This window comes from Haloarchaeobius sp. FL176, from assembly GCF_024609245.1.
Lineage (GTDB): Archaea > Halobacteriota > Halobacteria > Halobacteriales > Natrialbaceae > Haloarchaeobius.
The window spans coordinates 1-56,870 of the sequence record NZ_JANJYH010000008.1 but is presented as its reverse complement, the minus strand read 5'-3'; the positions used below and the strand labels follow the sequence as shown (position 1 = coordinate 56,870).

The window sequence follows — 56,870 nt, the reverse complement described above, 5'->3', positions numbered from 1 at the left end:
CAGACGAGGTCGACTGTCCACTCGACGGTGTGTGCTGCCATCGGGCGACTGTTGGCCCGGTCCGGGGTTAGTTACACGCAGGGTAGGTTCAATCCGCGTCCGGGGGGACGACTTACCCTCTCCATAGTATCCACAGCGCCCGCGGTCGGCGGAGCTGCAACCGGTCCCGGTGGGCCGCATCGCACGGTGATTGCTGGTAGCATCACCCGGCGACCCGCACCGTTGCAGTCCGTTGTACGCCCCGATAGAACCCGTTCGTCCCGGGCAGAACAACCCCTCGGCCTGTTCAGTAGAACCCACGCTACAGGCCCTCTAAACCCGCACAAGAGTGTGAAAGAGTCTGCAACGACTTCTCCCCTTTATCTATCCCCCGCCGCATTGGAGGAACAGAGCGATGATCACAGACCAGTCGAACGCACCCGCCGACCTCGACGCGACGCCGGAACCGGACGGGAGCCAACGAGTGTTGAGCCACGACAAGGTCTTCCACCTGCTCCAGAACGAACGTCGCCGCCGCGTCATCAGGTACCTCCACGACAAGGAGGGAAAGACGGACATGCGCGACATCGCCGAGAAGGTCGCCGCGTGGGAGCACGACAAGACCGTCAGGACGCTGTCGTCCGAAGAGCGCCAGCGCGTGTACATTCCCCTGTACCAGAACCACCTCCCGAAGCTCGACGACGAGGGTATCATCGATTACAACCAGAGCCGCGGGACGGTCGAGCGCAATCCGCTCGCGGACCAGCTCGAGACGCACCTCTTCGAGCGAGCAGACGAACGACCGCCGGAGACCAGCGCACCCGCGGCGGACACGCAGGAGGCACCGCAGTACAGCTACTCGCTCGTCGCCTCGGGGGTCGCCAGCATCCTCCTTATCACGGCCGCGCTGGGGCTGCCGATACTCTCGTCTCCGCCTGACCTCCTCTTCGGGACCCTGATACTGCTCGTCTTCCTGGGGGCAGAACTCCTCCGGCAGCGGCCGCTACGGTGACCCGCACCGACGAGCCGCCCACCCACCGGTCGTCCACGCACCGGCCGCCACAAACAACGGCATGAAGGAAATTCCTTCAAACGGACTGGTAAGCCAGCGACCATCTCCAAAGGTTGATAAGCTGGTATCAGAAACTAGCTGAAAAGCATTTTGGCTATCCCAACGCCTCTACCGTCTCCATGCACACACGCACCTCATCCACGAGTCTCGTACTCTGTTGTGCCGTCCTGGTCGTCGTCGGCGGTGTCGCCCCAGCCGCCGTCTCTGGTGTGTCGGAACCCCAGAGCGCGGCGGTGAACGGGAGCGGGACAGCAACCCCACAGGTCGCCCCTGGCATCACGAGCGTTTCTACCGACGGGCCAGGACACGTCACGAACGCGACCCAGGGCTTCGTCTACTGGAACGACGAACCGTTCCGCATCAACGTCACGGTCACGCCGCCGAACGGCACCGTGTTCTACGTCTGTGTCCAGACAAACAGCTCCGACCGCGGGCCCGGCTGTCGAACGTTCAGCCCGCGAAACGCGACGCACGTGGAGTACTCGTTCGACGTGGACGGCTGGCAGACGGACAGCTCCTGGCGGTCGGCGCTCAACGTCACACTCCGCACGGAGAACAGCACCCTCGACCAGCGGGAGGTTTCGGTCAGCGTGCTCACCCGTGAGGGCGACGTCGACACTGACGGTCTCACCAACCAGCGCGAGGCGAACATGTCCACCAGCATGTTCGAGAGCGATACGGACGGTGACGGTATCTCGGACGGCACCGAGCTGAACTCACACGACACCGACCCGGCGCTCGCCGACACCGACGACGACGGCGTTCCCGACGGCGCCGAGATCAACCGCGGTACGGACCCCACCGACCCGGACTCGGACGAAGACGGACTGACTGACGGTGCCGAGTTGAGTAACTCGACGGACCCACTCAAACCGGACACCGACGACGACGGCCTCGACGACGGCCGGGAGGTCGCGCTCGGGTCCGACCCGCTGTCGCCCAACACCGACGACGACGGCATCGATGACCGAAAGGAGGTCGCGCTCGGTCTCGATCCGACGAAACAGGACACGGACGGCGACATGCTGGACGACGACACGGAGCGGGCGCTCGGGACGAACCCGAAGAGCGCGTGGACGCCCCTCTTCCTCGGGGGTGGCGGCATCACGTTGCTGTTCGTCATCGGCGTGGTCCTCAGAAGGTCGGAATGGAGTTCCGGAACCGTCCTCGACGATGGCGACACGCAGTTCACGTTACCGGACTGGGTCTCGAACTACGTCAGGGACCACGAACCGGACGAACCCCGGGCCGTCTCGGCGGAGTCGGAATCGGCGGTAGCCACCGATAGAGAGGCTATCGAGGAGGAGTCCACGGACGACAGCTCCCCGGACGACCGGATCTGGACCGACCGCGACGAGGTGCTCGCGCTCGTCCAGGAGCACGACGGCCGGCTGAAACAGCGCGACGTCGTCGAGAACACCGACTGGTCCGAGTCGAAGGTGAGCCGCACGCTCTCCGCCATGGAGGAAGACAACCAGATCAGCCGGCTCGAGATCGGTCGCGAGAAGATCGTCACCCTCTACGACGAGGAACCGGACGTGTTCTCGTCTGACCGGGACTAGCGGCGGTCGCTGGCGACGCGGAACTGACGCTTGGTCGAATCGAAGTCGACCGTCGGTGCCGTTACTCTCTCCTCTGTGACCACCCGCGGGACAGTGTCGATAGCACGTCGCTTTGCACGCTGGACCGTCTCCTGGAGCGCGGGGCCGAATCGGTCCGTGGTGAACAGTTGGGACACCGCCCCGACCCGGTCGACGCCGGCCTCGCTGGCGAGGCGTTCCAGCAGCTCGACCTCCGCCCACGTCTGCCGCTCCGGCGGCTGGTTCGCGAACACGGTCTCGAGGTACGACCAGTACGACTCGGGGGCCACGTTCCAGACGGCGAGGCCGGCGCGACTCGCTCCCGGTGCGTCCTCGCCGAGGAAGGGGTCACCATCGAGGTACGCGAGTGACCGGAACTCGATCGCCACGTCCCCCGGTCGCGTGAACCGGTCCACGAGAACCGGGAGCTGGTCGACGACGAACGACGCCGTGTACGGGCACTTCCAGTTGCCGTACACAGTGGCGGTCGGGCTCGTGTCCGGGTCGCCCATCACCGCGTAGCGGTGTGCGTCCGGCGTCTCGGGCAACGGAACGCTGCCGCCGAACAGGTCGGTGTCCGAGATCTCGACCGACTCTGCCGGCTCCTCCGTGGGTTCGGTGGGCTCTTCGGTCGTCCGGCCGTCCGTCGTCTGTGAGGGTTCGGGCGCCTTCGTGCGCGTCGTGAGCCCTGTAGTCCGGCCTTCTGTCCCGGTCGAGTTCGTATCACTGGACAGCTGGTCGACGGCGCTCGCACAGCCCGGGAGTACGGTGGCCGCCCCGACTCCCGCGATTCGTAACAGTCCGCGTCGTGTGTTCTCTGCCATCGATCGAGAATGGTGCGGGAGTCGCATTATTACTGGACGGCTAAACCGCTGCGGCCGCTCATCTGCAGCGAGAGAGCAGCGGGTCAGCCTCGGGCGTCCGCTGTCGGTGGGGAACTCCGAACCCTAACAGCTGTCTATCGGCTGCTTATCTCGCGTATAGTAATGCCCCGTTCGTGCCTTGGTCTGGCCGTACCCGCGTCAAGCCCAAATGGGCAACAACGTGCGGCAATCGAGTACGTATGATAGACGACAACCTGACCGATACGGCGTCTCGAATCGACAATCGGCTCCCGACCAGCTCGCTCCACGGCGAACGCGAGGTGTGCCGCTGACATGTGTGGTATCATCGGGTGCGTCGGCACCGACGAGACCGTGTCGACGCTGATGGACGGCCTCAGCAACCTCGAGTATCGCGGGTACGACTCCGCGGGCGTCGCCGTCCAGAACGGAAGCGGCATCAAGACGTTCAAGCGCGCCGGGAACGTCTCGGAGGTGCGCGATGCACTCCCCGACGACCCGCCGAGCGGGACGGTTGGCATCGGCCACACCCGCTGGAGCACCCACGGCCCGCCGACCGACCAGAACGCCCATCCACACACCGATCCCGAGGGGCGCGTCGCCGTCGTCCACAACGGCGTCATCGAGAACTACGACAAGCTCCGCTCGCAGCTCGAGGCGACGGGCAACCAGTTCGTGAGCGACACCGACACAGAGGTCATCCCGCACCTCATCGCACACTACCTCGACGGGGGGCTGGAGCCCGAGACCGCCTTCCGACGGGCTCTCGAACGGCTGGAAGGGAGCTACGCGGTCGCGGCGATCATCGAAGAGGAGGAGACCATCCTGAGCGCCCGCCACGGGACACCGCTCGTGGTCGGCATCGACGACGGGGCGTTCTTCCTCGCCAGTGACGTGCCGGCGTTCCTCGAACGAACGAGCGACGTGGTCTACCTCGAGGACGGCGAGATCGCGCGCGTCGACCCCGACGGTTTCTCGATGATGGACATCAAGGGTGACCCCATCGAGAGCGAGATCGAGCACATCGAGTGGGACGCCAAGGAGACGGGCAAGGGCTCGTACGACCACTACATGCTCAAGGAGATCGACACACAGCCCACCGCGCTCAGGCAGACGATCGAGGGGCGGATCGACCCGGAGACCGGGAGCGTCTCCCTCGACGGGCTCGAAGCGGGCGCGTTCGAAGACTACGACCAGGTCGACTTCGTCGCGTGCGGTACATCGTATCATGCAGCGCTGTACGGGTCGAAGCTCCTGCAGGACGCAGGGGTCGAGGCCACGGCGTACCGGGCCAGCGAGTACGGGGCGTCGTCGAATCTGGTCGACGACAGCACTCTCGCGATACCCGTCACCCAGAGCGGCGAAACCGCCGACACCCTCTCAGCCATGGCCGAGGCTGCCGAGGCCGGTGCGACCACGGTCGCGGTGACGAACGTCATGGGTTCGACGGCTGCACGCCGTGCCGACGAGACGGTGTTCATCCGTGCCGGCCCGGAGATCGGTGTCGCCGCGACGAAGACGTTCTCGTCGCAGGTCGTCACGCTGCTGCTGCTCGCGCGCCGACTCGCCGAGGACATCGACGGTACGGAACCACGGGACGACTTCGACGAGGTCCTGGCGGCGCTGGAGCGACTTCCGGACGACCTCCAGTACGTCCTCGAGTCCTCGGACGCCCGGTCGGTCGCCCACGACTACGTCGACAGCGAGGCGTACCTCTTCATCGGTCGCCACCTCGGCTTCCCGGTCGCCAAGGAGGGCGCGCTGAAGTTCAAGGAGATCACTTACGAGCACGCAGAGAGCTTCACCAGCGGCCGGCTCAAGCACGGCCCGCTCGCGCTCGTGACGCCGTCGACGCCGATCTTCGCCATCGCGACGGGCGAGGAGCGGAGCAAGACGCTGACGAACGCGACCGAGGCAAAGAGCCGCGGTGCGCCGATCGTCCTCGTCACCGACGACGAGGAGACCGGGGCCGAGCTGGCCGACAAGCGGCTTACAGTCCCCGAGACGCACGAACTCTTGGAGGGATTGCTGGCGAACGTCCAGCTCCAGCTCGTCTCGTACTACGCGGCCAATCGCCTCGACCGCGAGATCGACAAGCCACGGAACCTCGCGAAGAGTGTCACGGTCGAGTGACCGACGGCAGCCGTGAACACTGAACTGTTTGGAGTGTTCGGCGACGCACCGGCGCTCGAGGCGCTCCGCGACACGGGCGCGTTCGACACCGTCCTTGAGGGACCGGGCCTCGCGGTCGGCGTCAGCGACCAGGCACTCGGCCATCCCGGCCGGACCAGCGTCCACGAGAGCGATCAGGGCTGCTGTGCAGTCTGGGGTGAGGCGTACCTGCCGGGGCGCGACGTCGATGACACCGCCCGCTGGCTGCTCGAACAGTACGGAGCGTACGGCACGGACGCCATCGCCGAACTGAACGGCTCCTTCGTCGTCGCCATCGACGATGGTGACCGGCCACTCGTCGTCTCCGACCCGATCCGGTCCTGGGAGTGTTTCTACACCGACACGGACGGAACCAGGGTGTTCGGGACTGACCCCACCGAGGTCGTCGCTGTCGCCGACGACGTCACGGTCTCCCGACAGTCGTTGCTGGAGTTCCTTCACATGGGTGTCGTCCTCGGCACTCGGACGCTCTACGAGTCGGTGAACCGCGTGCCGTTCGACGGCTACCTCGGTGCGGACGAGACGGGCCCCCTGCAGCGGTTCGTCTACGAGCCGCGTCGGTTCGACTACGTCGAATCGCTGGCCGAGCGTCTGGAGCGTGCCATCCACTGCCGCCGCGGCCAGCCGGGACGGACGGGAGTCCTGCTGAGCGCGGGCTACGACTCGCGGCTGTTCCTCGCCGAACTCGACGAGCTCGAACGCTGCTACACCGTCGGTCGGCCGGACAGCGACGAGGTGCGCATCTCCCGTCGCCTGGCCGACCAGTACGGTGTCGACCACGAGGTGATCGACCCCGAGGGCGGCTACATGAACACCGACGGCGACACCATCCAGTACGGTGGCAGCATCCGGGAGGCACTCCACGTGCACCACGAGAACGGCGACGAGGGGATGGACGTCGACTCCGTCTTCCACGGACTGCTGTTCGACACGTTCCTCGCCGCTCACTTCCGGCCGGAGCGGACGACCGATGTGCTCGGCTTCTCTGTCCCGCGTAGCGGGCTCGAGCCTGACCCTGACCTCGCCGAGACGCTGCTGTTCGAGAAGTTCGGCTTCTGGAAGCTCGACGAGCGGCTCGACTCCATCGACACCGCACTGCCGAGCGACAGCGTCGAGTTCTGCAAGGACGCGCTCGAATCCCAGCGCCGGCGGCTCGACGACCGCTGCGACTCGGTGTACAACGCCATCCCGCTGGTGGGTATCCAGAACCAGCCCACGCTCTCGTTCCGCAATCACCTCGCGGACAGGTACGTGGAGTCGTTCGTCGGGGCCGATAGCGAACTGCTCGCGTGGCACCTCCAGACGCCGCCGGAGCATCGGACCCGGCAGACCTACCGGGCGGCGCTGCAGCGTGTCGACGACGACCTGCTCCGGTACTCACCGCCGGACCGGCCCCGTAAGACGTTCCGCCGGAACCAGGTCGAGAAGTTGCTCCGGCGGGCCGTCCCGGGGCTGAAGACCTTCGAGACGCCGTGGCCGGACCGCAAGGAGCACTACCAGCAGGAGAACGTCGACGAACGGTTCTTCGCGGACGCACCGACGGTCCACGACCTGCCCCCCCGCGTGAAACTCCGGTTCATGGACGTCCGGTGCTGGCTCGAGGATCTCTCTGACTCACCCGTCTCGAACCCCGTCTCGCTGCTGGGCTGAGGCGGCTCGTCTTTCGGTTTCACCGCTCACCGATGACGCGGAGCGCCGCGAAAACAGACGTTCATTCGCCAGTCACTCGTCCTGCAGCCGTGTCCGGTACGCGCCGAACGCGAGTGCCGGTCCGAGTGCCAGGAGCCACGGGTCGAGTCCCCAGGAACTGCCCGCACGTCCGACCGCGACGTCGTCCGTAGTCGAGCCGTTGGTCCCACCCGTCGTGGTCGACGTGGTGGCCGTGCTGCTGGTCTGTGTCGGTGTCGAAGTCGGCGTGCTGGTTGCCGTCGCTGTCGGCGTGCTGGTTGCCGTCGCTGTCGGCGTGCTCGTCGATGTGGCGGTCGGTGTACTGGTCTGGGTGGCGGTCGGTGTACTGGTCTGGGTGGCGGTCGGTGTGGGTGTGTTGGTAGCAGTCGGTGTGTCAGTGGCCGTCGCCGTGGCGGTTCGTGTTGGCGTCGCCGTGCTGGTCGAGGTCTGCGTCGCCGTGGCGGTTCGTGTTGGCGTCGCCGTACTCGTCGGTGGCCCCGGTCCGGTCGTCGTCCCGTCAGCGGTCGTCGTCGCGCCCCCAGTGGTCGTGCCCGAACCCGTGGTTGCCGTCCCTGCCGACGTACCGGCCACCTCGGTCGTCCCCGGAGGTGCCGTCGTCGCGGCCGGTCCGTCCGAGTCGTCGTCGGGCCCGTCCCCGGGCAGCACGACCGAGGCGGCACCGCTGGCGGAGATCGCGATGCCGAGGACGAACAGCACGACCCCGGCGCCGAGCAGCCAGCGCTGGAGCCGCGAGCTCGTCGCGTCCCGCCCGCCGACCCGGGTGATGATGCTGTCCGCCCACCCGCCGAGCGGGTCCGGCAGCGACCGCAGGAAGTGCGAGAGCTCCGCGACGTCGAGCGCACCGGTCACGAAGGCGACGGTCGTGTAGATGAGGAGCCCCATCGGGGGGACGACAGCCACCGCGAGGAGGTCCGGCGTCACGACCGTCGAGAGCCACAGGATGGGGACGGCGGAGACGAGTACCGTCACTCCGGTCCGCACCGGCCGGATGTCGGCGAACGGGTCGAAGCCGATGCGGCGAGCGCTCCAGATGTGCAGCGCCAGCATCGAGCCGTAGGCGGTGCTCGTCGCGAGCGCCGCACCGACGGCCCCGAACCGGGGGATGAGCGCGACGTTGAGGACGAGGTTCAGGACGGCGGCCACCCCGGCCGCGACAACGAGCGAGTTGAGCCGACCGCTGCTCTGTCCGATGGCGAGGATCGGCCGCGCGACGGCGAAGCCGAACGCGCCGGGGAGCAGGATGAACAGCGGGAGGAGGCTGGTGGTGAACTCCTGCGAGTAGAGGAGCGGGACGACGATGGGCGAGAGCCCGGCGATGCCGATGGCGAGCAGGGCCGTCAGGAGGACCGTGTACCGGGTGATCCGGGCCGAGATGGCCTTGATTTGCGCGTACCGTTCGCGCTCGAACAGCCGCGAGGTGGACTGGAGCAGGACCGTCTGGAGTGCCAGCGGGACGAACCAGAGGAACTCCGCGAACAGCAGCGAGACGCGATAGTAGGCAGTCACCGCCTCCCCGCTGTAGAACCGGAGCAGGATGACGTCGACGTGGTACAGCGAGGTCAGCAGGACGATGAGCGCCACGCTGAGGTTGTTGAACGTCAGCATCTCTCGCCGTGGGAGGTCGCCAGTCGAGGACCGCAGCACGTCGAGGAGGTCGACCTGAGTCGAGAGGAACCCGAGGCCGACGAGAGTCACCACGACGCTCGTCACGATGTGACTCACGAGGACACCGGTGACGCCGAACCCGAGCGCGACCAGCGCGATGGCTCCGGTCAGGAAGCCGACCTTGTAGATGACACGGAGCGACTCGGAGTAGTGTTCGAGCTCGAAGCCGAGCAGGCCCCGCTGGACGTAGGTGCGGAACTGCGAGGTCACGACGAGGACCACCAGCAGGTGGAGATGCAGGAGGACCTGGTCGCCGTCGAGGTACTGGTTGATGCGCCCGACGTTGGTCACCGCCCAGAGCAGGCCTGCGCCGACGATGGCGGCGACCGTCGCGTAGCGCAGGTAGAACCCGAGCACGCGCTCGTCCCACTGTCTGCTGTCCCGGTCCTCACCGAGGTACTTCCGCACGCCGTCGCTGACCCCGGAGCTGACGAGTGTCATGTAGAGGCTGAACAGGGAGAACAGGAACACGTAGCTCCCGTACGGCTTCGCGCCCATGAGGTGGACGAGGAACGGGGACACTGCGACACCGAGCACGAGCACGAGCACCTTCGCGCCGACGACGAACGTGAACCCTGTCGTGAGTTCCCTCGCCACACTACCGCTCACCCCGGTTCCGCGGACAGTCGGGCCCGGGCGGTGGGATCGGGTCTCGCCCACGCCGGGGTGCGACTCTGCCGGTCATCGGTCTCGAACCACCGTTTCACCGGGGGCGGTCGTGGCACCGGCCGAGAGTTTCACGCCGGCGCTCAGGCTCGTGTCGATGCCCGTCTTCGCCCGGTCGCCGACCACGGCCCCGAACTCGCGGCGGCCGGTCGAGACTGGTTCCCCCTTGACGTCGAGCCTGACCGGCTCCTCGTCGTGCCGCAGGTTCGCTACCGTCATCCCCGCGCCGACGTCGACGTCGCGGCCGATGACGCTGTCGGAGATCGACGAGAGGTGGGCGACGTTCGCGCCCGCCATCAACAGGCTGTTCTTCACCTCGGCGGCGTGGCCGACGGTCGCTCCCCGTCCGACGAGCGTCGTGGCGCGGACGTACGCGTTCGGCCCCACGTTTGCGCCCGCCCTGATCCGGGCGGGGCCCTCGACGACGACACCCTCGCCGACCGTCGCACCGTCCTCCACGACCACGTCACCCACGATGCGGGCCGACTCGCTCACGTCGCCGTCGAGCCGCCTGCCCTGCTGGCCGATCCGACGCTCGTTGGCGGCCAGGAGCTCCCACGGTCGACCGACGTCGAGCCACTCCGCCAGCTCGACCGGCGTCACCGCCGTCCGTTCGATGGTGGTCGCGAGCACGTCCGTGAGCTCCCGTTCCCCCCGGTCGCTCGTGGGCACCGAGAGCCAGTCGCGCGCGGCCGCCGGGAACACGTAGGCGCCTGCGTTGACGAGGTTCGTCGGTGGTTCGTCGGGTTTCTCCACGATGCTCTCGACCGTCCCGTCAGCGAGCGTGACCACGCCGTAGTTCGACGGTCGGTCGACCTCGTGGACGCCAAGACTCGGGCCGGACTCGACGAGCCTGGCCACGGAGTCGGGGTCGTAGATGCTGTCGCCGTTGAGGACGAGGAAGGGCCCGTCGAGGTGGTCCGCGGCAGCGGCGACGGCGTCTGCGGTCCCATCGGTCGATTCCTGGACCGCGTATTCGACGGGTGTCGAGCGGTAGGAGTCTCCGAAGTAGGACCTGAGCGTCTCCCCCTCGTAGCCGACGACGAGGACGAGTTCGTCGACGCCCGCCGCCACGGCCGCGTCGGCGGCGTGGGCGGCGAGTGGGCGGTCCGCAACCGGCAGCATCGGTTTCGGTCGCTCCGCCGACAGGGGGCGCATTCTGGTTCCGCGTCCGGCAGCGAGGAGTACGGCTTGCATTGGTATCGAACTCTACGCAGTCTCCGGGTTTTATTATGCGTCGGGTAAGCCGTATCCAGCCGTGCCGGACCGCCGCGTTCCCGGAACCACGGGGGCTGTCCGTGGCTGCCGGTGTATCGAAGCGGTTCCCAGAGCCCGATATCGTCTGTTCACGGCCCTTAGACTGTTGGTAAGCTGCTGAACTATCGTCCGACCTTACGTTCCCACGGGTGGACGGTAGAACCGATGGAACAGCTGACCGCACTCCAACGCGATATGATGTTCGCAATCACGAGTCTGGAATCGCCCAACGGCCGCGAGATACAGCGGGAACTGGAGGAGACTCAGGACCGCTCGTTCGTCTCCGGTCACGTCTACACCGTCTTCGAGGAGCTTGAGTCGGCGGGACTCCTCGAGAAATCACGGCGCAACGGCCGCTCCAACGAGTACGCGCTCACCGAAGCGGGTCGCTCGTGGATCCAGAACCGCTACCGCTGGGAACAGTCGTACGTCGAGCTCGCTCCGCTGGGGGCAGACTCCGACACGCAGCCGGGCCGCTGGTAAGGATGACTCACGTGCGCCTGCTGTTCGCATCCCCCGACGTGAGACGCATCGACGGGTCTCACGGTACCTGGTTCGTCTCGGCGCTCGTGGAAGAGCAGCTCTGTCGGCTCGTCGCAGACGCCCGGACCATCGACGCTATCGCGGGCGAACTCGCGGCGGTGACCGAGGATGCGACCGTCGTCCACGTCTCGCGGACCGACCGCGGGGGGACCGTCGAGGCGTTCCGCAGCGTCACGAGCTCCCGTCCGCTGTACTATCTGACGGGCTCCGACGGGCAGGTGGTCATCACCGACCACTACCGCAACGCGCTCGCTCAGCTAGACGTCAACGAGCGGACGACGTCACGCCGCGCGGTCGCCGACCACCTCCTGTTCCGGTCGCCGGTCGCCCCGACGACGTACGTCGAGGCGGTCCGCCAGCTCGGACGTGGTGAGCTGCTCCGCTGGGACGGCGGGCGTGCCGACTGGAGTCGAGAGCTCGTCGACCAGCTCTCCGCCGCTGCCGACTGCGAGCCCGCAACCGCACGGGACCGTATCGACGAGTCGCTCTCAGACATCGTCGACGGGGCCGTCACGTCGACGACGCGGACCATGTTCTCCGGCGGTGTCGACTCGACGCTCCTGCACAGCTACCGCGACGAGTCGGCTCCCGCGACCCACCTCGCCGTGGACTCGCCGGAGTTCGACCGTGGGACCGGTGCGTTCGAGGAGGCGTCGTCGGCCCTCGACGTCGACCCGGAGCAGGTTTCAATCCGGGAGTCGGCGTTCCGCGAACATCTGGAGCGGACGGTCGACGCGCTCGGGCAGCCGCCTCGATACAACCAGACGGTGTTCACCGACGCCGGATTCCGGTCGCTCGACCGGGGCCGGTATCTCAACGGCCACGGGGCCGACGCCCTGTTCGGCCTCCAGGGACTCAAGGGAGCACGCATCGCCGACTGGCTGGGTGCGACGGTGCCGCTGCTCGACTCGGTCGCCTCGGTGGCACCCGGGCAGGTCCCCGACTCGGTAACCGCCCTGCAGCGGCGTCGCGAGCAGCTTCGGGCTCCGGTTTCGACGCCCGGTTCGCTCGCGCAAGACCTCGCCTCCGCGATCCACCCCGAGGCCGTCGCGGCCATCCTCGATTCGGCCATCGTCACCGAACGGGTCAACCGGCGGACGGAGTACGGCCACCGCCGGGCCGAACTGACGGCCGATTCACGGTTCGCACGCCAGGTCGAGTCGGGTCACCTCGTCGATTTCCTCGCGGACGACGGGGTCAGCCAGTGGCGACAGATCGGTGCCACGCACGGACAGCTCGTCGTTGCCCCGTTCCGGAGCCGTCGGCTGGCCCGCTGTGCCCTGTCGGTTCCCCCGGACCGCCGGTACGTCCGTGGAGTCGACGACCTCCCCGACCTCCAGCCGAAGTACCTCCTGAAATCGTTGCTCGCGGAGCGGTTGCCGTCCTATCCGACGGGGTGTCGCAAAGGGGATGGTTCGCTGCCGATCCGTCGGTACGTCGAGTCCGGGCCGCTCTCGGACGTGTTCGACCGGTACCGCCCGCCGACGTTCGTCCCGCCGTCGGCACGGCACCGTCACGTCGATAGCTTCGGCCCGCTCACGTGGCCACTACTCACCTTCGCGGTGTGGCGCGCCCGCGTCCGCGACGAGCCGGAGCTCCCGCCGGTTCCGGGCACCGAAGACCACGTGATCAGGCTCCCCCGCGACCCACCGTCTCCGGTGCCGGACGGACAGCGGCCCGGTGCTTAATAGCTCTATAGTAAACCGCCTGCCGGTGCTGGCCCTCTGCATGGACGTTGCCACTGCGAACGACATGGGTGCAGATGTGCTCGACGAGGTATCGAACGTCGTCATCGCCGACGATCAGGTGCTCGAGAACGTCCTGACAGCGCTCTACGCCCGGGGGCACGTACTGCTGGAGGACGTGCCGGGGACGGGGAAGACACTCACCGCCCGAACGATGGCGACCACGCTCGGGCTCTCCTTCTCGCGCATCCAGTTCACGCCCGACCTGCTGCCGGCCGACATCACGGGGACGAAGACGTTCGCGGAGGACACCGGTGAGTTCGACTTCAACCCCGGGCCGGTGTTCGCGAACGTCGTGCTCGCGGACGAGCTCAACCGTGCGTCGCCGAAGACCCAGGCCGCGCTCCTCGAGGCGATGGAGGAGAAACAGGTCACCGTCGACGGGCAGACGTACGATCTTCCGACGCCGTTCATCGTCATCGCCACCCAGAACCCCGTCGAGTCCGGCGAGGGGACGTTCCCGCTGCCGGAGGCCCAGCAGGACCGCTTCCTCCTCAAGGAGAGCTTCGGGTACCCCGACAAGGACGGCGAGCGAATGCTGCTCGACCGGCGCGAGCGCCGGACCGACCCGTTACCGAGCGCCCAGCGTATCCTCTCGCCGGACAACGTACAGGAGCTCCAGACCGCGCCGGAGCGCGTGACCGTCCACGGCGACCTCAAGGACTACATGCTCCGCGTGGTCAGAGCGACGCGGACCGACGACCGGGTTGAGGTCGGCGTCTCCCCGCGTGGCACCCAGCGGGTCTTCGAGACGGTGCGGGCCCGTGCCGCGCTCCACGGGCGCGACTTCGCACGGCCCAGCGACGTGAAGACGCTCGGCGAAGCGGTCCTCGCGCACCGGCTCGTCCTCGAGACGGACGCGATGGTCGACGACGTGGCGGAGGCCGACGTCGTCGAGGAAATTTTGGCCGACGAACCGGTCCCCCGTATCAGTCGTGAAGCGCCGCAGTGAACAGCAGCGCACCCACCAGCAGCAGGACGAAGGACCCGAGTGAGACCGAGAGGAGCGAGACACGCCTGAGGCCGTAGCCCAGCCCGACAGCCGCCCCCGCGACGAGGACGCTCCCCACGATGTGGACGGCTTCGCCACGGACCGTCGCGGCCTCGCGTCCGAGCTGTTCGCCGACGTTCGTCGCCTGTTCTCCGGCGTCCCACGTCAGGACCGTTCCGGCCGTCCCGGCGAGCAGTGTCGGGAACGTCGCGTTCCGGATGAGCCCCGTCACGAGCACGGTCACGAGGACCCCGGTCGCGCCAACTTTCAGGAGGCCACGCGACCCGGTCCCGCGAACCGGCGCGACGGCCGCGACGACCGCCGCAGCACCGACCATCCCCGGGACGACGGCCGAGATGTCCGCGAGACCGCCCAGCTCCGCGGCGGCGACCGCGACGGCCCCGCCGACGACGAGGACGCCGATAGCGACCAGTAGCGTGCCGAGGAGATACCAGCCCGACCGGCGGAGTCCAGCCCCTCCGGCAGCCACGGCGACCCCGACGAGTTCGAGGCCGAGGGCAGGCAGCGCCGTCGCGGGTGCGAGCAACGCGACGGTCCCGGCGGCGAACAGGACCGCGACGGCGGCGCTGAACCGTGCGGGGCGATGGCTCACGCTGACCCGGTCACGGGTTGGTTCGGTCATCGGTGCCACCGTCTCGTCGCCCGGTCGAACGCGCTCTCCAGTGCCTCGTCCGCCGCCCACAGAACCACTCGCACACCGGCGTCGCGGAGCTCCGTCTCTCGGTTCCGGCGTTCGACCTGCCCGAGCCGTCGCCCGGGGCTGCCCTCGTCCGTCGGGTCCGGAGTGACCACTGTGACGGCGTGGCCGGCGAGCTGCAGGCGACGTGCGAGCCGGACGATCTCGTCGTCACAGAGGGGGGAGAGCAGGACGAGCTGTGTCCGCTCGTTCAGGCTGGCCCGGAGCTGCCTCGCCTGTCCCTCGAGGTCGACCGGGTCGGCGGGCGGCCGGGAGTCGAACGTCTCGTGCGTCGCGAGGATGCGGTGCGCACGTCGAGCGTGCTCCCGTCCGGTGTCGGGCTCGAGCAGGCAGTACTCCCGACCGAACCCGGCGACGCCGACCGGGTTCCGGGTGCGACTCAGGACGTCGACGAGCCGGCGGGCACCGGACACACACCGCACCACCGCGTGGGTATGGTCGTCGGGTCCCCGGTAGGCACTTGCTCGGGCGTCCACAGCGACCAGGACGCTCGTCGCCCGCTCCTCGCGGTACTCGGTGGTGGTCAGCTCGCCGGTCGCCGCGTAGCGGTTCCAGTCGATGCGTCCGATCGAATCGCTGGGGTGGTACTCGCGGGTCCGGTAGAACTCGGTCCCGATGCCGCCTGCGTCCGCGGCGATGCGGCCGACCTGCTGGAGCGTCTCCGGTCTGACGGGTGCCGACGACAGCGGCGTCGTGCAGTCGAGTTCGGTCAGCGCCTCGGCACCGACCGTCGTCTCGAACTCCGTCGCGCCGGCCAGGTCGCGCGCCACGACCGTCGCGGGCTCGAAGCCGTGGGTCCCCCGCTCGGCCCGGACCGTGTAGGTGAACGAGTCGGTCTCGCCGGGACGGAGAGCGGTCCCACGTCGCGGCAGCGACTCCACGACCGAGAGCGTCGGCGGGACGCCGTCGACGACCCGGAGGTCCGCGAGCAGGCCGTCCCCCTGATTCGTGACCGAGACCGACACCTCGACGTGGTCACCGGGGTCCGGGTTCGGGTCGCTCACCGTCCGTTCGAGGCCGACCGCGGGCTCCGTCCGCGGCGCGAGGTCCGGGTAGGCCGCGAAGACGACGCCGACCCCGGCGAGCAGCAGGAGCGGCGGTCGCTTGGCGGCGAGCCCGACCGCTCCGACGACGAGGGCGACGCCGACCACACCCCGCCAGCGATTCGTCCGGCGTCTCTTCACGTCCTTTCACCCCGGTTCGACTCGCTCACTTCGAGTGACTCGACGACCGCCACCGTCCGTCGGGCGATGCTGGGTGTCCGCACCGTCGCGACCACCGACAGGTCGTCCTCGGCCAGGAACCGCGCGACGTGGTCGTCGTCGGTCCACTCGCCGTCGGCGACCTTCGCCGCGGCCTCGGTGCGACTACAGCCCTCGCTGCGACGTACGGTGCCGACTGCCGCGGCCCGGAGCCGGTCGCGGACGGTCTCACGCTGGCCCGCGCCGAGGACCGGGAGCCGGAGCTGCCAGCTGGAGAGCGATTCGTCCAGAGTCCCGCCGGCGGGCGGCACCGTGACCGGCCCCTCAGGGTCCGGAGTGGACGCCTGGTTCATCCGCTCCGCTCTGCCCGACGCGGTCGCGGCTATCGCGGCCAGTGCCGCGATGCCACCGATAGCGGCCAGCAGGAGGTAGTCGTTGCCGAGGGCACGGGCCGCCGCGGCGACCGGGACCAGCGAGCTGCCGGCCGTCGAGAGGAGACCGAGCACGACGGCCGCACCCCCGAGCGCGGCGAGGACCCGTCGCATCACGACCCTCCGTGCTCGGAGTGCCTGTCCGAGCAGAGCCGCAGCGACTCTGTCGCGCGGTTCCGCCGCCGCTCCGTGACCGGCTCCTCACCGTACCTGACCTCGGTGAACACTTCGGTCAGCGGCTGGATGGCGGCCTGCTTGCCACCGCGTTCAACCGCCCGGCGAGCACACTCCGCGGGCGTCCTCGTGCGGTCGTCGGCGAGGTCGAACTCGGCCATCGTCCGGTACCACGCCTCCTCGACCGAGTTGGCAGGGTTCGGTGGCCGTGTTTCGCTGGTCGGTGTGGCACCGTCGTCCGTGTCGCGGAGCCGTGCCCAGAGCGCGGCAACCCCGGCCGCGATCAGGTGCCTGCAACGGTAGAGCGCTACCGCGACCGCGAGCCCGACAAGCAGGGGGAGTGCCTGCTCGAGCAGCGAGAGCAGTCGTTCGAGGAGGCTCCGGTGTCCGCCCGGCGCTGTCCCGTTCCCGTCACCGCTGTCCGGAATCTCCTGGACTGTTCCCGAATCAGCACGTGTGGGTGCCGAGGCATCCCCGGAAGCGTCTCGGTCCTGTGGCGAGGTCTGGCCGGTGTCCGATTCGCCGCCGCTCGTCTGCTCGTTCGATTCCCGTCCCTGGAGTTGCCGTTCGAGGCCCGCGACGGAGTCCTGGCCGATTGGCAGGAGCCTGCTGTCGACGTCGACCGCCTCGTCGGGCGTCGTCGAGACGGCGGTGTCGAGGGAGCCGGCAGCGGTCGCGAGGGTCAACAGACAGCAACCCAGTACCGCGAGCGAGAGGAGTCGTTGATTCATCGTGGTCGGTGTCAGTGGATGTGTCGCGTTCAGTCCGTCATCGGACGAGGCTGTGCGTCTCGAAGCTGTCGTCGTCGGTGGCTACTCCTCGTCCTCCTCGTCGTTCATCGTCACCTCGATATGGACGCTGTCGCCGTCTTTGAGGTAGTAGCTCCCCGGCTCAACTGGTTCGTCGTTCACGGTTATCGAGACGGTCGTGCCTGGGTCGCTCCGGTCGTAGGTCGTCCCGTTGTACGTGATCGAGTCGTTCGTGACCTCGATACCGGGGAACGTGCCCATCGCGTACTCGAGGGTCACGCTCCAGGAGTGAGCGTGCCATCGCGGCGCGCTGCCGGACTCGAAGTGGAAGTAGGTATGTTCGTCGGGCGTCTGGTACCTGGCCCGACTGAAGTTCACTGGCTCGCCGTCGACGACCATCTCGACGTGACCGTGTGCGTGGAGGTCGTGATGGTCGATGTGGTCGCCCGGCGTCGGTTGGTCGACGGGCGCGGTGAGCACTTCGACCCACACCTGGTCACCGTCGGACAGCTCGTACTCCCCGGGGTCGACGGGCTCGCCGTTCGCACGGACGACGACCGTCACGTTCGACTCGTTCCCGCGGTACGTGGTGCCCTCGTAGGTCACCCGGTCGCCGCCGTCGGCGACCGACAGGTTCGCCGTCTCGAGGGCCGCGGCGAGCGTGGGCTGCTCCTCGCTGGTCGCCCAGCTCGACTCGTCGGCGAACCAGACCGGTGCCGACTCGTTCGCCGCCGAGAGTGCGACCCGTTCGTCGTCGACGACGACGGCGAGCCCGCCGCTCGCCACGGCTCGACTCTCGTTGCTCCCGGAGTCACCCGTCCCGGGCTCGTCGGTTCCCGGCGCGGTCGTCGTCGTGGTCTGGGTTGGCTCAGATGTCTGTTCGCCTTGGCCGTCAGTCGGTGTCTCCGTCACGTTCCTGTCGCCTGGGTCGGATTGCTGCGTGCCGTTGGTCGTCGGTTCCTCGCCCGAATCGTCGGCGAACCCAGCACAGCCGGCCAGGCCCACGAGGAGGACGATGCCCAGGACCAGCCCGGCGCGTCTCGGTACTGTTTGCTCGTCGAACATCACGTCGATGTGTACCGCCTGGCCTGTTTATTATCAGTCTCCTAGTACTGGCGGCGGCGCTGTTCGGGGCTGTATCTCGCGGAAGAACGACAGTTGACGACGCGGGGACGGCTACCCGGTCGTGGCCGTGGTCGCGGTTCCGTTCGTGGCCGTTCCGTTCGTGCTCGTCTCGTTCATCCCGTCGGTGGTCCCGTTCGCAGTGCCGCCGGTACCGCCCGTGGGCACGCCGCCGGCGGAGCCGTTGTCACCAGCAGTGGTCAGTCCGTCTGCCGAATCGTTCTCGGGTGACTGCTCGTCGTCGCTGGAGGGCCCCGCACAGCCGGCGAGCGCCAGCAACACGACCAACCCGAGGGTCAGCGCGTAGCGTCTCGATGCGTCGAGTTCGTCGAACATCACGTCGACGTGAGACGTGAGGCCATCATTACTATCGGTCCGCTAAGCGGCCGTTTAACACCTGTATAAGCTCGGCTCGGCGAGGTGCCGTCCTCCCGACCCCCAGCCCGAACTGGCCGCGAGTCGTTACCCTCCGTATAGTAATCCGCCGGGGGCACGACCACCTGAACAAGGATGTCAACCGTCAGTGTCGTCATACCAACGTACAACGAAGCCGCCGTGCTCCACCGGAGCATCGAGAGCGTGCTGGCCCAGACGTACGAGGACTTCGAACTGCTCGTCGTGGACGACGGCTCGACCGACGAGACCGCCGCTGCCGTGCGGTCATACGACGACGAGCGTGTCCGATACCTCGCACACGGAACCAACCGCGGAGCGAGCGCGGCCCGGAACACCGGCATCGAGCACGCGACCGGCGAGTACGTCGCCTTCCTCGATGCCGACGACGAGTGGTACCCACGGAAGCTCGAACGACAGGTCGCCGAACTGTCCGACAGGGCGGCATCCTGGGTCGCCGTCTACTGCGGTGTCGACCTCGTCACCGAGGACGACGACGGCTTGCTCGACGAGTGGTTGCCGCGCTCGTGGACCCGACTCGACGAGACGGAGGGGGCCGAGGGCGGCCAGGGCCTGGTCAAGGACGTGCTCCTCGACCGGTTGCACACGAGCGCCGGTTCGACCCTGCTCGTCCGTCGTCCCGTCGTCGAGGCCATCGACGGCTTCGACGAGTCGTTCGACCGTTTCCAGGACTCGGAGTTCCTCATCAGGGTGCTCCAGCAGGGCCAGCTCGCGTACGTGGACGAGACGCTCGTCGCCCGGTACGACACCGGCAGACCGGACGCAGAGGCCATCGAGGCGGCCGACGAGGCGTACCTGGAGAAGTTCGCCGACACCGTCGACGAGCTGGAGCGACGGGGGTACGACATCCAGGGCACGCACGACTACTTCCTGGCGAAGTTCTACTTCCAGGAGGGCGAGCTTGGCGAGGGCTTCCGACACCTCCGCAACGCCTGCTGGCCGGAGGCACGCCAGTACCCGGGACTCCTCTACTCGGTCGCGACCGGGACCGTCTCGTCGCTCGTCGGTGGCCGCCCGCGGCGGTCCTGACCGCCTGCTGCGGATTCGAACGACCACAGCTTTCATCTGCGTGGTGTCCTCTAGCCCAGGCAGAGACCCGCACCGGGGACTCCGTTCTGGATGGCGATGACAGTGGACGAGGAACGACCAGTCGACGACGGTCAGCGGGCGCCCGTGGCCAGACGACAGTTCCTTCTCTCCTATCTGGATGAGTCTGTGACACCGGTCACCATCGACGAACTGGCCGACGCGGTCGTCGAGTGGGAGATGCAGCAGGTACCGACGCGTCTCGCTCCCCCTGACCGGCGCGATGTCCGGGAGCAGCTCCACGAGGTCGACCTGCCTGCACTGGCGGCCGACGGACTCGTCACCTACAACGAGGACGAAGGGCTCGTGGGGACCTACGACGGGGAGCCGACGCCGCTCGACCCGGACCCGGAGCCGTCGACCCAGCCCGAGCAGCAGGCACCGTGGTGCGTCGTCGTCGCGGGGCTCGTGGTCGTCGCGGCGCTGCTCGTGCTGGCGGTCGTCGGACTCGGGTTCCCGGTTGCGGTCGCTTCGCTCACGACCGCCGTGCTGGTACTGTTGACAGTCTTCGCGACCAGCCTGCTTCGCTGAGTGCTGGCCACGGAGTACGGCCCTCGATGGGGGTCTATGAAATCTATAATAAAGCCTTCTCCCCCGTGAGTGGGCGACACCGATGGTCCGGAACCAACCGAGTACGACACGTTCGTCCCCGCCCCCGTGCGTCGCGCCGCTGGCGAGGGGCTCGAGCCACCGCAGTTCTCCACCAGAATCGTCCGAAGACGGCGGCGTGGCAGGTGCTGGGAGTACCCACCCCCGGCCACCTGCCGGGACGACAGCGACCGTCCGACGGGTCGCACACTCCGTCCGACGGGCGAGACGACCGCCGGGCGCTGTAGACGCGGAGGTCGACCGATGAGCGAACCGGCGCCGCCGACCGAACGGGTCCCGATAGCCGACCCGGACATCGGTGCGGCGGAGATCGACCGTGTGACCGACGTGCTGGAGTCGGGACGGCTCGCTGCTGGCGACGAGGTCGCCGCCTTCGAGCGGGAGTTCGCGTCGGACTGCGGTGCCGACCACGCTGTCGCCACCGCGAACGGCACTGCCGCGCTCCACGCGGCGCTCGAGGCCATCGACATCGAGCCGGGTGGGCTCGTCGTGACGACCCCGTTTACGTTCGTCGCGAGTGCGAACGCCATCCGGTTCGCGGGCGGCGTCCCGGTGTTCGCCGATGTCGACCCGGCGACGTACACGCTCTCGGCGGACACCGTCCGCGAGACGATCAAGGAAGCCCCCGGCACAGTGGAGGCCATCGTCGCAGTCCACCTCTACGGCCTCCCGGTCGACGTGGCGGGGCTCCAGTCGATCGCCGACGAACTCGACATCCCGCTGGTCATGGACGCGGCACAGGCCCACGGTGCGACATACGACGGCGAGAGGGCCGGCACGCTCGGCGACGTGAGCTGCTTCTCGTTCTACCCGACGAAGAACATGACGACCGGCGAGGGTGGCATGATCACGACCGACGACCCCGAGATCGCGGCGCGCGCCGAGCGGTTCATCAACCACGGCCGCGATACCGGCGGGTACGAGCACGTCGACCTCGGCCACAACTTTCGGATGACCGACCTGAACGCGGCGATCGGCCGGGCACAGCTCGCGGACCTCCGGGAGTACAACGAGGCCCGCCGCCGGAACGCCGCGATGCTGAACGAGGCACTCGCGGAGACCGACCTCGTGACACCGCTCGAACCGGCGAACCGGCGACACGTCTACCACCAGTACACCGTCCGGTGCGGGAACCGGGACGAGGTTCGAGCCGCTCTCGACGACCACGGCATCGACGCCGGGGTCTACTACCCGTCCCCGGTGCACGAGCTCGAGGCCTTCGAGACGTTCGAGGCGTCCACCCCGGTCGCGGAGCGTGTCGCCGACGAGGTGCTCTCCCTCCCGGTCCATCCAGGGCTGTCGGAGCGACAGGTCGAGTACCTCGGCCGCGTCCTGCGCGAGGAGGTGCGCATCGACCATGTCTGAGGACGGGACGACGCCGTCCCAGCCTCTCGCGGCTGGTGTCGTCGGCGTCGGTAGCATGGGTCGAAACCACGCCCGGGTGTACGACGAACTCGGGACGACACGGCTCGCTGGCGTCTACGACGCCGACCGCGACCGGAGCGAGTCGGTCGCGTCCGAGTTCGACACGTCGGCGCGGAAGGTCGATGCGCTGCTCGACGTGGTCGACGTCGTCTCCATCGCCGTCCCCACGGAGTATCACTTCGAGCTGGCCCGGCGAGCCGTGCACGCCGGCGTCGACGTGCTCGTCGAGAAGCCGTTCGTCGAGGACATCGACCGCGGTCGTGCACTCGTCCGGTTAGCCGACCAGCACGACGTCGCAATCCAGATCGGACACGTCGAGCGGTTCAACCCGACCGTCTCGGTCCTCCGTGACATCGTCGAGGAGCTTGAGGTCATCGCCGTCGACGGCAAGCGACTCGGGCCGCCGCCGGAGCGGCGCATCCCCGACTCCGCGGTCATGGACCTCATGATACACGATGTCGACCTCGTCTGGAGTCTCCTCGACGGCTCTGTCGACACGTGCAGTGGCTACCAGACCGCGGACGGTCGGCACGCCGTCGGGACGCTCGAGTTCGACACCGACACGCTCTGTACGCTGACGGCGAGCCGGGTCTCGCGCGAGGAGGTCAGGCGCATCAGCGTCTCCGCGAAGGAGTGTCGCGTGACCGCCGACCTGCTCGAACAGACCGTCGAGGTCCACCGCAAGTCCGAGCCCGAGTACGCCAGCGGCGAGGTCGCGGACTGTCGCGGTGGCGAGGTCGTCGAGCAGGTGTCGGTCGCCGACGACGAACCGCTCGAACGGGAGCTCCGCTCGTTCACGCGGACCGTTCTGGAGGACGGGACCCCGACCGTCAGTGGCGAGGAAGGGCTGCGCGTGCTGGAGATGACACGAGCAATCGAGGAGGCGACCGACCGGCAGACTGCAGAGCAGCTGTCGTTCGCGTCCGACTGACCGCGGGCTCCCCGCCGCGAACTCAGGGAGCGGAGAACGCCGAATTCACTCTTATCGGGCATCTAAGGCGCTGCTTATCAGAACTATAGTAAACATCGTCACGCTCCGAGGTCCGGGCAGACGATGACACGCCTGTACGATAGCTCGGCCAGGGCAACGCCGTTCGCCCGAGCTGGGTCCACCGCGACCGTTCCTCCTGAGAATCGCCCCCGTCCAACCGACGCGAGAGACAGGCCCGGGGAGCCATGACGGGCTTCCGAGCCGGTGAGGGCTGCGAGATAGACGCCGGTGCGACGCTGGGATACGAGTACGACAGCGACGCCGACCGACCCCACATCGGTGACGGTGCGGTCGTCCGACACGGCACCATCATCTACGGCGACGTGGTGATCGGCGACGGGTTCACCACCGGCCACGACGCCATCGTCCGCGAGCTCACCGAGATCGGCGACGACGTACTGGTCGGGACGAAGTCGGTAATCGACGGCCGGTCCGAACTCGGCTCCCGTGTGAGTATGCAGACCGGGGTGTACGTCCCGACGCACACCACCATCGGCGACGACGTCTTCCTCGGCCCCCACGCCGTGCTGACCAACGACCCGTACCCGCTACGGACCGACGAGGAGATCGTCGGACCGACCATCGAGGACGGCGTCTCGGTCGGTGCCAACGCGACGATCCTACCGGACGTCACCGTCGGCGAGCGCTCGTTCGTCGCCGCGGGAGCGGTCGTCACGGAGGACGTTCCGTCGGACTGTCTCGCCGTCGGGGCACCGGCGAGCGTCCACGAGCTCCCGCCGGAGCTGCAGGGAGGGAACAGCAGATGAGCGGGCTCGACGCGCCGGTCCGACTCTACGGCTCGAGTCTCGCGAACGACCGGCAGCAGTCCGCACTCCGCTCCGGCGACGTGCCGGTCGGGGTGTACGGACTCGGCAAGATGGGGCTTCCGCTCGCGGCCGTCTACGCGAAGACAACCGGGAACGTCCTCGGGGCGGACATCGACCCCGAGGTCGTCGAGACGGTCAACGCCGGCCACGCCCACGTCGAGGGCGAACCCGGGCTGGAGGACCTCGTTCGCGAGACCGTCACCGAAGGGGAACTCCACGCGTACACCGACGGGGCGAAGGTGGCCGAGGAGGCGGCGGTTCACGTCGTCATCGTCCCGACGCTCGTCGACGAGGAGGACGATCCGGACCTCGACCTCGTGCGGGCGGTCGCGTCCGACATCGCTGCCGGTCTCGCACCGGGCGACATGATACTCTTCGAGTCCACCCTGCCGCCGCGCAGCTGCCAGGACGTCCTCCTGCCGCTCGTGGAGGCGGAGAGCGGACTCGACCGGTCCCAGTTCGGCCTCGCGTTCTGCCCCGAACGGACATCGAGCGGGCGGGCAATCAACGACATCCGTGGTGCCTACCCGAAGATCGTCGGCGGTATCGACGAGGAGAGCACCCGCGTCGCGACGCTCATCTACGAGGAGATCACCCACAACGAGGTCATCCAGATGGAGAGCGCGACCGCCGCCGAGGCCGTCAAGGTGTTCGAGGGAGTTTACCGCGATGTCAACATCGCACTGGCGAACGAGCTCGGGATGATGGCCGACGAACTCGGCATCGACGTGGTGGACGCCATCGAGGCGGCGAACACCCAGCCCTACTGCGACATCCACTCGCCGGGCGCGGGGGTCGGCGGCCACTGCATCCCGTACTATCCGTACTTCCTCATCGGCGAGCTGTCGTCGTCGACCCGACTTCTCTCGACCGCCCGGAGCGTGAACGAGATGATGCCGCTGTACACGATGGAGTTCGTGCTCGGCGAGCTCCGGTCGGTCGGCAAGCCGCCTTCCGATGCCTCCGTGCTCGTGCTCGGACTGACCTACCGGCCCGGCATCGCCGAGACGCGGGCGACCCCCGCACTGCCCATCGTGGACCACCTCGACGACGCGGGGGTCGACGTCCACGCGGTCGACCCGGTGCTCGACGAGTACGGCGAGTTCGAGGCCGCCGGTGCGACGATAGAGCAACTCGGCGACGTCGAGGACCAGACGTACGACGGCGTCGTGATGGTCACGTCCCAGCCGGCGTTCGAGTCTCTCGACGTCAGGTCGCTCAGGACACCCGGTGAGCGGCTGGTCGTCGTCGACGGCCGACAGGCGCTCACGCACCTCCGCGACGACATCGAGGTCGAGTACTGTGGGGTGGGTCTGCATGACTGATGGCGGCGAAGAGGCAATCTGCGTCGTCGGCCTCGGCTTCGTCGGCCTCGAGCTGGCGGTCGCCTTCGACGAGGCCGGCAAGCACGTCGTCGGCTACGACATCGACAGCCAGACCGTCGCCGCGCTGTCGTCGGGGACGGACCCCCTCGACGAGGTCGGCGACCGACGGGTCGCGGAGGGTGGCGTCCACTTCACCGACGACCCCACGAGCATCGGGGACGCCGACTACGTCCTCATCACGGTGCCGACGCCGGTCGACGACCTCGGCAGACCTGACCTCGGGGCCGTCGAGGAGGCCGGGCGGACGGTCGGCCGACACCTGCATCCCGGCTCGACGGTCGTCCTCGAGTCCACGGTGTACCCCGGCGTCACCCGGACCATCCTCGTACCGGCCATCGAGGACACCGGCGACCTGACCGCCCACGACGACTTCGACGTCGCCTACTCGCCGGAGCGGCTCTCACCCGGTACCCGGGGACGTGACCTCGAAACCGTCACGAAAATCGTTGGCGCGCGGTCGGACGCCGTGCGAGACGATGTCGCGGACATGTACGAGGATGTCGTGGACGCCGGCGTCTATCGCGCGCCGGACCCGGAGACGGCCGAGGCCGCGAAGGTCATCGAGAACGTCCAGCGCGACATCAACATCGCGCTCATCAACGAGCTGGCGATGGCCTGTGACCACATGGACCTCGAGACGGAGGAGGTGCTCGAGGCGGCCGGGACGAAGTGGAACTTCCACGACGAGTACCGGCCCGGCCTCGTCGGTGGCCACTGCATCCCGGTCGACCCGCTCTATCTGACCCATCGCTCCGAGAAGTCGGGCTTCTCCCCCGAACTCATCCACAAGGGGCGGGAGATCAACGAGCACGTCCCGCGGCACGTGGCGCGTCGCACCGTCCGCTCGCTCAACGAGTCCGGACGGGTGTTGCGGGAGAGCGAGCTGCTGCTCCTCGGGACCTCCTACAAGGCCAACGTCGGCGACGTGACCTCCTCGGAGACGCCGACGGTCGTCGAGGAGCTACAGTCCTACGACATCGGCGTCACCGTCTACGACCCCCACACGGACGTCGACACCGAACGCGAGATGCTGGACGTTCCCGTCGCCGACGAGTTCGACCCCGCCGGCTACGACGGTGTTCTCGTCGCCACCGCCCACGACGAGTTCGCCGGTATCGACCTGGCCTCCCTCGCCGAGAAGCTGAACGAGGACCCGATTCTCGTCGACATCCCCGGGATGCACGACGACGCGACGGCACGTGAACACGGCTTCGTCTACGACAAACTATGACTCACGCAGCGGTCGCCACGCCGAGCCGACTCGACATCGAGGACGGGAGCGACGAGACTATCGTCCTCACCGTCCAGCATCCCGCCCACGTCCACTTCTTCCGTCACGTCGACGAGACCCTTCGCCGACACGGCTACGACGTGAGCGTGTTCGCCCGCGGCGAGCCCATCGTCCGGTGTCTGCTGGAACGCTACGACGTGGAGTACGAGGCGCTCCTCGACCCGCCCGAGGTCAGGGGCAGGCAGGCACTCATGCAGGCGCGCTACGAGTGGCGGCTCCTCAGGCGCGCCCGGCAGCTCGACCCGGACGTCATCGCCGCCATCGGCGGGGTAGCCGCCGCCCACGTGGGGTCGGTCGTCGGCGCTCGAAGCGTGGTGTTCACCGACACCGAGCACGCGACGCTGTCGAACAGACTCGCATTCCCGTTCGCGGACACCATCTGCACGCCGTCGTGCTACCGCGACGACATCGGTCGGAAGCAGGTCGAGTACGACGGCTACCACGAGCTCTCGTATCTCCATCCGTCGCGGTTCACCCCCGACCCGGCAGTCCTCGACGAACTCGGCCTCGCGCCTGACGACCGGTACGTCGTGTTGCGGGCGGTCGACTGGGGCGCCGCACACGACGCCGGCGAGAGCGGGTTCGACGACCTCGCCGACGTGGTTACCCGTCTCGAGGCGACCGGCGTCGAGGTGCTGGTTTCGGCGGAGGGGCCACTGCCTCCGGGGCTGGCCGGGAACCGGCTCGAGGTCGCACCACATCGGATGCACGACCTGCTGTACTACGCGGACTGCTTCGTCGGTGAGGGTGCGACGATGGCCATCGAGAGCGCCGTTCTTGGCACGCCCGCGGTCTACGTCAACTCGCTCGAGACCGGGGTGACGGACGAGCTCGCCGAGGACTACGGGCTCCTCTTCCTGTGTCACGGGGAGCAACGCCAGCGGACGGCAATCGATCACGCCACCGAGATACTCGAGGGGGACGACGAGGGCGACTGGGAACGCCGTCGAATCGACCTGCTCACCGACAAGGAAGACACGCTGCCGGTCGTCCTCGAGCGACTCGGGGTGACCTCGTAGGATGGAGGTCCTCCAGGTCGTCACGACCGCGTCGCCGTTCTTCCGACAGCAGGTCGACGCGCTCGAGTCACAGGGCGTGAACTGCACGACGGTGACGGTCCCCGACACCGGTGGGGCGCTCGGGAGCGCCGACGCGTACCGCCGGTTCTACCAGCGCGTGCTGGCAAGCGGACTGGACTCCTACGACCTGGTCCACGCGAACTACGGGTTGACGGGCCCGTTCGCGCTCGCTCAACCGACCCGTCCCGTCGTCCTCACGCTGTGGGGGTCCGACGTGATGAGCGACTCAACCCCGCTGACCGCGACGAGCAGACTTGCCGCGAGCCACAGCGACGCGGTGATCGCCTCCTCCGAGCCCATCGCGGAGTCGCTCTCAGTCCCGCACGAGGTCGTCCCGTTCGCGATGGACACCGACCGCTTCCGCCCCGTTGACCGCGAGCAGGCGCGGGACGAGGTCGGCTGGGAGCCCGACGGCCGTGTCGTCCTCTTCCCCTACCATCCCGACCGGAGCGTCAAAGACTACGAGCGGGCCGACCGCATCGTCGCCAGTGTGGACGACCGGCTGGACGAACCGGTCGAACTCCGCTGGATCTGGGGCGTCGACCACGAGATGGTCCCGCTCTACATGAACGCGAGCGACGCCGTCCTCGTCACCTCGCGTCGCGAGAGCGGGCCGATGGTCGTCAAGGAGGCCGCGGCGTGCAACGTCCCCGTCGTCTCGACCGACGTCGGGTTCGTCTCCGCGGTCCTCGACGGTGTCGAGCAGTCGACCGTCGCCGACACCGACGCGGAGCTGGTCGACGCGCTCGTCGAGATACTCCGGGCCGACGTCCGTTCGGACGGGCGCAGGGAGACGGAGTTCCTCACCCCCGAGCGGATGGGCAACCGGCTGGTCGACCTGTACCGGCGCGTGCTGACCGAGGCGTGAGCGGCCACCGCTCTTTCCCGTCGGCCGAGCCGGTCACAGCCGCTTTTCGATCCAGTTCGAGAGCGAGGTCGGGACGTTGCGCGGCCCGGTCCAGTCACCCGCCAGTTCGAGCTGTGGCAGGAAGGTGACGCCCTGGGTGGCCGCGGTCTCGACCGTGTCCGTCACCACCGGCGCGTAGTCACCGTCCTCGACGTAGACGCTCACCTTCCCCCAGTTCCGGATACCGGCGTTCTGGAGGAGCTCGGTCATCGACTCCGTGCTGGTCCAGTCCACCGAGTCGCGGTTCGCGAGCAGGTAGTCGACGAACGACCAGTAGTTCTCGGGCTCGACGTCCCAGACTCCCGCACAGACCTGGGAGACGAGGCCGCTCGCTCCCGAGTCGAGGATGTACGGCTCCGTGGCGTTCCACGGTTCGCGGGGGACGTCCCGGTAGCGGACGTTGAGGCGCTCGGCATCGACGAACGTCCGCCGGATTTCGTCGAGCTGACGGTCGAAGAAGTCCCTCGTGTACGGTCCCTTCAGGTTGCCGTAGACGGTCAGTGTCGGGTTGTCGGGGTCCGTCCCCATCGTCCCGTAGGCCATCGTATCGAGTCCCGGCGGCAGGGGCGGGGAGTCGACCTGCGCCGTGACCGCGCCGGCGTACTCGCCGTCGTTGGGTGAGACACAGCTACCGTACCGGTCGATGTCGCTCGTTTCGACGTCGCCGTTGCCGGCGATCGCTAGCTCGGGGACGTCGATGTTCGCGTTCACGACCGTGTTGTTCGTGCTATCGTCGAACACCAGTCCGTTGCGTTCACGTCCCGACTGGTGGATACAGACGTCCTCGACCATGTTGTCGTCCCGCCTGAAGATGGCCGCACCTCGGTAGGAGCCGCCGCCGGTGATGGCGACGCGCTCGACCGTCCGCGAGCCGGGGCCGTCGATGCCCGAGGGCTCGTCGACGTAGATGGCGAAGCTCGTCGCGCTGCCGCCCGAACCGATGACGTGGTACTCCGGGCCGACGTAGATGCGCGAGTTCTGCAGGACGAACGACCCACCCGAGTAGGCGGCGACGACGCCACCGCCGCCCGGCCCGCGCTCCATGTGGATGTCGCAGGCGTCGATGTAGACCGGTCCCGGTCCGTCCGAGATCCTGATTCCACGCATGTTCTGGTCGCTCGGCCGTGGATCGTCCACCGCGACGGTCGCGCCCGTGACCGTGCTGCCCGCGCTCCCCAGCCGTATCTGGGAGATGTCGTTGTTGCGGTAGACGCCACCCTCCACGTGTACGGGGCCCTCCGAGAGGGAGGCGTAGAGCCCGTTGTTGCCGAACCCCTCGATGTGACAGTCCTTGAACGTGAGTTCGCCGGTGGTGGCGACGTACGTCGCGACGGCTTCGGGAACGCTCCCGTCGGCCATGGTGACGTTTTCGACGAGGCCACTACCGTCTGCTGCCGAGATGCAGAACCCGAATGCGGTGTTCGTCCCGTCGTGGTAGCCGACCTTCGTCACGTCTCTCACGACGAGATCGTCGACGGCGGTGAATCCGACGGTCGGGTGGACGTCCTCGCCGGAGTGGTCGAGCGTGAACCCTTCGAACACCAGGCTCTCCACGTCTGCACCGCCGATCCACACGTCGGTTGCGTGGTCGGGGCCCGGGACGAGCGTCGCGTTCTCGTCGGTCACCATCGCGAAGTTCGACCGCCCGTACAGAATCAGTTCGTCGATGAGGTACTCACCGGCCGGGAAGTAGAGTGCAGTGTCGTCCGCGTTGTACTCCGCGAGGACGTCGTCGATCGGCTCGGTTCCGGTCGGGTCCGCACCAGCCTCCACCACGTTCACGGTCGTCTCGTAGGTCGATGTCGAGGTCGACCCTCTCGCCGCCGTCGTGCCCGCGCCGGCGCAGACGGTCGTACCCACCAGTTCGAGTGCCCTTCTCCTGCTCATTGTCTGCCTCAATGGCATAGGATGCACATTCCGGCTGGGTTGGATATATCCATCGGAAATCCAGAATGAAATTTTCTGTTCAGATATCGATACCGACAGTTCGGTTCTCGCGCACGGAGGCCGCCGTTTACAGAGCCTATAGTAAACCGGGTGACACCGAAACAGGACCGACGATGGGACGCCTGGGACAAAGTCGGCTCTCGAAGTGGATCGAACGACGACGCCTCGACCGTTGTGTTGCCGCTCTCGCACTACTGTTCGCGGTGCTCGCGCTTCCGCTCCGGACGCTCGTGACGCACATCTACGCGACCACCCTGCCGGTCGTCGTCGGGACCGCCGCGCTCCTCTATCTGGTCTCGACGCGGGGCGACAGCTACGACACCTACCCCTTACCGACGTTCTCGGCCGCGGGCGCACGGCTCCTCGAAACGGGCGTCCTGTTGGCCGTCAGCCTGCTGTTCGTCCTCGGCGGGCTCCTCGGACAGCGGACCATCATGTTCCTGAACGTCGCGGGCGCGACGGGGACGGTCCTGCTGTTCCAGCTGTTCTTCGTCGAGGATACCGACCTCCGTGTGCCGGTGGTGCTCGTCGAACTGCTCGCCTTCGGGTTCGCCATCCGGTTCGTCGGGCTGTACTCGGTCGTCGGCTTCATCGGCATCGACGTCTGGACACACGTCGGGTTCGTCCAGGGTATCCGGCAGCAGAACTCGCTCGCGGCGATGGAGACGAAGTACATCGCGGCTCCCCTCTACCACCTGCTCGTCGCGGTCGTCTCCGACATCACCTTGCTCTCGCAACGGAACGCACTCTACCTCACGGTCGGAAGCGCCCTCACGCTCTCCTCCGCGATGGTCTACTACGGTGCCCGCCAGTTCGTCGAGGCGCGCTGGGCACTCCTCGCGATGGCGCTCTGGCTGATGAGCTCCCAGGTCGTCCGCTGGGGGCTCCACCTCATCCCCACCAGTCTCGGCCTCGCGTTCTTCGTCCCGCTGGTCGCCTACCTCGTCAGATACCTCGAGGAGTACCGTCCACGTGACGTGGGGATGCTCTCGCTGTTCGTCGTCGCGATCACGCTCACTCATCAGGTGTCCGCCTTCGTCACACTCGTCGTCCTCGGGCTCGCCTTCGCCGTGCAGCTGGTGATGGACCTCGTCCCGTTTTCGTTCAACGAGGAGCCGACCGGCGTGAAGGGAATCCTCGCCTTCGCGGTGGGGGTCGTTGCGCTGGACTGGAGCCTGACGCCGTACTCCGACGGCTCGTTCGTCGAGGTGATGCTCCAGCGGCTCACGAACACCCTGTTCCGGCAGGTCGGCCTGCTCGAGGTGTCGAGCTCGAAGAACGTCGCCTCGACGGCGGGCGACGCCGGCACCTCGCTGCTCGTGAAGCTCATCGCCTACATCAACGTCTTCGGCTTCCTCGTCCTCCTGCTCCTGACCGGCATCGGGATGCTCTGTGTCCTGCGGTACGGCAACCGTACGCACGGTCGGCTGCTGGAGGTGAACGTGGTCGCGGTGATGTCCGCCTTCGTGCTCGCGCTCCCCATACTCGGCGTCAGCCTGTTCCTCCCCGGTCGATGGTACGCGTTCATGTACGTCCCGATGGTCTTTCTTGGGGTGTTCGGGCTGCGCCACCTCTCCGCCCGGCTCGACCGCCGGCTGATGGTGCTCGGCGTGTTACTGCTCGTCGTCTCCTATCCGAGCATCATGCTCGTCTCCGGGGCAGCGACGCTGGACAGTCCCGTCTTCGAGTCCAAACAGCAACGCTACGCCTTTACCGAGACGGAGGTCGACGGCGCCCGCCACATCGGCGACATGATCGGCGGACGGCTTCCACCGGTGTACACCGACGCCCCGTACACTGCCGTCTTCAGGCGCACGGACAGCCACCTCGCCGGTCTCGTCGACGTCCCACGTGATTCACGCGCCAGACACGACCTCGTCGTCTACCGCGAGTACCAGACCGAGGGGGCTCCGCTCGTCGGCGGTGTGAACAACTCGACCAGGCTCTCACAGGTCGGACAGGACCGGATCTGCAGCCCGACGCGGAGCCGGCTCTACACCAACGGCGACGTACTGCTCTGCAGCGACGGGGCCGACGGGTAGACACCGGTCGATTATCAGTCTGGTAGCTCCCGTTCCACGCTGCTTAACGGACCTATAGCAAAGCACCATCCCCGCGTTGACCGAGGAGATGAGCGACGTACCTCACCCGTCGACCGATGTCGGCCAGTCCCTCCCGGAGCAAGATACCCTTGTCCACCACCCCACTCCGAAAGAGCTGGGGCGGACAACGACCCGTACACTCCGTTTCGGCACCAAGGCGCTGGTCAGGTCACGGGGGCGGGTGCTCCTCGTTCGGGAACGCCGCCAGGACGGGTCGACGTTCTGGACGCTCCCCGGCGGCGGCACCAAGCAGGGAGAGACGCTGCGAGCGTCGCTCAAGCGGGAGGTCTACGAGGAGATCTGCTCTGACTGCTCGCTGGGCGCCCTCGTCGATCGCTGTCGCTACGACCACACGACCCGCCCCGACACGACGACGGTCTACTCGGTGTTCGAGGCGACGCTCGTCAGCGAACCCGTCCCCGATCCGGGCGAACGAGTCGTCGAATGTGGGTGGTTCGACCCGGCCGACGCCCCGAGCGGAACGCTCGCGCCCATCGAGCGGGTGCTTGTCCGCACATCGCCCGACGGCTGACCTCGGTCCTCGGCCCGACAGTCCCACGGAACGAGCGAACCGGCTCAGGACCTGCTGGTGGGAAGCCGACGGGCCCCTGGGGCTCCGGTTGCCAGCGAGCAGCACGGCGGGGAGGAGTTGTCCTGCATCGACCTCATCGTTTCACTGTTCGATGTCCTACGCCTGCGCATGGAGACGCGCCACGCTGTTCTCTTGCTCGTGCTGGTCGTGTCGTTCGTGCTGTCCGTCCCGTGGCGTCGTCGCAGTCCTTGCGGGCGACTTCGGGACGTTCGACCGGCAACTCGGCGTCCTGGGCGTCGTGCTCGTGTTCGGTGCCGCGCTGTACCGTCGCTGGGACGACCTCGGGTGGGCCGGAGGTGAACACTATTGACGGTGGCCCGGCGAGTGTACACCGGATGTACGAGTCGATTCTCGTTCCGACGGACGGAAGCGAGGGAGCGGCACAGGCAGCCGAGCGCGCCCTCGACATGGCCGAGCTGCACGATTCGACGGTACACGTGCTCTACGTCGTCGACGTCAGGATGAGTCCGGTCGACGAGTCGATGGACCACGACGAGGTCGTCGAACTGCTCGAAGAGGTGAGCGGGAAGCCGACCACGCCGATCGTGGAACGCGCCCGGGACAGGGGCGTTGCGGTAGTGGAGACGATTCGTATCGGTGTTCCGTTCGAGAGTATTCAGGCGTACCTCTCCGAGAACGATATCGACATCGTCGTCATGGGAACCCATGGACGGACTGGCCTCGAGCATACGTTCCTCGGGAGCACGGCGGAACGGATCGTTCGCACGGCCAATGTTCCGGTGCTGACAGTCCCCTTCGAGGCTGTGTAGTCGAAGAACTCGGCGAGGGGCACAGGCACGAGTGTGGCGACGGACACGGGGCTGCAAGGTTGAAACCCGGGAGGTCGGTCGTGAGTCGGTGAGTTCCGACTACCCCCCGCCGAACAAGCGAAGCAGCCGCTCTCGGTAGAGATAGCCGAGCAGGGAAAACAGCAGGAGGACCGCAGCGATAACGATCGCGCTCCCGAAGCGTTCGGCCTGGAGGAGAGTGCCGAAAACGTTGGTCAGGAAGAACGCTGGGGCCCGTCCGACCACCGCGATCACCACGAGTTTCCACAGCGGGATGTCGGTGAGACCGCCGGCGAAGCAGATGACGTCGTCAGGCAAGCCCGGAACGAGAAAAACCAGGAACAGCGTGGTTGCCGCGTAGCCTTCGCCTATCGAGTCGAACCGAGCAAGTGCTTCCTCGTGGACGATGTTCTCGACGTACGAACGGCCGAAGCGGCGTGACAGCCAGAACGCGACCGTGCTCCCGATCGTGATACCGACCATATTGTAGAGCGTCCCCAGCCACGTGCCGAAGAGATAGCCGGCGACGACGGCCAGGACCTGGCCCGGGATCGGCGCGAGGACGACCTGTGCGGCCTGGAGCAGAACGAGCGCGACTGGCGCCAGGATGCCGAACCCACGGATGAACTGTCGGAGTTCCTGCGTGTTCGTCAGGAACGCCAGGTTGCGGCGGATGAAGAACCAGGCGACTCCGACACCGATGGCCACCACGAGGAGATGCAGTGCGAACCGCCTGCGACTCTGTCTCGATTTGAACAGCTGGATGTCCGCGAATCGAGTGCGTAGGCGGTCGAACCTCTGACGCATTTTCTTTGGAGCCCTCTTGCGGACGTTTTCAGACCATCAATACTTCTGTATGGCGGTTGGGTCCTCGGACTGTCGGGCGCTGGGTACCACACACTCGATTATCCGGGGAGCTGTCACAGCAACGTTTATTCTGCCGGAGCCTGGCTACTCCACATTCACTGATGTCAGCACGCACAACACGAGCTGGATGGGTCTGGGCCGGTTCCGCCGTGCTGCTCTCGGCACTGGCGGTCCCGTGGTTCCTCTGGCGCGACGGCACGGTGGTCGCGGGGCTCCCGATCTGGCTCTGGTGGCACATCGGCTGGATGCTGCTCGCGGCCGTGGTGTTCAGTGTCTTCGCGCGGCGGGCCTGGGGCGTCGGTATCGAGGAGGCGTGACCGATGTCTGACACAGTCCTCCAGCTCGGTATCGTCACCGCGTACCTGCTGGTCGCGCTCGGAGTGGGCGTCTTCGCCTATCGGCTCACCGACCGGACCGCGGAGGATTACTACCTCGCATCGCGCACGTTCGGCACCGTCGTCCTGCTGTTCACGACGTTCGCGACGCTGCTGTCGGCGTTCACTTTCTTCGGTGGCCCGAACCTCGCGTACTCCGCGGGGCCGGAGTGGATCCTGGTCATGGGACTGATGGACGGCATCCTCTTCGCCATCCTCTGGTACGTGCTGGGGTACAAGCAGTGGCTCGTCGGGCGCAAGAACGGGTACGTGACGCTCGGGGAGATGCTCGGCGACCGGTTCGGCTCGACGTGGCTCAGGGGTGGCATCGCAGCGATCAGCATCTTCTGGCTGTTCCCGTACGTGATGCTCCAGCAGAAGGGTGCAGGCCAGGCTATCGTGGGACTGACCGACGGGGCCGTGCCGTTCTGGGTCGGCGCTGGCGGCATCACCCTGTTCATGATTCTCTACGTCGCCATCGCGGGGATGCGCGGCGTCGCGTGGACCGACACGATACAGGGGGTGTTCATGCTCGGTATCGTCTGGGTGGCCGTCGGCTGGGTGCTCTCGGCCGCGGGCGGAGCGACGGCAGCGACGGACGCTGTTGCTGCCTCGAACCCGGAGTTCCTCCGGCTGGGTGGCGGCCTGTACTCGCCGCAGTGGATGCTCTCGACGGCCATCAGCATCGCCTTCGGCGTGACGATGTTCCCGCAGATCAACCAGCGGTTCTTCGTGGCGCGGTCGAAACGCGTGCTCAAGCGGACGTTGGCGCTGTGGCCCGTACTCGTCGTGTTGCTGTTCGTCCCGGCGTTCATGCTCGGGACGTGGGCGGCGGGGCTGGGCGTCGAGGTGCCCGCGGACGGGAACGTCGTTCCGGCAGTCCTCGAGGCGTACACCGCGCCGTGGTTCACTGCGGTCGTCGTGGCCGGCGCGATGGCCGCGATGATGTCCTCCAGCGACTCGATGCTGCTCTCGGGGGCGTCCTACCTCACCCGGGACCTCTACCGGCCACTGACCGGGCGGGCAGCGGCGGTCGACGACACGCTCGGTGGGGAGGCGACGGTCGCTCGGATCGGCGTCGTCGTCTTCGCGTCGCTCTCGTTCGTCGCCAGCCTCTACGCGCCCGGCACGCTGGTCCAGATCGGCGACACCGCGTTCAGTGGGTTCGCCCAGCTCGCGCTCCCGGTGCTGGTGGCGCTGTACTGGGACGGGACGACGAAGCGGGGAATCTCCGCCGGCATCGCAGGCTCGCAGCTGTTCTACATCGTGAGCACGTTCGACGTGCTGGGCCGGCTCTCGAACCTCCTCATCGGCCGTCCGGCGGTCGCGCTCCCGGCGGACTACGCCGGCTGGACACCGGCCATCGCCGGGATGCTCCTGGGACTGGTGCTCACGGTCGCCGTCTCGGTGCGGACCACCAAGAGTGTCGGTGAGGACCCGTCGGTGTACGCCGTCTCCGGAGCCGAAGCCGACTGAGGACCGAAGCTCGAGGGCCACGCGCGACTCCAGTGGTTCGGCCCCGGTATCGGGATGACCGGTGCGCGCCCTGGGGCCGGTGTGGCGGCTGTCCGATTGGCGGCTGCGAAGCCTGTCGGCGGCAACACGTATAAACCGTCTGAGCCGGTAAAGGAGAACATACTTAATGGCTCGTCTGAATCGGCAATCGGAGACGGAGGAGACCCAGACCGAAACGGACACGGAAGAGTCGGAGACGGAGTCCTGTCCGGAGTGTGAGTCTGAGCGCCTGGTAACGAGCGGTGACGGTGACGAACTCGTCTGCGACGACTGTGGGCTAGTGCTCGAAGACGAGATGATCGACCGGGGGCCCGAGTGGCGCGCGTTCAATCACGGGGAACGCGAGAGCAAGAGTCGGGTCGGGGCACCGACGACCCAGACGATGCACGACAAGGGGTTGACGACCCAGATAGACTGGAAGAACAAGGACGCGTACGGTCGGTCGCTCTCCTCGGAGAAGCGCAGTCAGATGCACCGCCTCCGGAAGTGGCAGGAGCGCATCCGGACGAAAGACGCGGGGGAGCGGAACCTCCAGTTCGCGCTCAGTGAAACCGACAGGATGGCCTCCGCGCTCGGCGTCCCGCGGTCAGTGCGGGAGGTCGCGTCGGTCATCTACCGGCGGGCACTGAACGAGGACCTGATTCGTGGTCGGTCGATCGAAGGGGTGGCGACGAGCTGCCTCTACGCCGCCTGCCGTCAGGAGGGAATCCCGCGCAGTCTCGAAGAGGTGTCGGAGGTCTCGCGGGTCGAGCAGAAGGAGATCGGCCGCACGTATCGGTACATCTCGCAGGAGCTCGGCCTCCGGATGGAGCCGGTCGACCCGAAGGAGTACGTCCCACGGTTCTGTTCCGAACTCGGGGTGAGCGAGGAGGTGGAGATGAAGGCGAAGGAGATCATCGACGTGACCGCCGAGAAAGGTCTCCTCTCGGGGAAGTCGCCGACTGGCTTCGCTGCAGCGGCGATCTACGCGGCGTCACTCCTCTGCAACGAGAAGCAGACGCAACGCGAGGTGGCCGCGGTGGCACAGGTGACCGAGGTCACGATCCGGAACCGGTACCAGGAGCAGATCGAAGCGATGGGCATTCAGTGAGTCCGGGGAGGAAGACGCGTGAGTCGGCGCGAGGGCCGACCAGCTGACACGCGTTCTGGAGCACTGAACCCACTTCTCGCGGCCTGAAACCGCCGGCAGCCCGCGGTAGTCTATTCTGGCGTTCACTGCGGCGGAACCTCGCTAGATGAACTCCGTGTTCTGTGGCCCGTTCGTGATGTGCACCTCGAAGGGCTGGGTGTCGACCCGGTCCTGTTCGACGAGATGCCAGTAGGTCTCGGCCATGCTGTCCGGGTCCAGGAACGTCTCCGCGTCCCGGTCCGGCGCGCGCTCCCGCGCTCCCGGGCCGTCTATCTGCCCGTCGATCACCACGTGGGCGACGTGGATGCCGTCGGGACCGAACTCCTGTGCCATGTCCATCGCCATGCCACGGGCCGCGAACTTGGCAGCCGTGAAGCCGATTGTGCCGCCGAGACTCCGAACCGCGGAGGTCGCGCCGGTGAAGATAACGGTCCCGCCACCGGTGTCGAGCATGTCGCCGACGGCCTCCTGCGAACAGACGAACGCGCCGCGACCGTTGACCGCCCACGCCCGCTCGAACTCCTCGACGCTCGAATCCATGAGGCCAGTCCACGAGGCGGCACTCGCGTGGTTGACCAGTACGTCGACCGGCCCGAACGCCTCCCTGACCGTCTCGAAGCCTTCGCGGACCTGTTCGACGCTGGCGAGGTCGGTCTGCACGGCGAGCCCCTCGCCCGGCGCCGGGAGGTCCGCCGCGAGCTCCTCCACGAACGCCGCCGTTCGAGCGAACAGGGCCACCTCACAGCCTTCCGATGCGAACTTGCGTGCGAGTGATTCACCGAGACCAGGCCCGACGCCGGCGATGACGACTGTCCGTGTCATATGCTATCATCACACCACAATTCAAAAACCGTGCTGGTGGATGGCCGACCGGTGCGTCAGCGTGACGGTGAACACGAGGCCCCCCGACAAACGAAGCCCTAACCAGTTCAGGCCGCTAACAGCTACTAATGACTGCACCAGCTCCCTCCACGTCCGAGCCGGAGATCTTCACCGCGCCGCGGACGAACATCTCACAGAACCAGGGGAAGTTCAGAATCCACTTCAACTTCCCCGGGCGGGCGGTCCCGGACCACGACGACCACGGATACGGTCCGCTCGCGGCCGTCGTCGAGTCCTTCATGGACCCCGACACACTCATCCGGATGCACCAGCACAGCAACGAGGAGATCGTCTCGTGGGTCCCCGACGGCGTCATGCGTCACGACGACCGCAAGGGGAACGAGTTGGTCACGGACTCCGAGCACCTGCTGGTGATGAACGCCGGCAGTGGCTTCTGGCACGCCGAGGAGACACTCGCCGACGACCCCCCGTTGCGGATGCTCCAGATCTTCGTCCGGCCGCACAGCCTGGGTCTCGATCCCGACATCCAACACGAGCCGGTTCCGGACTCGGAACCCAACGAGTGGCGGTACCTGTTCGGCCCGGTGGACGGTGCGGCACCGCTCTGGGTCCGGAACGAGGTGCAGTTCCACGACTGTCGGCTCGACGCGGGTGCGACCACTACTCTTCCGTTCGAGCCGGGGTGGGACACCTACCTCTACGTGTTCGAGGGAGCGGTGACGGTCGGTGATGAGGATGCGGAGCTCGGCCACACGGAGAGTGCGCTCGTGACCGGCGGTGAAGCCGTGTCCATCACTGCCCGAGAGCGGTCGATACTCGTCGCGTTCTGCATCGACCCCGACGCACCGGTGACACGACAGGGGACGATCGGGCGCTGAGCCCGAGCCCCAGCGAGCACTGAGCCTCCCGGACTCAATCCATCCAGTCCGGGTCGTCCCGCGGCGGACTGAAGATGTCGAGTCCGACGGCGGCCACGTCACCACGATTCTCCGCGCCGTGGGCTTCACCGCCCGGGAGGACGTAGGAGTCACCCGCTTCGACGACGCGGGTCTCGCCGTCGACGAAGAACGTGAGGGCGCCTTCGAGGATGTACCCCGTCTGCTCGTGGGGGTGGCTGTGTTCGGGAACTGACGCACCCGGGTCGATCCGGAAGTGCTGGACGTTCATCTCGCTGCCGCCAGCCAGGAGCTTCAGGTGTGCGCCGTCGACTGCCTCGACGGATTCGACATCGGATTCGGGAACGATATCCATGCCACCTCCATCGTGGGACAGCATCAAATAGCTCCCGTCGTCGAAGACGCCCGGAGCAGCAATCCCCGGTGCGCTCCAATCGGTCTTCCGGGTGCAAGACGTCGTGCGGGCACCGGGCTCGCAGTCGCGTCGGGCCCTGACCGGACGCAGTCGACGGATCCTGCATGGAGCGTTCCGAACCCTCGGTCGTTGCCACGTGCGGCCAGCCTACTTCTCGAACGAGCGCTCGCCCGCCTCGACGGGGACGTCGAGCCAGTTCTCGGTCGGGGGGAGCGGGCACTCGTACCGGTCCGAGTAGGCACAGGTCGGGTTGTACGCCTCGTTGAAGTCGAGTATCCAGCGGCCGTCGTCGGTGCGGTGGTGTTCGGGCTCCAGGTCGAGATACCGTCCGGCACCGTACGTCTCCTGTCCGCTCGTATCATCGCGGAAGGGGACCCAGAGGCGCTCCTCCTGGGGGTCGCTCTTGTACGCGGTGATGCTCACTGCCTCGCCCGCGATCTCCACCGTGAACTCGCCCCAGGCGAGGTACTCCTGCTCGCCGTCGGTGCTGGTGCCGACGACGACCGGCTCTGGCTCGTCGTCTGTCTCCAGTTCCACGACGAACCGGTAGTCCGGGTCGACCTCGTAGTAGTCGAGCCCGTCGAAACGCTCGCGTACGTCGGGTGGCAACGGCGAGTGCGGGTCCTCCCCGAAGTACTCGTCCTTCCGTTCCCGCTGTGCTTCGATCTCTGCGGCCGATTTGGGGTTCTGGGTCGTCATGAGTGACTATCGAAGGAGTTCGTGCTCTGCGCACTTCAATATTGTGTGAGGGGGGCAAAATTGAGGCGCTTGGACCTGTCGAGGGAAAGACCTCAGAACGACGGTAGTACGCTCGAATGTACTTGTATAGTGTGTGATGGGGTTCTTCGAAACGAGTCCAGCGCGGCTCTATCTTCGAACAAGATTGTGAGAATACTGCAATACTTTAAGTCCGTCCCGGGCGAACGCTCACACATGGAAGGCCCGTTCGTTATCATCGGCGGTGACGCGGCAGGAATGAGCGCAGCGAGCAAGGCCAGGCGGGACGACCCCGACCGCGACGTGCTCGTCTTCGAGAAGGGCGAGTGGGTGTCGTACGGCGCCTGCGGCCTCCCCTACTACGTCAAGGGCGACGTAGAGACGCTGGCGGACCTCGTCTCGGTGACGCCGGAGGCGTTCGTCGAGGAGCGCGGCATCGACCTGCGGACGCACCACGAGGTGACGGCCATCGACCGGGAGCGCCGGACGGTGACAGTCGAGGGGCCCGACGGCGAATTCGAGCAGGAGTACGCCGACCTCCTGATCGCGACGGGGGCGCACGCGGTGGTCCCTCCCTTCGACGGGATGGACCTCGACGGCGTGTTCACGCTCCACGACATGAACGAGGCGGCCGCTATCCGCGGCTATCTCGGGCTGGACGCGCCGAGTGCGAGCCTCCCGGAGACGGGCTACGGGGAGGCGGCCGCGGAGTACGCCGAGGCTGAGCGGCCGGAGTCGGTCGCCGTCATCGGGGGCGGCTACGTCGGCATCGAGATGGCGGAGGCGTTCGCGGCCCACGGCCTCGACGTGCACCTCTTCGAGATGTTGCCGCACACGCTCCAGCCCTTCGGGGCCGAGGCGGCGTCTATCGTCGAGGACCACCTCCGTGAACAGGGTGTCGCGCTCCACCTCGACACGGCCGTCGACGGCATGGTCGGTGACGGTCGCGTCGAGGCCATCGCGGCTGGCGACCTCACCGTCCCGGTGGACCTCGCGCTGGTCGGTGTCGGTGTCGCCCCGAACACCGAACTCGCGCAAGCGGCGGGTATCGAACTCGGGCCGACCGGTGCCATCGCGACGGACGAGTACGGCCGGACGAACGACGAGCACGTCTTCGCGGCGGGGGACAACGCTGAGATGACCCACGTCGTGACCGGCGACCCCGACCACGTCCCACTGGCCCTGACGGCGAACCGTGCCGGGCGTGCCATCGGCGCGACGGTCGCCGGCGACCCCACGCCGGTCGGCGAGATAGCGGGCACCGCCGCGGTCAAGGCGTTCGACCTGGAGGTCGCCCGGACCGGCGTCGTCGACGAGGAGGCGGCCCGCAAGGCGGGGTTCGACCCGGTCTCGGTGACCATCACGGCGCAGTCCCGGGCGCACTACTACCCTGGCGACGAGGAGATACAGATCACGCTCCTCGGTGACCGGGAGAGTGAGCGCGTCCTCGGAGCTAGCATGGTCGGCCGTGAGGGCGTCGCGAAGCGAATCGATACCGTGGCCACTGCGATGTTCGCCGACATGACCGTCCACCAGCTCTCGTATCTCGACCTGGCGTACGCGCCGCCGTTCAGTCCCGTCTGGGACCCGGTCCTGACCGCCGGGAAGGTGCTCGACGGGAAACTGTCGCCCTGAGGTGACCAGACTCGCGGTCGGTCCCTGAATCAGTCCCCGTGGGGGGAGCACCGAACCTCGTAGTACCGATCCTCGTGACGGACGATGGCGGTCCCGCCGTCGCCGCCCGTCCCCTGGTACGGACACCTGACGCCGAGTTCGGACAGCGCACGGACCGCACTCCGCTCGTGCTCGAACCCCCGCAGCGAGAGGTGGCACTCCTGCAACCCGTCGGCGTCGGTCTCGCAGTTCCTGGACGAGAACAGCGCGGACTCGACCACCGGCCGGTCCGACAGCGACCCCACCGTCGCGCCGTCGACCGACGAGGCCGGCACCTCCTGGGCGGTGGCGACGTAGCCCCAGCCCCAGCCCAGTCCGAACGCGGCCAGCAGCATGAGCAACACCACGGCCGGGACGCTCCCGACGAACGTCGGAAGTGCACCGGTTCGAACGTCGAACCGGACCCAGAGGAGCACCGGGACTCCCAGGAGTACCAGCACGAGCAGCAGGAACGCGATAGGCGTCGACGGGAACCCGGCCACTGCGACGGCCGTGAAGGTGACGGGTACCCCGAGGAAGACGAGCAGGACGGCGACGAGTGCGTCCCGGTTCGCGAGCCCGGTCTGCAGGTAGTCGGCGACGACCAGCGGGACGACGACCGCAGCGAGACCGCTGACGAGGAACTGGAGGAGGATGGCCGCTTCGGTTGCCCCGCTCGGGCCGAGTCGCAGGTAGAGTGCGTCGTAGACCGGCCGCTGGACGCCCGTGGTGACGTTGAGCAGCACCAGAGCGACAGCGAGGGTCCCGACCAGCCCGAGCAGGCCGTAGGCGACGCCCCGGCCGATGCGTCCGATGACGGTGCTTGCGTCGGTCATGGATGGGGCGTCGACCGGGATGGTCCGGTCCGATTAGACCAACTACAGTCGCCGCCCGCAAGTGCGTTACGGAGTGACAGGGCAGTCACTCACCGCCCGGCGACGAGGTTCGCGGCCCATCTCGGTTCCGGGCCGGACGTCGAACGGGAGCCGTCTCTCGTCATGCATGTCGATTCGTATCCAGTTCCCATCACGTGACCGGGTCTGTACCCGTCATCGTGTCCCAGTCGAGACTGGAGGCGGCCGAGCAACGACCCACCAAGCCGGTTCTCAGGACTCGGAACCTCGCCAGAATATGTTCGCTGAGTTACTAAACTGGCGACTCGGCCACCGGCGTGGAGAGCCTGCCGGGGTGAACCTTGCCTTATCCTTTTCACGGGTGTCCCCGATTGGTACCGTAGTAATGGGCACTGGACAGGAGGAAATCTCGACAACCGAAGGGGCGAACCGCGAAGGAGAGGTACCGGAGCGGGTCGTGGAAGCCGAATCCCCGTCCGGTGAGACGTCTGTCACCGAGGAGGGGACCGAGCTCGAGCGGACCATCGGCCTCAAGGGCGGCCTGGCCATCGGCGTCGGGACGATGATCGGCGCGGGCATCTTCGTCTTCCCCGGGCTCGCGGCCGGACAGGCTGGGCCAGCGGCCGCCGGGTCGTTCGCCATCGGTGCGGTCATCGCACTGCTGGTCGCGCTCCCGGCCTCGGAGCTCGCGACGGCGATGCCGAAGTCCGGCGGCGGCTACTACTTCATCTCCCGGGCGCTCGGTGCGCTTCCGGGGGCCATCGTCGGCATCAGTATCTGGCTCGGCCTCGTCTTCGCGACGGCGTTCTACCTGGTCGGCTTCGGCAACTACGCCGCGGCCGTGCTGGCCGAAGCGGGCGTCGCCGTGGGTGGCATCCCGGTCGTCGTCCCACTCGCACTCCTGTTCGGGGTGCTGCTGACCGGCCTGAATCTGGTCGGCACCGAGAACGCCGCGACGCTCCAGAACTACGTCGTCGGTCTCCTGCTGACGATCCTCGTCCTGTTCCTGAGCTTCGGTGGCCTCGACGCTGTCGGTGTGTTCGGGAGCAGTTCCACCCCCGAGCGGTTCCTGCCGTTCGGGCCGCTCCCGGTGTTCACGACCGCCGCGCTCGTGTTCACGTCCTACCTCGGCTTCGCACAGGTCGCGACGGTCGCGGGGGATATCAAGGACCCCGGCCGGAACCTCCCGCTGGCGATGGTCGGGTCGGTGCTCATCGTCGGGACGCTGTACGTGGCGACCATCTTCGTCGCCACGAGTGCGTTCGGGAGCGGCACCCTGGCGGAGTTCGGTGAGACTGCCATCGTGGAGGTCGCACGGAACTTCATGGGCGCGCCGGGTGCCATCGTCATCCTCGTCGCCGGACTGCTGGCGACGGTCTCCAGCGCTAACGCCTCCATCCTCTCGACCTCGCGGGCGGTGTTCGCGCTGAGCAAGGACGCCATCCTCCCGCGGTTCGCGAGCCGGATCAACCTGCAGTACGGGACGCCTCACATCGCACTCGCGATGGGCGGCGGCCCCGTGCTCGTCCTCGTCGCATTCGGAGGGGTGGAGGTGCTCGCCGAGGTCGCATCGTTCCTGCATCTCGTCATGTACGGACTGATGTGCGTGGCGCTCATCGTCATGCGACGCGACGAGCCAGAGTGGTACGACCCCGACTTCCGGGTGCCAGCGTACCAGCTGGTCGCGGGCTTCGGTGCGGTCGCGAGCTTCGGACTCATCCTATTCATGAAACCCACATCACAGATCATCGGCGTTGCAATCATGGTCGCATCGGCCGGGTGGTTCGGTTACTACGCGAACGACGTCTCGCTCAAGGGGGTGCTCTGAATGTCGTGGGACGCCACCGAGGACCCTGACGACTCGGGGGACCTCGCCGTTCGTGAACCGCCGAAAATCCTCATTCCGGTCCGGGTGTTGAAGGGCCAGACGGTCCCAGAGCCGCTCGTCGAGTTCCTCAGACCGGCGGAGATCGTCGTGCTCGGCTACCACGTGCTCCCCGACCAGACCCCGACCGAGCAGGGAAGCATGCAGTTCGAGGACCGCGCGCAGGAGGCCGTCGAGGACATCGCGAGCGGATTCCGCGGGGCCGGGGGCGGCGTCGAGACGCGCGTCGTCTTCACCCACGACCGGAACCAGACCGTCGCCCGCGTCGCGGACGAAGTCGGCGCGACGGCGACGCTGCTCCCGAACCCCACCAGCGAGGTCGAGGACGTACTCGTCGCGGTCCGGGGAAGCATCGACGTCGCTCGCCTCGTCGACCTCGTCGCGGCCCTGCTCGCCGACGGCGACGAACGCGTCACGCTCTGGGGACTGACCGGAGGCGGGGGGTACGACACGGAAGCCGCAGTCCAGCGCGCCGACGCCACGCTGGAGCAGCGGGGGTTCGACCCGGACCGCATCACGGTCGAGACCAGCGACTCCGAGACCCCCATCTACGACATCGTCGCCCGGTCCGCCGAGTTCGACGTCATCGTCATGGGCGAGGGCGGCCCGCCGGTGCTCTCGGCGGTGTTCGGCGACGACGCGGAGCGCGTCGCGGAGGGGGCGGTCGCGCCGGTGCTGGTCGTCCGGGACCTGCCGGAACCGGCCGAGCCCGCAGAGGAGAGCACCACCGCGGATGGTGAGACGGACGAGGGAGACGAGCAACAAGACGACGGTGACGGTTCGGCCGACTGACGACGAAAGCAGCGGTCGCGGTCCATGTGGATCCGGAACAGCCGTCACGCGGCCTTGTGCGGGCGCTTCTGCAGGTCGTCGGTGAGTCGCCGGAACCCAGTCCACGCAGTGCCGCCGACTCGCTCGCGACTCTCCTTCCAGTTCACCGCGGTCGCCGTCGCAACGACCTCGACCGGCGGGACCATCGTCGGCGTGCAGCTTTTTTGGGGTGTGCTGACTGGGGGACCCGACCCGTCGGTCAGTCCTCGCGTGGTCCGCGTCGTACCTCCTCCACGTGGCCGTCGGCGGTGACCGTCGCGACGACCTGTTCGTCGTCGACCGCGAACCGGATTCCGAACGCCGGCTGGTCGTGCTCGTCGACGAACGCCTCGTGGACGTCGAGGTCGGCCCATATCTGGGAGGGATGGCGCGAAGATACGTCGAAGCCGTGTTCGGCGAGGAATCCCTCCACGATGGGGTGCAGCGTCACCATCGAGCCGCCGGTGATCGTACCAGACATCCCACACCGGGTACACTCGAACGAGACCTCCGATGGCCCCCGCCCCTCCTCGGTGCTCTCCGGCGGGTGGAGGAGGTCCCGCTCGACGCGACCGCTGCAGACCCCACAGAACCCCTGGAGCAGCTTGCGGAAGCTCTGGTGGTACCAGCGGGCGAACGCCCTCGGCAGTTCGTCGCGGTCGTACTCGTCGAGGTTACCGGGTGGGAACGGGAACGCGGCTCCTTCCTCGCAGTCCTCACACCGGAACTGGACCCGCTCGTCCTCGTAGCGGATGAGCATCTCCCCGTCGCAGAGCAGGCAGTCCCAGCCCGCCGAGATGGGCTCGATGGACGCGTTCGCGGTGAACGTCCCGGCGTACACTGCCCCGACGACGCTCTTGCCTGCGTGGGTGAGCTCGTAGCCGTCGTCCTTGCGGACGAACACCCCTTCGAGCTTGCTGAGGTGGTAGTTGAAGTTCCCGCTGTCGTCCATGTCGATACTGTCGTACAGCTCCGAGAAGGAGTACGTGGCATCCGGCCTGGTGCTCATCGCCTGCAGGATCTCGAGTCGCACCTCGTTCCCCAGCAGGCCGAACACGTCGTCCGGCGGTCGCTCCTGGACCTGTTTGGTTCCCTCCGATTCAACTCCCATGGGTGGTCGTACTCGCGAACGGACATTCCGTTTGGGGTCTAAATAACAGGTTCCTTACAGTAGCGCCGTACAGATTACGTTTATCCTGTTCCCGGCACTGGCATATCGTCAGAACAGACCGACCGGAACCCACCCGACCCAATCCACCACCCCCACACGACGATATGTCGACAACGAGCCCAGTCCGTTACCTGTTGCATCGGTTCGCACGCCGCCGCGGCCGCCAGTTCGTCGGGGGGACCGTGCTGGTCGTCCTCGCACTCGCGTTGCAACGCGTTCCCGCCCTCGTCATCGGGGTCGCGCTCGACTCGTTGCTCCTCGAGAGCCGGGCGTTCACCCTGCCGCTGGTCCCCGACGCCTGGATTCCGACTGACACTGCGGGACAGGCGACGCTCGTGGTCGCCTCACTCGTGGTCGCCGTCGGCGGCGAGAGCCTCTGCCGATGGTACGGGGTGCTCATCTACGAGCGTGCCAACCTGGAGACGCTCCACGACATCCGAACGGCCGCCTTCGAGACGGCGACTGCGCTCCCGCTCTCGGCACACCAGGCCGCGGACCGCGACCTCCTGAGCGTGCTGAACGACGACGTCGACAACCTCGAGGACCTGTTCGACGGCGGGCGAGCAGCGGTCCAGTACGGCGGCGACCTCGTCACCGCGTTCGCGTTCATGCTGCTGTTGAACTGGAACCTCGCGGTCGTCATGGCCCTCCTCCCTATCGTCGTCGCTATCACCGCGCGGTACTACGCCGGCCTGCTCGAACCGCGCTACGACGCCGTCAGGGCGAACGTCGGCCGGCTGAACGCCCGGCTTCGGGACGCCATCGAGGGTATCCGGACCGTCAAGTCGCTCGTCCGCGAGGACCGGGAGGCCGAGCGGGTCGGCCACGCGTCCGGCGAGTACAAGGCCGCGGCGTGGTCGGCGCTGAAGCTCCGCGCGATCTACAACCGCGTCTCGTGGCTGCTCGCCGTCGCCGGCGTCTGGTTCCTCTTCGGCGTTGGAAGCTACTGGATCCTCACCGACACCCCCGCGGTGTTCACCCAGTCGCTGACCGCCGGGACCCTGCTGACCTTCATCATGTACACGTTCTCGCTGATGGAACCAACCCGCAAGCTCGCCGTGGAGGTCCTCGACAGGATCGAGAGCGGCCAGGCATCGAGTAGACGGGTGGTCCCGCTCTTGCGGCACGACGCGGCCACGGCCCGCAATGACGATGGCCCACCGCTGTCTGTCACCGACGGTGGGGTCGAGTACGACGCGGTCACCTTCGACTACGGCGAGGGCGACGACGACAGCGACGACGAGTCGACCCTCACCGAGGTCTCTCTGACTGCCGAGGCGGGCGACTTCGTCGGTATCGTCGGGCACAGCGGCGCCGGAAAGTCAACGCTCGTGAAGCTCCTGCTCCGGTTCCAGGAGCCTGATACCGGTGAGATTCGGCTAGACGGCCAGCCGATCGCCGACCACTCGGTCCACAGCCTCCGCGAACACGTCGGCTACGTCGGGCAGGACCCGTTCCTGTTCCCCGGAACTGTCCACGAGAACGTGGCGTATGCACGATCCGACGCGACCCGCAGTGACGTTGTGGACGCTGCGAAACGGGCGAGTGCGCACGAGTTCGTCGCCGAGCTGCCCGACGGCTACGACACCGAAGTCGGCGAGCGCGGGACGACGCTCTCGGGCGGCCAGCGCCAGCGTCTCGCCATCGCTCGCGCGCTGCTCGCCGACCCCGAGATCCTCGTGTTCGACGAGGCGACGAGCCACGTCGACACCGAGACCGAGGCCGAGATACAGCGCACGCTCCGCGACGTCGCCGCAGACCGCACCGTGTTCGCCGTCGCCCACCGGCTCTCGACGGTCCGACAGGCAGACCGCATCGTCGTCTTGGATGACGGTCGGGTCACCGAGCGCGGGACCCACGCCGAACTCGTCGAGCAGGACGGCAGCTACGCTGGCCTGTGGGCGGTTCAGACCGGTGCGGTCGCGGCTGCGGCGCACGAGACCACCGACGCCGCAGAGACGGAGGTGCGCGGATGACCGACGCCTTCTCCGAGCGGGCCGACGACTACCCGCTCGTCTCGCTGGTGCGCCGGTACGGTCGAGACGACCTGGCACTGCTGCTCGTCGCGATGGTCTCGACTGCCGTCTCCATCTTCCTGAGCCTCGCTGACGTCTACCTCATCGGCCTCGGCATCGACGCGCTGTTCAACGACCAGCCGTTCGCGCTGCCGTTCCTCCCGAAGTCGGTGGTCCCGGCCGCGCCCGTCGACCTGCTCCTGTTCGTCACCGGGCTCATCGTCGCGACGAACCTCGTGACGCACTTCCTCTCGTTCGTCGGCGAGTACTGCTTCGGACTCTACACCCAGCGATTCCTCCACGAGTTGCGGACCGGCTCGTTCTCCCGCGTCGTCCGCTTCGACCTGTCGTTCTTCGACGAGCACCGCACCGGGAACGTCATCAGCGCGCTGAACGACGACGTGAACCAGCTGGACACGTTCTTCAACAAGCTCATCGAGGCGAGCATCTGGGCACTCACCACGCTCGTGAGCGCCTTCGTCTACATGGGGTTGCTGAACGTCCAGCTCGCGCTGTTCGTGCTGTGCTCTGCGCCGGTCTTGGCCGCCACGAACCTGTGGTTCTCCAAGCAGGTGGAGCCGATTCAGGACGACATCCGCACCGAGCGCGGCGGCCTGAACGCGCTGCTGGCCACGGCGCTCGGTGGTCTCGACGTCATCAAGGCGAACACCGCCGAGGACGCCGAACGACGGCGGATAACGCAGTCCTCACGCGAGTACACCGACGCCCGACTCGAGAACCGGCGGCTCTCCATCCGGCAGGCACCGCTCAACCGGCTCGTCGCGGGTGTCTGGCTCGTGTTCGTCGTCGCCATCGGCGTGCAGTGGATCACTGTCGGCCCACCGCTGTTCTTCTCCGGCACGCTCACTGCCGGGGAGCTCGTCCCGTTCCTGTTCTACCTGGAGCGGATGACGCCTCCGCTGAAGAACCTCGGTGGACTCATCAACGGCTACAAGGGCGCGAAGGCCGCGGCGAAACGAGTCGGCGGTCTCACGGCACGTGATGCCCGGACCGGTGGCGACCACGGCGAACACGTCACGCTCGACAGCCCGAGCGTCGAGTTCGACGGCGTCTCGTTCACCTACTCCGGGACTGACCAGCGGGTGCTCGACGGGATCGACCTCGACGTGGCTCCCGGCGCGACCGTCGGTATCGTCGGTGCCACCGGCGCGGGCAAGTCCACGCTGCTCGACCTGCTCCTCAAGTACCACGACACGGACGAGGGACGGGTCCACGTCGGCGGCCACGACCTCGAGGACGTCGCACCGCAGTCGCTCCGCGAGCAGGTCGGCTACGTCGACCAAGACTCGTTCCTGTTCGACGGAACGGTCCGCGAGAACATCGCTGCGGGTGCGCCCCAGGGGGAGGCGACCGACGACGAGGTGCAGGCTGCCGCCGCGGTCGCCGGCGCCCACGAGTTCGTCACCGGCCTCCCTGCGGGCTACGACACCGAACTCGGCGAGCAGGGCACGTCGCTCTCGGGCGGCCAGCGCCAGCGTCTCGCCATCGCTCGCGCGGTCGTCGGCGACCCGGAGCTACTGGTGCTCGACGAGGCGACGAGTCACGTCGACACCGAGACCGAGCGTCTGGTCCAGGAGCACCTCGCCGACATCACCGCGGACCGGACGACGTTCGTCGTCGCCCATCGGCTCTCCACCGTCCGCCACGCGGACCAGATCGTCGTCCTCGACTCCGGCGTGGTCGCCGAGTCGGGGACACACGACGAACTCGTCGACGCGAACGGGCCCTACGCGAACCTCTGGAACGTGCAGGTCGGTGCGCTCGAAGCCGCGGGCGATTGAGGACGAACCGCCCTGCTCTCTCGGTACGCTGGTCCCCTCGTGGGTTGGGGTACCTGAGAGCTCCCCGAGAACGGGGGACCATGGCAGATGCACCGAGGCAGAGATAGGAACGACTGCCACGGACGGAGGGCCGAACGGTCTTCGAACCGCACACCGACAGCGAGTGACCGACGATGACCGACGCTTCGCTACCCATCGACCGTCGAGCGCTGCTGGCGACCGCAGCATCGCTGTTCGTCGGCCACTCGCTGTGGGCTGTAACTCGTGCTGGAAACCCAGATCTGGCTGACCGCCAATCACGGTCAACCGCCCCAAAGTTATAGAATTTCAAGGTAATATTGAGAAGTGGTATTTCTGTACACCGATTGATGCTGAGTTCCATAGTGGCGTGTGGCTTCTCGCTTTCACCGACCGGGCTACTCCTGCTGTCGGTGCAGTCGTGACCGATGGCCGCTGGGAGAGACACGACTGCAGCACTCCACCTGTCCAGTCGACTGCTATCGAACACTGTCCGGAACCGTCCCTCCGATAGAGTCTATATCTCCGTTACGACCTCCTGTCCGGCAGTGACCTCACTCGCGTCCTCCGGAAGCAGCGCGACGACCAAGAACTCCGAGTGGTCTGCGAAGTACTCGACGAGCTTCGAGATGCGGGCTCCGTCGATGGCTTCCAACGAGTCCAGGAGCATTATCGGAACCGTCTCCTGAAGGTCGTGAACGAGGTATCCAGCCAGCGCGACGACCAGCCCGACGACCTCGCGCTCGCTCTCACTGAGCGTGTCGATAGTCCCCTCGTATGCCTCGCCGGAGTCGGCCTCTCGGACGACGTGAAGCTCGAAGGTGGTCTCCTGAACCGTCTGTCGGCCTTGGCTGGTCTCTCGTTCCTGACGGTCGATCCACACTCGAGTGATGTTCTCGTATTCGAGGAGCTCCAGAATCTTGGCCATGTGGTGGTTGAACTCCGAAACAGCCTGTTCCTCGATGCGGTCGATTCGGGTCCGGAGTTCGTCGAGTTCCTCGCCGATCTGGTCCCGACGGTCCTCGTACTGCTGTCTGTCCGCGAGGAGTGTCTCGATCTCGTCGATCTCCGATTCGACCGAGTCGAGATCCGTCTCCATCTGTTCGAGCTGCAGCTCGACCCTGTTCGCCTGTTTGTGGAGCTGCAAGACGTCGTCGTAGTTCGAGGGCGGGTCCTGCTCGATGGTAGACTCCAGTTCGTCGATCTCGCCGTGGAGCTGCTCACGCCGCGTTTCGAGTTCTGTGACCCGTTCACGCTTTGCTTCAAGCTGGACATCGATCTCGGCCAGGCGTTCGTCGAGTGTGTCGAGTTCGTCCGCGACCGTCTCGACCTTGGATACGCGGTCTTTCACTTCGTCTATCTTTTCTTGAATTGTTCGGCGTTCTGTTAGTTTTTCTCGTCGAAGCGAACGGAGTCGGTCGAGTGTCTCCTCGATATCGTCTCGGGCCACCTGGGAGCCACACGTCCAACACGTGACAGTGCCGTCGCTCTCGAGCAACTGGTCCGTGGGCGAGGTGGCAGTGCCCTCGTCGCCCGCATCTTCGAGGACTGCTGATATCTCACTGTCCGTCCCCGCGAGCATCTCCTCGTTGAACTGGACGATGCTCTGGAGCTCGTTCATCTGAGAGTTCACCTCGCGCTTTCGGTCACGAAAGTCGTCGAGCTCGGCCCGCAGGGAGTCGATATCCGTGTCCGGCTGTCCTGTCAGCTCCTCGCGGCGGTCGCGCTTCTCCTCTCGTTCTGTCTCCAACGAGGCGATCGTCTCGTGAATCGTCTCGAGCTCGAACCGGGTGTCCTCCAGCTGGGTCCGGTGGTCTTTCAGAGTGTCCAGTTGGTCCTCGATAGCCGCTTTCGACTCCCGTTCGGCAGCGACATCCAGGTCTGCCTCCTCGATTTCGGCTTCCAGTTCGTCGAGCTGCGTCTCGTGCTCCTCGATCTTCGGCTGCAGTTCCTGCTTGCGACGTTCGAGATCGACCAGTTCGCGTTCCCGTTCCTCCATCGACGAGAGCCGGTCGTCGATATTCCGCTTCTCCGCCTGCAGCAGTTCGATTTCGGCCTCGATTTCGTCGGTGTCGATCGGCCGAGTGAGGAGTTCGTGGAGATTGTCCCCGCGAGCGACGGCCCTCCGGGCCGCGTTTTCCTCGAGGAGGAACGCGAACAGTTCAGCCACTTCGGGTTCGTCGAGGTAGCCCGACCCTGTCGCGTGCACCGAGCCGTTCCGGCGCTCGAATCGACGCTCGACCACCGTGTCACCAAGCGATAGCTCCACACGGCCCTCCGCCGCATCCCCCTTCAGCGTGTACTGGTCGCTGCCCATCGCAGCCATCAACGCCTGGAGGAACGACGTCCGGTTCGTCGCGTTGCGCCCTTCGAGCACAGTGACGCCCTCGGAGAGGGTTACGTCGGTTTCCGAGATTCCACCGATGTTCTCCACGTGGAGAGAGAGCTCCCCGTGTATAGAAGCGGTATTTAGCATGCATCCTACCTAATGAGGATAGCTAATAGCTCTTTTGTCTGCTCTCCCCCTTTCAACCCTCGGTACAGTCACAGCCGCTGGTCAACAGCTGGTCGAGATCCATCGACTGCCCGCAGTCGCGGCAGACGACGTTGATGTCCACGAGCACCTCTGGGTCACCGATGTCCGTCACACCGGCTTTCTGCAAGGACTCGACCGTCGAATCGGTCACTACCGATGCCCGTTGTTGGAGCGCGTAGATCCTGTTCCGGGCCTTCTCCCGTCGTTCTTCGGCGGTTTTCTCCTCCGGCCCGGCTGCTCCCAGACAGTTCTTGAGATGTCGATACACCGTCTGGTGTGAAACCAGGTCCGCGCTGAGCTGTTCGACATCGACACCGGCCCGTTCGAGTTCCCGCCGGATCTCGATGGTCTCCGGTTCGCTCAGCTCGTCGGTGTGCAGGGCCTCGTACACCGGGGTTTTGCTCCACTCGAGGCGACTCGCGCCGACAGCAGCTAGTTTTCGCTCGATGAGTTCCTCGTTGAGCTCCTCGGTGAGGCTGCGGATACTGGTTCCTTCTTGCCACTCCTCGAACAGCCACTCGTCGACGTTCGGATGCTCGTACGCTGCCGTAACACGTCCGACCTTGCAGCCACAGGAGCCGTCTTCACTCATTCGTACTCCGAGTTGTGTTACAACCGTATAGTTGTGACGAACGTACTCGCCGAAGCTGTGTCCACCCCATGAACGGCCTCGCCCCCGGACGCACCAGCACTGATTGGACCGAGCAACTGCTGCCCCTGGCGACCCCGGCGGTGTTCGACGGCGGTGTTTCGGCGTCCAACGTGTGGCCGATTCAACCGCCAGACGGGAACTGTCGAATCGGGGTCCGGGTTCCGTGATTCCGATTCCTGATCCGTCGGCCGTACTGCCTGTTACGAGCGCGTAGCTGTAACGCGTCTCTTGGAGTTCAAATAATTCGGATGGTGGCCGTTCTCGTGTGTAACTATTGGTAACAACACACATGATTTTCTGAATGCCCGCTCGGATGTGGTCTATCTACAATATTCGCTGGTTTCACGGTACCCCGCTGATTCAGCTCACGATGGTAGAAATGACTGAACGTCTGTTTCGACAGAAAGTATCGGGTAGAATTCACAGAAACTTGCAGTACGACTGTTACTTGTTTATCCAATCTATTCGGACATTTGTCGGGTCGCATCGTGTGCCAGTAGATGTTCCGAACCAGTACCACGACTGCGGGCTAACGATGGTGTTCGGTTCGGATGGGCACACACCACCGTTTCGGCTATGTTGTCCCGGTGGCTTGGATTCAGTGCCAAGTATTAACTCCCGTCACGCTGTACGGTCCCGGTATGTCACCTCCCGATTCCGTCAACCGTCCCGTGAAGACGACGGAGTACTCCATCCGCATTCTCGAAGCCCTGAAGTCGAACCCAGGGCAGTCCCTGGCCGACCTGACCGAGGAGTTCGACATCGCACGGAGTACTATCCACCGACATCTCCTTACCCTGGAGGCCAACGACCTCATCGTCCGGGACGAGGACGGAACCTTCTCTCTCGGCCTCAGACTGCTGGACTTCGGACGGCGGGCCCGCGAGTACGTCGAGTTCTACGACGTCGCACGACAGCAGGTCGACCGACTCGCCGAGACGACGGGGGAGAAGGTCTGGCTCATCGCGAAAGAGGAGGACTACAGTGTGCACCTGTACAAAGCGCACGGTGACAACCCGCTGGAGACATCCGCGCAGGTTGGACAGCGGCGTGACCTTCACCAGCTCGCCGCCGGGAAGTCGATTCTGGCGTTCCTCCCGGACGACGAACTCGACACGATCCTCGAACGCCGGGAGCTCGAAGAACGGACCGATAGCACCATCACGTCCGAGGAGGCCCTCCGCGAGGAGCTCGCAGAGATCCGTGACCGCGGCTACGCGTTCAACATCGGCGAGTCCGTAACGGGTCTCAACGCGGTCGGCGCACCCATCCGCGACGAGGATGGCTACCCCGTCGGTGCAATCAGTGTCTCCGGGCCCGCGCATCGGGTGAAGGACTCGCTCCTCAACGAAGAGCTCCCCGACAAGCTGCTCGCTGCGCTCGACGAGATCCACATCAGCCTCCGTTACGGCACGAACGGCTGACTCGAACACGGTGATCGACCGGTACCTTACCGTCCTTCCACCAGTAGCTCGTCCGGTACGATCGGGGCTATGCGATGTTTTTTGTGTACGCCCCCTGATTCTCCATCTGCATGTTCAAGCACGTAGCGTTGCTCGTCCGCAAGGACGACCTGACGCACGAGGAGTTCCGCGAGTACTGGGAGAACAACCACTCGCCGCTGGCGAAGGACATCGAAGGCGTCGTCCGCTACCAGACGGTGTACCCGACCGACCCCGAGAACGCCGAGTTCGACGGTATCGCGGAGCTGTACTTCGAGACACTGGACGACCTCCACGAGGCTCTCGGCAGTGAGGGCAGTCGTGATTACGACCCCACGCGGGAGGTCGCCGCCCAAGCGCGCGAGGACGTGAACAACTTCCTCGACGTCGAGGAGCGCCCTCGATTCATCGGCGAGGAGAAGGTCTGGAAAGACGAGGTCGACGGCGACACCGACGGCCTCTACAAGCATTCGGCACTGCTGGTCCGCAAGGACGGCATGAGCCACGAGGAGTTCCGCGAGTACTGGGAGAACAACCACTCGCCGCTGGCGAAGGATATCGAGGGTGTCGTGCGCTACCAGACGGTGTACCCGACCGACCCCGAGAACGCCGAGTTCGACGGCGTCGCAGAACTCTACTTCGAGACCCTCGACGACCTTCACGAAGCCCTCGGCAGCGAGGGCAGCCGGGACTACGACCCGACTCGTGAGGTGGCTGCAGAGGCCCGAGAGGACGTGAACAACTTCCTCGACGTCGAGGAGCGCCCCCGGTTCATCGGCGAGGAGAAGGTCTGGAAGAACGAGGTCGACGACGTCGACGGATACTGATTCAGCTACCTGCGACTGCGTGGTACAGGGCCGTGCGACCTCCCGGCAGCTCGATGGGAGCACGACGACCTCCGTGTTGGACAACGGGCGAGTAGCTCACCCCGATACGCGATAACACGTTGTGAGGCAGCGATACTGGTTCGAGGAACGTGACTGGCTGACGGGGTCTTCCGCAGTCAGGTCCGTGCGTGCTGTCCACCTTCCTCGCTGTTATCGCGCTGACTACCCGAGCGTCAGTCCGCCTACAGCGGGTCCAGTCCAGCTTCTTCGCGGAGGACGGCAATGTACTTGCGGAAGCCAGCTTCGAGGCCGTACTCGACTTCGTAGCCCGTGTCTTCCTGGAACGCGGTCATGTCCAGGCGCTGGGTCCACGGCAGTTCGCCCTCGTCGCTGACCTCGATGTCGGCGT

Annotated in this window: 51 protein-coding genes and 1 pseudogene (1 of these 52 running past the window's edge); 31 read left to right on the top strand and 21 right to left on the bottom strand. The window is 66.8% G+C overall.

What is annotated here, in order from left to right:
- A protein-coding gene (locus NO978_RS14595) for a DUF1616 domain-containing protein (RefSeq protein ID WP_257300329.1) crosses the window boundary here: on the bottom strand, positions 1-41 show its 5' end (the start). Its footprint begins 1,006 nt before the window's first position; the window shows 41 of its 1,047 coding nt (coding positions 1-41); its start codon is at positions 39-41; its stop codon lies off the left edge, out of view.
- A 353-nt stretch (positions 42-394) separates the two neighbouring features.
- Between NO978_RS14595 and NO978_RS14590 the strand changes: the two genes are divergently transcribed.
- Both NO978_RS14590 and NO978_RS14585 read left to right on the top strand, forming a co-directional pair.
- A complete protein-coding gene (locus NO978_RS14590; RefSeq protein ID WP_257300328.1) occupies positions 395-991 on the top strand; it encodes a hypothetical protein in 597 nt (198 codons plus the stop codon).
- Between the two features lie 179 nt (positions 992-1,170).
- Complete coding sequence (locus NO978_RS14585; RefSeq protein ID WP_257300327.1) at positions 1,171-2,613, top strand: hypothetical protein; 1,443 nt, start codon at positions 1,171-1,173, stop codon at positions 2,611-2,613.
- Here NO978_RS14585 and NO978_RS14580 read toward each other — a convergent pair.
- On the bottom strand, positions 2,610-3,455 hold the full coding sequence (locus NO978_RS14580) for a DsbA family protein (protein WP_257300326.1): 846 nt from the start codon (positions 3,453-3,455) through the stop codon (positions 2,610-2,612). The two genes, NO978_RS14585 and NO978_RS14580, sit on opposite strands and share 4 nt — an antisense overlap.
- A gap of 333 nt (positions 3,456-3,788) precedes the next feature.
- On the opposite strand from NO978_RS14580, the gene glmS reads away from it, so the two are divergent.
- Positions 3,789-5,606: a glutamine--fructose-6-phosphate transaminase (isomerizing) gene (glmS, locus tag NO978_RS14575; protein ID WP_257300325.1), complete on the top strand. Its 1,818-nt coding sequence runs from the start codon at positions 3,789-3,791 to the stop codon at positions 5,604-5,606.
- Between the two features lie 12 nt (positions 5,607-5,618).
- A complete protein-coding gene (locus NO978_RS14570) occupies positions 5,619-7,295 on the top strand; it encodes an asparagine synthase-related protein (RefSeq protein ID WP_257300324.1) in 1,677 nt (558 codons plus the stop codon).
- A gap of 72 nt (positions 7,296-7,367) precedes the next feature.
- Here the strand turns inward: NO978_RS14570 and NO978_RS14565 are convergent, their stop codons facing one another.
- Positions 7,368-9,596, bottom strand: coding sequence for a polysaccharide biosynthesis C-terminal domain-containing protein (locus NO978_RS14565; protein WP_257300323.1), 2,229 nt, complete (start codon positions 9,594-9,596; stop codon positions 7,368-7,370).
- 84 nt (positions 9,597-9,680) lie between these two features.
- On the bottom strand, positions 9,681-10,862 hold the full coding sequence (gene glmU, locus NO978_RS14560) for a bifunctional sugar-1-phosphate nucleotidylyltransferase/acetyltransferase (protein ID WP_257300322.1): 1,182 nt from the start codon (positions 10,860-10,862) through the stop codon (positions 9,681-9,683).
- 225 nt (positions 10,863-11,087) lie between these two features.
- Here glmU and NO978_RS14555 point away from each other — a divergent pair, with 225 nt between their 5' ends.
- From NO978_RS14555 to NO978_RS14545, 3 genes are read left to right on the top strand one after another with little or no spacing between them, the layout of a single operon-like run.
- Positions 11,088-11,405, top strand: coding sequence for a PadR family transcriptional regulator (locus NO978_RS14555; RefSeq protein ID WP_257300321.1), 318 nt, complete (start codon positions 11,088-11,090; stop codon positions 11,403-11,405).
- A 2-nt stretch (positions 11,406-11,407) separates the two neighbouring features.
- Positions 11,408-13,153: an asparagine synthase-related protein gene (locus NO978_RS14550; protein WP_257300320.1), complete on the top strand. Its 1,746-nt coding sequence runs from the start codon at positions 11,408-11,410 to the stop codon at positions 13,151-13,153.
- 40 nt (positions 13,154-13,193) lie between these two features.
- Entirely contained in the window at positions 13,194-14,162 is a 969-nt protein-coding gene (locus NO978_RS14545) for a MoxR family ATPase (protein WP_257300319.1), read from the top strand.
- Here the strand turns inward: NO978_RS14545 and NO978_RS14540 are convergent.
- The 6 genes from NO978_RS14540 to NO978_RS14515 form a co-directional block, all read right to left on the bottom strand.
- Positions 14,140-14,844: a hypothetical protein gene (locus NO978_RS14540; RefSeq protein ID WP_257300318.1), complete on the bottom strand. Its 705-nt coding sequence runs from the start codon at positions 14,842-14,844 to the stop codon at positions 14,140-14,142. The genes NO978_RS14545 and NO978_RS14540 overlap by 23 nt on opposite strands.
- Positions 14,841-16,103, bottom strand: coding sequence for a DUF58 domain-containing protein (locus NO978_RS19990; protein WP_257300317.1), 1,263 nt, complete (start codon positions 16,101-16,103; stop codon positions 14,841-14,843). Before NO978_RS19990 ends, NO978_RS14540 begins: the two co-directional genes overlap by 4 nt.
- Positions 16,100-16,666 (bottom strand): hypothetical protein, encoded by a 567-nt coding sequence (locus NO978_RS14530; RefSeq protein ID WP_257300316.1) that lies wholly within the window; start codon positions 16,664-16,666, stop codon positions 16,100-16,102. Before NO978_RS14530 ends, NO978_RS19990 begins: the two co-directional genes overlap by 4 nt.
- Complete coding sequence (locus NO978_RS14525) at positions 16,666-17,457, bottom strand: DUF4129 domain-containing protein (protein WP_257300315.1); 792 nt, start codon at positions 17,455-17,457, stop codon at positions 16,666-16,668. Before NO978_RS14525 ends, NO978_RS14530 begins: the two co-directional genes overlap by 1 nt.
- 81 nt (positions 17,458-17,538) lie before the next feature.
- A complete protein-coding gene (locus NO978_RS14520) occupies positions 17,539-18,540 on the bottom strand; it encodes a hypothetical protein (protein ID WP_257300314.1) in 1,002 nt (333 codons plus the stop codon).
- A 111-nt stretch (positions 18,541-18,651) separates the two neighbouring features.
- Positions 18,652-18,933 carry a hypothetical protein gene (locus NO978_RS14515; protein WP_257300313.1) on the bottom strand — a complete coding sequence of 94 codons (282 nt, stop codon included), beginning with the start codon at positions 18,931-18,933 and terminating at the stop codon, positions 18,652-18,654.
- A 174-nt stretch (positions 18,934-19,107) separates the two neighbouring features.
- On the opposite strand from NO978_RS14515, the gene NO978_RS14510 reads away from it, so the two are divergent.
- From NO978_RS14510 to NO978_RS14470, 9 genes are all read left to right on the top strand, one after another.
- Positions 19,108-20,040: a glycosyltransferase family 2 protein gene (locus NO978_RS14510; protein ID WP_257300312.1), complete on the top strand. Its 933-nt coding sequence runs from the start codon at positions 19,108-19,110 to the stop codon at positions 20,038-20,040.
- A gap of 90 nt (positions 20,041-20,130) precedes the next feature.
- Positions 20,131-20,628, top strand: coding sequence for a hypothetical protein (locus NO978_RS14505; RefSeq protein ID WP_257300311.1), 498 nt, complete (start codon positions 20,131-20,133; stop codon positions 20,626-20,628).
- Positions 20,629-20,949: 321 nt separating this feature from the next.
- The gene (locus NO978_RS14500) at positions 20,950-22,071 is read left to right on the top strand and encodes a DegT/DnrJ/EryC1/StrS aminotransferase family protein (protein WP_257300310.1); all 1,122 of its coding nucleotides are present in this window, start codon (positions 20,950-20,952) and stop codon (positions 22,069-22,071) included.
- The gene (locus NO978_RS14495; RefSeq protein WP_257300309.1) at positions 22,064-23,062 is read left to right on the top strand and encodes a Gfo/Idh/MocA family protein; all 999 of its coding nucleotides are present in this window, start codon (positions 22,064-22,066) and stop codon (positions 23,060-23,062) included. The genes NO978_RS14500 and NO978_RS14495 overlap by 8 nt, the downstream gene beginning before the upstream one ends.
- A 245-nt stretch (positions 23,063-23,307) precedes the next feature.
- On the top strand, positions 23,308-23,889 hold the full coding sequence (locus tag NO978_RS14490; RefSeq protein ID WP_257300308.1) for an acyltransferase: 582 nt from the start codon (positions 23,308-23,310) through the stop codon (positions 23,887-23,889).
- Positions 23,886-25,274, top strand: coding sequence for a nucleotide sugar dehydrogenase (locus tag NO978_RS14485; RefSeq protein ID WP_257300307.1), 1,389 nt, complete (start codon positions 23,886-23,888; stop codon positions 25,272-25,274). Before NO978_RS14490 ends, NO978_RS14485 begins: the two co-directional genes overlap by 4 nt.
- Positions 25,267-26,565 carry a nucleotide sugar dehydrogenase gene (locus tag NO978_RS14480; RefSeq protein WP_257300306.1) on the top strand — a complete coding sequence of 433 codons (1,299 nt, stop codon included), beginning with the start codon at positions 25,267-25,269 and terminating at the stop codon, positions 26,563-26,565. Before NO978_RS14485 ends, NO978_RS14480 begins: the two co-directional genes overlap by 8 nt.
- Entirely contained in the window at positions 26,562-27,644 is a 1,083-nt protein-coding gene (locus tag NO978_RS14475) for a DUF354 domain-containing protein (protein WP_257300305.1), read from the top strand. The genes NO978_RS14480 and NO978_RS14475 overlap by 4 nt, the downstream gene beginning before the upstream one ends.
- A gap of 1 nt (position 27,645) precedes the next feature.
- Positions 27,646-28,572, top strand: a complete 927-nt coding sequence (locus tag NO978_RS14470) for a glycosyltransferase (protein ID WP_257300304.1) — start codon at positions 27,646-27,648, stop codon at positions 28,570-28,572.
- 33 nt (positions 28,573-28,605) lie between these two features.
- Here NO978_RS14470 and NO978_RS14465 read toward each other — a convergent pair whose 3' ends face one another.
- On the bottom strand, positions 28,606-30,498 hold the full coding sequence (locus NO978_RS14465) for a hypothetical protein (protein WP_257300303.1): 1,893 nt from the start codon (positions 30,496-30,498) through the stop codon (positions 28,606-28,608).
- 173 nt (positions 30,499-30,671) lie between these two features.
- Between NO978_RS14465 and NO978_RS14460 the strand changes: the two genes are divergently transcribed.
- The 4 genes from NO978_RS14460 (at position 30,672) to NO978_RS14445 (ending at position 34,022) form a co-directional block, all read left to right on the top strand.
- Complete coding sequence (locus NO978_RS14460) at positions 30,672-32,600, top strand: hypothetical protein (RefSeq protein ID WP_257300302.1); 1,929 nt, start codon at positions 30,672-30,674, stop codon at positions 32,598-32,600.
- Positions 32,601-32,688: 88 nt separating this feature from the next.
- Entirely contained in the window at positions 32,689-33,192 is a 504-nt protein-coding gene (locus tag NO978_RS14455; RefSeq protein WP_257300301.1) for an NUDIX hydrolase, read from the top strand.
- 151 nt (positions 33,193-33,343) lie between these two features.
- The gene (locus tag NO978_RS14450; protein WP_257300300.1) at positions 33,344-33,562 is read left to right on the top strand and encodes a hypothetical protein; all 219 of its coding nucleotides are present in this window, start codon (positions 33,344-33,346) and stop codon (positions 33,560-33,562) included.
- Between the two features lie 25 nt (positions 33,563-33,587).
- Positions 33,588-34,022, top strand: a complete 435-nt coding sequence (locus NO978_RS14445; protein ID WP_257300299.1) for a universal stress protein — start codon at positions 33,588-33,590, stop codon at positions 34,020-34,022.
- A 99-nt stretch (positions 34,023-34,121) separates the two neighbouring features.
- Here the strand turns inward: NO978_RS14445 and NO978_RS14440 are convergent, their stop codons facing one another.
- Positions 34,122-34,847 (bottom strand): TVP38/TMEM64 family protein, encoded by a 726-nt coding sequence (locus NO978_RS14440; RefSeq protein WP_257300298.1) that lies wholly within the window; start codon positions 34,845-34,847, stop codon positions 34,122-34,124.
- Positions 34,848-35,008: 161 nt separating this feature from the next.
- On the opposite strand from NO978_RS14440, the gene NO978_RS14435 reads away from it, so the two are divergent.
- The 3 genes from NO978_RS14435 to NO978_RS14425 all read left to right on the top strand — a co-directional run bounded on the left by NO978_RS14435 (position 35,009) and on the right by NO978_RS14425 (position 37,886).
- Positions 35,009-35,224: a DUF3311 domain-containing protein gene (locus tag NO978_RS14435; protein WP_257300297.1), complete on the top strand. Its 216-nt coding sequence runs from the start codon at positions 35,009-35,011 to the stop codon at positions 35,222-35,224.
- A 3-nt stretch (positions 35,225-35,227) separates the two neighbouring features.
- Positions 35,228-36,757: a sodium:solute symporter gene (locus NO978_RS14430; RefSeq protein WP_257300296.1), complete on the top strand. Its 1,530-nt coding sequence runs from the start codon at positions 35,228-35,230 to the stop codon at positions 36,755-36,757.
- A 166-nt stretch (positions 36,758-36,923) separates the two neighbouring features.
- Positions 36,924-37,886 carry a transcription initiation factor IIB family protein gene (locus NO978_RS14425; RefSeq protein ID WP_257300295.1) on the top strand — a complete coding sequence of 321 codons (963 nt, stop codon included), beginning with the start codon at positions 36,924-36,926 and terminating at the stop codon, positions 37,884-37,886.
- A gap of 141 nt (positions 37,887-38,027) precedes the next feature.
- Here the strand turns inward: NO978_RS14425 and NO978_RS14420 are convergent, their stop codons facing one another.
- Entirely contained in the window at positions 38,028-38,747 is a 720-nt protein-coding gene (locus NO978_RS14420) for an SDR family NAD(P)-dependent oxidoreductase (protein ID WP_257300294.1), read from the bottom strand.
- A gap of 128 nt (positions 38,748-38,875) precedes the next feature.
- On the opposite strand from NO978_RS14420, the gene NO978_RS14415 reads away from it, so the two are divergent.
- Positions 38,876-39,646 carry a pirin family protein gene (locus NO978_RS14415; protein WP_257300293.1) on the top strand — a complete coding sequence of 257 codons (771 nt, stop codon included), beginning with the start codon at positions 38,876-38,878 and terminating at the stop codon, positions 39,644-39,646.
- 34 nt (positions 39,647-39,680) lie between these two features.
- Here the strand turns inward: NO978_RS14415 and NO978_RS14410 are convergent, their stop codons facing one another.
- Positions 39,681-40,019, bottom strand: coding sequence for a cupin domain-containing protein (locus NO978_RS14410; RefSeq protein ID WP_257300292.1), 339 nt, complete (start codon positions 40,017-40,019; stop codon positions 39,681-39,683).
- Positions 40,020-40,226: 207 nt separating this feature from the next.
- Positions 40,227-40,778, bottom strand: a complete 552-nt coding sequence (locus NO978_RS14405) for a DUF1684 domain-containing protein (RefSeq protein ID WP_257300291.1) — start codon at positions 40,776-40,778, stop codon at positions 40,227-40,229.
- Positions 40,779-41,012: 234 nt separating this feature from the next.
- Between NO978_RS14405 and NO978_RS14400 the strand changes: the two genes are divergently transcribed.
- On the top strand, positions 41,013-42,431 hold the full coding sequence (locus NO978_RS14400; protein WP_257300290.1) for an FAD-dependent oxidoreductase: 1,419 nt from the start codon (positions 41,013-41,015) through the stop codon (positions 42,429-42,431).
- A 29-nt stretch (positions 42,432-42,460) separates the two neighbouring features.
- Here the strand turns inward: NO978_RS14400 and NO978_RS14395 are convergent, their stop codons facing one another.
- Positions 42,461-43,285 (bottom strand): hypothetical protein, encoded by an 825-nt coding sequence (locus NO978_RS14395; protein WP_257300289.1) that lies wholly within the window; start codon positions 43,283-43,285, stop codon positions 42,461-42,463.
- 403 nt (positions 43,286-43,688) lie between these two features.
- Between NO978_RS14395 and NO978_RS14390 the strand changes: the two genes are divergently transcribed.
- Positions 43,689-45,131 carry an APC family permease gene (locus NO978_RS14390; protein ID WP_257300288.1) on the top strand — a complete coding sequence of 481 codons (1,443 nt, stop codon included), beginning with the start codon at positions 43,689-43,691 and terminating at the stop codon, positions 45,129-45,131.
- Positions 45,132-45,980, top strand: a complete 849-nt coding sequence (locus tag NO978_RS14385; protein WP_257300287.1) for a universal stress protein — start codon at positions 45,132-45,134, stop codon at positions 45,978-45,980.
- 44 nt (positions 45,981-46,024) lie between these two features.
- On the opposite strand, the gene NO978_RS14380 is transcribed toward NO978_RS14385, so the two are convergent.
- A complete protein-coding gene (locus NO978_RS14380) occupies positions 46,025-46,165 on the bottom strand; it encodes a hypothetical protein (RefSeq protein ID WP_257300286.1) in 141 nt (46 codons plus the stop codon).
- Positions 46,166-46,218: 53 nt separating this feature from the next.
- Complete coding sequence (locus NO978_RS14375; protein WP_257300285.1) at positions 46,219-47,109, bottom strand: helix-turn-helix domain-containing protein; 891 nt, start codon at positions 47,107-47,109, stop codon at positions 46,219-46,221.
- Between the two features lie 164 nt (positions 47,110-47,273).
- Here NO978_RS14375 and NO978_RS14370 point away from each other — a divergent pair, with 164 nt between their 5' ends.
- Entirely contained in the window at positions 47,274-49,145 is a 1,872-nt protein-coding gene (locus NO978_RS14370) for an ABC transporter ATP-binding protein (protein WP_257300284.1), read from the top strand.
- The gene (locus tag NO978_RS14365; RefSeq protein ID WP_257300283.1) at positions 49,142-50,986 is read left to right on the top strand and encodes an ABC transporter ATP-binding protein; all 1,845 of its coding nucleotides are present in this window, start codon (positions 49,142-49,144) and stop codon (positions 50,984-50,986) included. The genes NO978_RS14370 and NO978_RS14365 overlap by 4 nt, the downstream gene beginning before the upstream one ends.
- 535 nt (positions 50,987-51,521) lie before the next feature.
- On the opposite strand, the gene NO978_RS14360 is transcribed toward NO978_RS14365, so the two are convergent.
- A complete protein-coding gene (locus NO978_RS14360) occupies positions 51,522-53,480 on the bottom strand; it encodes an archaea-specific SMC-related protein (RefSeq protein ID WP_257300282.1) in 1,959 nt (652 codons plus the stop codon).
- A gap of 52 nt (positions 53,481-53,532) precedes the next feature.
- Positions 53,533-54,132: a rod-determining factor RdfA gene (rdfA, locus tag NO978_RS14355; protein ID WP_257300281.1), complete on the bottom strand. Its 600-nt coding sequence runs from the start codon at positions 54,130-54,132 to the stop codon at positions 53,533-53,535.
- 701 nt (positions 54,133-54,833) lie between these two features.
- Between rdfA and NO978_RS14350 the strand changes: the two genes are divergently transcribed.
- Both NO978_RS14350 and NO978_RS14345 read left to right on the top strand, forming a co-directional pair.
- The gene (locus NO978_RS14350) at positions 54,834-55,616 is read left to right on the top strand and encodes an IclR family transcriptional regulator (RefSeq protein ID WP_257300280.1); all 783 of its coding nucleotides are present in this window, start codon (positions 54,834-54,836) and stop codon (positions 55,614-55,616) included.
- A gap of 110 nt (positions 55,617-55,726) precedes the next feature.
- Complete coding sequence (locus NO978_RS14345; RefSeq protein ID WP_257300279.1) at positions 55,727-56,461, top strand: EthD domain-containing protein; 735 nt, start codon at positions 55,727-55,729, stop codon at positions 56,459-56,461.
- Positions 56,462-56,703: 242 nt separating this feature from the next.
- On the opposite strand, the pseudogene NO978_RS14340 reads toward NO978_RS14345, so the two are convergent.
- Positions 56,704-56,870, bottom strand: a pseudogene (locus tag NO978_RS14340) (UDP-glucose 4-epimerase); the annotation flags it as partial.

Bases quoted from the DNA above. Each gene is read 5' to 3' on its own strand.
- NO978_RS14480 (WP_257300306.1), top strand. From the start codon at position 25,267: ATGACTGATGGCGGCGAAGAGGCAATCTGCGTCGTCGGCCTCGGCTTC.
- NO978_RS14460 (WP_257300302.1), top strand. From the start codon at position 30,672: ATGGGACGCCTGGGACAAAGTCGGCTCTCGAAGTGGATCGAACGACGA.
- NO978_RS14500 (WP_257300310.1), top strand. From the start codon at position 20,950: ATGAGCGAACCGGCGCCGCCGACCGAACGGGTCCCGATAGCCGACCCG.
- NO978_RS14350 (WP_257300280.1), top strand. From the start codon at position 54,834: ATGTCACCTCCCGATTCCGTCAACCGTCCCGTGAAGACGACGGAGTAC.
- NO978_RS14360 (WP_257300282.1), bottom strand. From the start codon at position 53,480: ATGCTAAATACCGCTTCTATACACGGGGAGCTCTCTCTCCACGTGGAG.
- NO978_RS14380 (WP_257300286.1), bottom strand. From the start codon at position 46,165: ATGGTCCCGCCGGTCGAGGTCGTTGCGACGGCGACCGCGGTGAACTGG.
- glmU (WP_257300322.1), bottom strand. From the start codon at position 10,862: ATGCAAGCCGTACTCCTCGCTGCCGGACGCGGAACCAGAATGCGCCCC.
- NO978_RS14445 (WP_257300299.1), top strand. From the start codon at position 33,588: ATGTACGAGTCGATTCTCGTTCCGACGGACGGAAGCGAGGGAGCGGCA.
- NO978_RS14395 (WP_257300289.1), bottom strand. From the start codon at position 43,285: ATGACCGACGCAAGCACCGTCATCGGACGCATCGGCCGGGGCGTCGCC.
- glmS (WP_257300325.1), top strand. From the start codon at position 3,789: ATGTGTGGTATCATCGGGTGCGTCGGCACCGACGAGACCGTGTCGACG.
- NO978_RS14430 (WP_257300296.1), top strand. From the start codon at position 35,228: ATGTCTGACACAGTCCTCCAGCTCGGTATCGTCACCGCGTACCTGCTG.
- NO978_RS14580 (WP_257300326.1), bottom strand. From the start codon at position 3,455: ATGGCAGAGAACACACGACGCGGACTGTTACGAATCGCGGGAGTCGGG.
- NO978_RS14470 (WP_257300304.1), top strand. From the start codon at position 27,646: ATGGAGGTCCTCCAGGTCGTCACGACCGCGTCGCCGTTCTTCCGACAG.
- NO978_RS14385 (WP_257300287.1), top strand. From the start codon at position 45,132: ATGTCGTGGGACGCCACCGAGGACCCTGACGACTCGGGGGACCTCGCC.
- NO978_RS14345 (WP_257300279.1), top strand. From the start codon at position 55,727: ATGTTCAAGCACGTAGCGTTGCTCGTCCGCAAGGACGACCTGACGCAC.
- NO978_RS14550 (WP_257300320.1), top strand. From the start codon at position 11,408: ATGACTCACGTGCGCCTGCTGTTCGCATCCCCCGACGTGAGACGCATC.
- NO978_RS14370 (WP_257300284.1), top strand. From the start codon at position 47,274: ATGTCGACAACGAGCCCAGTCCGTTACCTGTTGCATCGGTTCGCACGC.
- NO978_RS14555 (WP_257300321.1), top strand. From the start codon at position 11,088: ATGGAACAGCTGACCGCACTCCAACGCGATATGATGTTCGCAATCACG.
- NO978_RS14540 (WP_257300318.1), bottom strand. From the start codon at position 14,844: ATGACCGAACCAACCCGTGACCGGGTCAGCGTGAGCCATCGCCCCGCA.
- NO978_RS14495 (WP_257300309.1), top strand. From the start codon at position 22,064: ATGTCTGAGGACGGGACGACGCCGTCCCAGCCTCTCGCGGCTGGTGTC.
- NO978_RS14435 (WP_257300297.1), top strand. From the start codon at position 35,009: ATGTCAGCACGCACAACACGAGCTGGATGGGTCTGGGCCGGTTCCGCC.
- NO978_RS14545 (WP_257300319.1), top strand. From the start codon at position 13,194: ATGGACGTTGCCACTGCGAACGACATGGGTGCAGATGTGCTCGACGAG.
- NO978_RS14525 (WP_257300315.1), bottom strand. From the start codon at position 17,457: ATGAATCAACGACTCCTCTCGCTCGCGGTACTGGGTTGCTGTCTGTTG.
- NO978_RS14450 (WP_257300300.1), top strand. From the start codon at position 33,344: ATGTCCTACGCCTGCGCATGGAGACGCGCCACGCTGTTCTCTTGCTCG.
- NO978_RS14375 (WP_257300285.1), bottom strand. From the start codon at position 47,109: ATGGGAGTTGAATCGGAGGGAACCAAACAGGTCCAGGAGCGACCGCCG.
- NO978_RS14390 (WP_257300288.1), top strand. From the start codon at position 43,689: ATGGGCACTGGACAGGAGGAAATCTCGACAACCGAAGGGGCGAACCGC.
- NO978_RS14455 (WP_257300301.1), top strand. From the start codon at position 32,689: ATGAGCGACGTACCTCACCCGTCGACCGATGTCGGCCAGTCCCTCCCG.
- NO978_RS14505 (WP_257300311.1), top strand. From the start codon at position 20,131: ATGGCGATGACAGTGGACGAGGAACGACCAGTCGACGACGGTCAGCGG.
- rdfA (WP_257300281.1), bottom strand. From the start codon at position 54,132: ATGAGTGAAGACGGCTCCTGTGGCTGCAAGGTCGGACGTGTTACGGCA.
- NO978_RS14440 (WP_257300298.1), bottom strand. From the start codon at position 34,847: ATGCGTCAGAGGTTCGACCGCCTACGCACTCGATTCGCGGACATCCAG.
- NO978_RS14420 (WP_257300294.1), bottom strand. From the start codon at position 38,747: ATGACACGGACAGTCGTCATCGCCGGCGTCGGGCCTGGTCTCGGTGAA.
- NO978_RS14490 (WP_257300308.1), top strand. From the start codon at position 23,308: ATGACGGGCTTCCGAGCCGGTGAGGGCTGCGAGATAGACGCCGGTGCG.
- NO978_RS14590 (WP_257300328.1), top strand. From the start codon at position 395: ATGATCACAGACCAGTCGAACGCACCCGCCGACCTCGACGCGACGCCG.
- NO978_RS14520 (WP_257300314.1), bottom strand. From the start codon at position 18,540: ATGTTCGACGAGCAAACAGTACCGAGACGCGCCGGGCTGGTCCTGGGC.
- NO978_RS14400 (WP_257300290.1), top strand. From the start codon at position 41,013: ATGGAAGGCCCGTTCGTTATCATCGGCGGTGACGCGGCAGGAATGAGC.
- NO978_RS14585 (WP_257300327.1), top strand. From the start codon at position 1,171: ATGCACACACGCACCTCATCCACGAGTCTCGTACTCTGTTGTGCCGTC.
- NO978_RS14515 (WP_257300313.1), bottom strand. From the start codon at position 18,933: ATGTTCGACGAACTCGACGCATCGAGACGCTACGCGCTGACCCTCGGG.
- NO978_RS14475 (WP_257300305.1), top strand. From the start codon at position 26,562: ATGACTCACGCAGCGGTCGCCACGCCGAGCCGACTCGACATCGAGGAC.
- NO978_RS14410 (WP_257300292.1), bottom strand. From the start codon at position 40,019: ATGGATATCGTTCCCGAATCCGATGTCGAATCCGTCGAGGCAGTCGAC.
- NO978_RS14510 (WP_257300312.1), top strand. From the start codon at position 19,108: ATGTCAACCGTCAGTGTCGTCATACCAACGTACAACGAAGCCGCCGTG.
- NO978_RS14485 (WP_257300307.1), top strand. From the start codon at position 23,886: ATGAGCGGGCTCGACGCGCCGGTCCGACTCTACGGCTCGAGTCTCGCG.
- NO978_RS14465 (WP_257300303.1), bottom strand. From the start codon at position 30,498: ATGAGCAGGAGAAGGGCACTCGAACTGGTGGGTACGACCGTCTGCGCC.
- NO978_RS14415 (WP_257300293.1), top strand. From the start codon at position 38,876: ATGACTGCACCAGCTCCCTCCACGTCCGAGCCGGAGATCTTCACCGCG.
- NO978_RS14530 (WP_257300316.1), bottom strand. From the start codon at position 16,666: ATGCGACGGGTCCTCGCCGCGCTCGGGGGTGCGGCCGTCGTGCTCGGT.
- NO978_RS14405 (WP_257300291.1), bottom strand. From the start codon at position 40,778: ATGACGACCCAGAACCCCAAATCGGCCGCAGAGATCGAAGCACAGCGG.
- NO978_RS14425 (WP_257300295.1), top strand. From the start codon at position 36,924: ATGGCTCGTCTGAATCGGCAATCGGAGACGGAGGAGACCCAGACCGAA.
- NO978_RS14365 (WP_257300283.1), top strand. From the start codon at position 49,142: ATGACCGACGCCTTCTCCGAGCGGGCCGACGACTACCCGCTCGTCTCG.